The sequence below is a fragment of the Promicromonospora sp. NPDC057138 genome (assembly GCF_042670845.1).
Taxonomy (GTDB): domain Bacteria; phylum Actinomycetota; class Actinomycetes; order Actinomycetales; family Cellulomonadaceae; genus Promicromonospora.
Map to the genome: position 1 here is coordinate 112,665 of NZ_JBHUUX010000009.1, position 55,684 is coordinate 168,348.

The 55,684-nt window shown below is 71.3% G+C and carries 54 protein-coding genes (1 of these 54 running past the window's edge); 25 read left to right on the plus strand and 29 right to left on the minus strand.

Features of this window, described 5'->3' with window-relative positions:
- Positions 1–134 precede the first annotated feature (134 nt).
- From ACFT2C_RS08795 to ACFT2C_RS08830, 8 genes are all read right to left on the minus strand, one after another.
- The gene (locus ACFT2C_RS08795; RefSeq protein ID WP_377206655.1) at positions 135–1,715 is read right to left on the minus strand and encodes a sigma factor-like helix-turn-helix DNA-binding protein; all 1,581 of its coding nucleotides are present in this window, start codon (positions 1,713–1,715) and stop codon (positions 135–137) included.
- 35 nt (positions 1,716–1,750) lie between these two features.
- Positions 1,751–2,476 carry a MerR family transcriptional regulator gene (locus tag ACFT2C_RS08800; protein ID WP_377206656.1) on the minus strand — a complete coding sequence of 242 codons (726 nt, stop codon included), beginning with the start codon at positions 2,474–2,476 and terminating at the stop codon, positions 1,751–1,753.
- Between the two features lie 53 nt (positions 2,477–2,529).
- Positions 2,530–3,354, minus strand: coding sequence for a CPBP family intramembrane glutamic endopeptidase (locus ACFT2C_RS08805; RefSeq protein ID WP_377206657.1), 825 nt, complete (start codon positions 3,352–3,354; stop codon positions 2,530–2,532).
- A 285-nt stretch (positions 3,355–3,639) separates the two neighbouring features.
- Positions 3,640–3,972 (minus strand): GNAT family N-acetyltransferase, encoded by a 333-nt coding sequence (locus ACFT2C_RS08810; RefSeq protein ID WP_377206658.1) that lies wholly within the window; start codon positions 3,970–3,972, stop codon positions 3,640–3,642.
- Positions 3,973–4,157: 185 nt separating this feature from the next.
- Positions 4,158–4,892, minus strand: coding sequence for a GPP34 family phosphoprotein (locus ACFT2C_RS08815; protein ID WP_377206659.1), 735 nt, complete (start codon positions 4,890–4,892; stop codon positions 4,158–4,160).
- A 294-nt stretch (positions 4,893–5,186) separates the two neighbouring features.
- Positions 5,187–6,947 (minus strand): carboxylesterase/lipase family protein, encoded by a 1,761-nt coding sequence (locus tag ACFT2C_RS08820; RefSeq protein ID WP_377206660.1) that lies wholly within the window; start codon positions 6,945–6,947, stop codon positions 5,187–5,189.
- A gap of 140 nt (positions 6,948–7,087) precedes the next feature.
- On the minus strand, positions 7,088–8,020 hold the full coding sequence (locus ACFT2C_RS08825; protein WP_377206661.1) for an alpha/beta fold hydrolase: 933 nt from the start codon (positions 8,018–8,020) through the stop codon (positions 7,088–7,090).
- A 19-nt stretch (positions 8,021–8,039) separates the two neighbouring features.
- Complete coding sequence (locus tag ACFT2C_RS08830) at positions 8,040–8,702, minus strand: hydrolase (RefSeq protein WP_377206662.1); 663 nt, start codon at positions 8,700–8,702, stop codon at positions 8,040–8,042.
- A 184-nt stretch (positions 8,703–8,886) separates the two neighbouring features.
- On the opposite strand from ACFT2C_RS08830, the gene ACFT2C_RS08835 reads away from it, so the two are divergent.
- Positions 8,887–9,825 carry a LysR substrate-binding domain-containing protein gene (locus tag ACFT2C_RS08835; protein ID WP_377206663.1) on the plus strand — a complete coding sequence of 313 codons (939 nt, stop codon included), beginning with the start codon at positions 8,887–8,889 and terminating at the stop codon, positions 9,823–9,825.
- 146 nt (positions 9,826–9,971) lie between these two features.
- Here the strand turns inward: ACFT2C_RS08835 and ACFT2C_RS08840 are convergent, their stop codons facing one another.
- Positions 9,972–10,892, minus strand: coding sequence for a zinc-binding dehydrogenase (locus ACFT2C_RS08840; protein ID WP_377206664.1), 921 nt, complete (start codon positions 10,890–10,892; stop codon positions 9,972–9,974).
- A gap of 52 nt (positions 10,893–10,944) precedes the next feature.
- On the opposite strand from ACFT2C_RS08840, the gene ACFT2C_RS08845 reads away from it, so the two are divergent.
- On the plus strand, positions 10,945–11,589 hold the full coding sequence (locus ACFT2C_RS08845; RefSeq protein WP_377206665.1) for a TetR/AcrR family transcriptional regulator: 645 nt from the start codon (positions 10,945–10,947) through the stop codon (positions 11,587–11,589).
- On the opposite strand, the gene ACFT2C_RS08850 is transcribed toward ACFT2C_RS08845, so the two are convergent.
- Positions 11,590–12,048 (minus strand): MarR family winged helix-turn-helix transcriptional regulator, encoded by a 459-nt coding sequence (locus ACFT2C_RS08850; RefSeq protein ID WP_377206666.1) that lies wholly within the window; start codon positions 12,046–12,048, stop codon positions 11,590–11,592.
- A gap of 122 nt (positions 12,049–12,170) precedes the next feature.
- On the opposite strand from ACFT2C_RS08850, the gene ACFT2C_RS08855 reads away from it, so the two are divergent.
- Positions 12,171–12,968 carry an SDR family NAD(P)-dependent oxidoreductase gene (locus tag ACFT2C_RS08855; protein ID WP_377206667.1) on the plus strand — a complete coding sequence of 266 codons (798 nt, stop codon included), beginning with the start codon at positions 12,171–12,173 and terminating at the stop codon, positions 12,966–12,968.
- An 18-nt stretch (positions 12,969–12,986) separates the two neighbouring features.
- Positions 12,987–13,238: a TetR family transcriptional regulator C-terminal domain-containing protein gene (locus ACFT2C_RS08860; protein WP_377206668.1), complete on the plus strand. Its 252-nt coding sequence runs from the start codon at positions 12,987–12,989 to the stop codon at positions 13,236–13,238.
- A gap of 33 nt (positions 13,239–13,271) precedes the next feature.
- Here ACFT2C_RS08860 and ACFT2C_RS08865 read toward each other — a convergent pair whose 3' ends face one another.
- The 4 genes from ACFT2C_RS08865 to ACFT2C_RS08880 all read right to left on the minus strand — a co-directional run bounded on the left by ACFT2C_RS08865 (position 13,272) and on the right by ACFT2C_RS08880 (position 16,202).
- The gene (locus tag ACFT2C_RS08865) at positions 13,272–14,216 is read right to left on the minus strand and encodes an SDR family oxidoreductase (RefSeq protein ID WP_377206669.1); all 945 of its coding nucleotides are present in this window, start codon (positions 14,214–14,216) and stop codon (positions 13,272–13,274) included.
- Between the two features lie 67 nt (positions 14,217–14,283).
- Positions 14,284–14,904 (minus strand): NADPH-dependent F420 reductase, encoded by a 621-nt coding sequence (locus tag ACFT2C_RS08870; RefSeq protein WP_377206670.1) that lies wholly within the window; start codon positions 14,902–14,904, stop codon positions 14,284–14,286.
- A 175-nt stretch (positions 14,905–15,079) separates the two neighbouring features.
- Positions 15,080–15,433 (minus strand): NAD(P)-binding domain-containing protein, encoded by a 354-nt coding sequence (locus ACFT2C_RS08875; RefSeq protein WP_377206671.1) that lies wholly within the window; start codon positions 15,431–15,433, stop codon positions 15,080–15,082.
- A gap of 34 nt (positions 15,434–15,467) precedes the next feature.
- Entirely contained in the window at positions 15,468–16,202 is a 735-nt protein-coding gene (locus ACFT2C_RS08880) for an SDR family NAD(P)-dependent oxidoreductase (protein ID WP_377206672.1), read from the minus strand.
- A 193-nt stretch (positions 16,203–16,395) separates the two neighbouring features.
- Between ACFT2C_RS08880 and ACFT2C_RS08885 the strand changes: the two genes are divergently transcribed.
- The 6 genes from ACFT2C_RS08885 to ACFT2C_RS08910 all read left to right on the plus strand — a co-directional run bounded on the left by ACFT2C_RS08885 (position 16,396) and on the right by ACFT2C_RS08910 (position 20,033).
- Positions 16,396–17,307 (plus strand): LysR family transcriptional regulator, encoded by a 912-nt coding sequence (locus tag ACFT2C_RS08885; RefSeq protein ID WP_377206673.1) that lies wholly within the window; start codon positions 16,396–16,398, stop codon positions 17,305–17,307.
- An 82-nt stretch (positions 17,308–17,389) separates the two neighbouring features.
- Positions 17,390–17,938: a VanZ family protein gene (locus ACFT2C_RS08890; protein ID WP_377206674.1), complete on the plus strand. Its 549-nt coding sequence runs from the start codon at positions 17,390–17,392 to the stop codon at positions 17,936–17,938.
- Positions 17,939–18,051: 113 nt separating this feature from the next.
- Positions 18,052–18,588 carry a TetR/AcrR family transcriptional regulator gene (locus tag ACFT2C_RS08895; protein WP_377206675.1) on the plus strand — a complete coding sequence of 179 codons (537 nt, stop codon included), beginning with the start codon at positions 18,052–18,054 and terminating at the stop codon, positions 18,586–18,588.
- Positions 18,585–18,953 (plus strand): DMT family transporter, encoded by a 369-nt coding sequence (locus ACFT2C_RS08900; protein ID WP_377206676.1) that lies wholly within the window; start codon positions 18,585–18,587, stop codon positions 18,951–18,953. Before ACFT2C_RS08895 ends, ACFT2C_RS08900 begins: the two co-directional genes overlap by 4 nt.
- The gene (locus tag ACFT2C_RS08905) at positions 18,950–19,276 is read left to right on the plus strand and encodes a DMT family transporter (RefSeq protein ID WP_377206677.1); all 327 of its coding nucleotides are present in this window, start codon (positions 18,950–18,952) and stop codon (positions 19,274–19,276) included. Before ACFT2C_RS08900 ends, ACFT2C_RS08905 begins: the two co-directional genes overlap by 4 nt.
- Positions 19,277–19,682: 406 nt before the next feature.
- Positions 19,683–20,033 (plus strand): hypothetical protein, encoded by a 351-nt coding sequence (locus ACFT2C_RS08910; protein WP_377206678.1) that lies wholly within the window; start codon positions 19,683–19,685, stop codon positions 20,031–20,033.
- 163 nt (positions 20,034–20,196) lie between these two features.
- Here ACFT2C_RS08910 and ACFT2C_RS08915 read toward each other — a convergent pair whose 3' ends face one another.
- Entirely contained in the window at positions 20,197–20,319 is a 123-nt protein-coding gene (locus tag ACFT2C_RS08915; RefSeq protein WP_377206679.1) for a hypothetical protein, read from the minus strand.
- Positions 20,320–20,436: 117 nt separating this feature from the next.
- On the minus strand, positions 20,437–21,360 hold the full coding sequence (locus ACFT2C_RS08920) for an SDR family NAD(P)-dependent oxidoreductase (RefSeq protein ID WP_377206680.1): 924 nt from the start codon (positions 21,358–21,360) through the stop codon (positions 20,437–20,439).
- Positions 21,361–21,455: 95 nt separating this feature from the next.
- On the opposite strand from ACFT2C_RS08920, the gene ACFT2C_RS08925 reads away from it, so the two are divergent.
- Together ACFT2C_RS08925 and ACFT2C_RS08930 are read left to right on the plus strand one after the other, a co-directional pair.
- Positions 21,456–22,130, plus strand: a complete 675-nt coding sequence (locus ACFT2C_RS08925) for a TetR/AcrR family transcriptional regulator (RefSeq protein WP_377206681.1) — start codon at positions 21,456–21,458, stop codon at positions 22,128–22,130.
- 258 nt (positions 22,131–22,388) lie between these two features.
- The gene (locus tag ACFT2C_RS08930) at positions 22,389–24,422 is read left to right on the plus strand and encodes a chorismate-binding protein (RefSeq protein WP_377206682.1); all 2,034 of its coding nucleotides are present in this window, start codon (positions 22,389–22,391) and stop codon (positions 24,420–24,422) included.
- A 95-nt stretch (positions 24,423–24,517) separates the two neighbouring features.
- On the opposite strand, the gene ACFT2C_RS08935 is transcribed toward ACFT2C_RS08930, so the two are convergent.
- The gene (locus tag ACFT2C_RS08935; protein WP_377206683.1) at positions 24,518–26,164 is read right to left on the minus strand and encodes a response regulator transcription factor; all 1,647 of its coding nucleotides are present in this window, start codon (positions 26,162–26,164) and stop codon (positions 24,518–24,520) included.
- A 294-nt stretch (positions 26,165–26,458) separates the two neighbouring features.
- Here ACFT2C_RS08935 and ACFT2C_RS08940 point away from each other — a divergent pair, with 294 nt between their 5' ends.
- The 3 genes from ACFT2C_RS08940 (at position 26,459) to ACFT2C_RS08950 (ending at position 32,708) form a co-directional block, all read left to right on the plus strand.
- Positions 26,459–30,472 carry a hypothetical protein gene (locus ACFT2C_RS08940; RefSeq protein WP_377206684.1) on the plus strand — a complete coding sequence of 1,338 codons (4,014 nt, stop codon included), beginning with the start codon at positions 26,459–26,461 and terminating at the stop codon, positions 30,470–30,472.
- A gap of 152 nt (positions 30,473–30,624) precedes the next feature.
- The gene (locus tag ACFT2C_RS08945) at positions 30,625–32,148 is read left to right on the plus strand and encodes an alpha-L-fucosidase (RefSeq protein ID WP_377206685.1); all 1,524 of its coding nucleotides are present in this window, start codon (positions 30,625–30,627) and stop codon (positions 32,146–32,148) included.
- A gap of 95 nt (positions 32,149–32,243) precedes the next feature.
- The gene (locus ACFT2C_RS08950) at positions 32,244–32,708 is read left to right on the plus strand and encodes an ABC transporter permease (RefSeq protein ID WP_377206686.1); all 465 of its coding nucleotides are present in this window, start codon (positions 32,244–32,246) and stop codon (positions 32,706–32,708) included.
- A gap of 94 nt (positions 32,709–32,802) precedes the next feature.
- On the opposite strand, the gene ACFT2C_RS08955 is transcribed toward ACFT2C_RS08950, so the two are convergent.
- Positions 32,803–33,708 (minus strand): LysR family transcriptional regulator, encoded by a 906-nt coding sequence (locus ACFT2C_RS08955; RefSeq protein WP_377206687.1) that lies wholly within the window; start codon positions 33,706–33,708, stop codon positions 32,803–32,805.
- A gap of 96 nt (positions 33,709–33,804) precedes the next feature.
- Between ACFT2C_RS08955 and ACFT2C_RS08960 the strand changes: the two genes are divergently transcribed.
- Positions 33,805–35,157, plus strand: coding sequence for an MFS transporter (locus ACFT2C_RS08960; protein WP_377206688.1), 1,353 nt, complete (start codon positions 33,805–33,807; stop codon positions 35,155–35,157).
- A gap of 81 nt (positions 35,158–35,238) precedes the next feature.
- Here the strand turns inward: ACFT2C_RS08960 and ACFT2C_RS08965 are convergent, their stop codons facing one another.
- On the minus strand, positions 35,239–36,444 hold the full coding sequence (locus tag ACFT2C_RS08965; RefSeq protein WP_377206689.1) for an FAD-dependent monooxygenase: 1,206 nt from the start codon (positions 36,442–36,444) through the stop codon (positions 35,239–35,241).
- Complete coding sequence (locus tag ACFT2C_RS08970; RefSeq protein ID WP_377206690.1) at positions 36,441–37,859, minus strand: MFS transporter; 1,419 nt, start codon at positions 37,857–37,859, stop codon at positions 36,441–36,443. The genes ACFT2C_RS08965 and ACFT2C_RS08970 overlap by 4 nt, the downstream gene beginning before the upstream one ends.
- 271 nt (positions 37,860–38,130) lie before the next feature.
- Here ACFT2C_RS08970 and ACFT2C_RS08975 point away from each other — a divergent pair, with 271 nt between their 5' ends.
- Positions 38,131–39,198 (plus strand): LacI family DNA-binding transcriptional regulator, encoded by a 1,068-nt coding sequence (locus ACFT2C_RS08975; protein WP_377206713.1) that lies wholly within the window; start codon positions 38,131–38,133, stop codon positions 39,196–39,198.
- A 55-nt stretch (positions 39,199–39,253) separates the two neighbouring features.
- Here ACFT2C_RS08975 and ACFT2C_RS08980 read toward each other — a convergent pair whose 3' ends face one another.
- Positions 39,254–39,979, minus strand: coding sequence for an SDR family NAD(P)-dependent oxidoreductase (locus tag ACFT2C_RS08980; protein ID WP_377206691.1), 726 nt, complete (start codon positions 39,977–39,979; stop codon positions 39,254–39,256).
- A 125-nt stretch (positions 39,980–40,104) separates the two neighbouring features.
- Between ACFT2C_RS08980 and ACFT2C_RS08985 the strand changes: the two genes are divergently transcribed.
- Positions 40,105–40,851, plus strand: coding sequence for a response regulator transcription factor (locus tag ACFT2C_RS08985; RefSeq protein ID WP_377206692.1), 747 nt, complete (start codon positions 40,105–40,107; stop codon positions 40,849–40,851).
- On the plus strand, positions 40,848–42,305 hold the full coding sequence (locus tag ACFT2C_RS08990) for an ATP-binding protein (RefSeq protein WP_377206693.1): 1,458 nt from the start codon (positions 40,848–40,850) through the stop codon (positions 42,303–42,305). The genes ACFT2C_RS08985 and ACFT2C_RS08990 overlap by 4 nt, the downstream gene beginning before the upstream one ends.
- Here the strand turns inward: ACFT2C_RS08990 and ACFT2C_RS08995 are convergent.
- Positions 42,268–42,819: an SgcJ/EcaC family oxidoreductase gene (locus ACFT2C_RS08995; protein WP_377206694.1), complete on the minus strand. Its 552-nt coding sequence runs from the start codon at positions 42,817–42,819 to the stop codon at positions 42,268–42,270. The genes ACFT2C_RS08990 and ACFT2C_RS08995 overlap by 38 nt on opposite strands.
- Before the next feature lie 274 nt (positions 42,820–43,093).
- On the opposite strand from ACFT2C_RS08995, the gene ACFT2C_RS09000 reads away from it, so the two are divergent.
- Together ACFT2C_RS09000 and ACFT2C_RS09005 are read left to right on the plus strand one after the other, a co-directional pair.
- Positions 43,094–43,966, plus strand: coding sequence for a hypothetical protein (locus ACFT2C_RS09000; RefSeq protein WP_377206695.1), 873 nt, complete (start codon positions 43,094–43,096; stop codon positions 43,964–43,966).
- Complete coding sequence (locus tag ACFT2C_RS09005; RefSeq protein WP_377206696.1) at positions 43,852–46,551, plus strand: S8 family serine peptidase; 2,700 nt, start codon at positions 43,852–43,854, stop codon at positions 46,549–46,551. Before ACFT2C_RS09000 ends, ACFT2C_RS09005 begins: the two co-directional genes overlap by 115 nt.
- Before the next feature lie 51 nt (positions 46,552–46,602).
- Here the strand turns inward: ACFT2C_RS09005 and ACFT2C_RS09010 are convergent, their stop codons facing one another.
- Entirely contained in the window at positions 46,603–47,268 is a 666-nt protein-coding gene (locus tag ACFT2C_RS09010) for a hypothetical protein (protein WP_377206697.1), read from the minus strand.
- Positions 47,269–47,460: 192 nt separating this feature from the next.
- Between ACFT2C_RS09010 and ACFT2C_RS09015 the strand changes: the two genes are divergently transcribed.
- Together ACFT2C_RS09015 and ACFT2C_RS09020 are read left to right on the plus strand one after the other, a co-directional pair.
- Positions 47,461–48,129: a DUF433 domain-containing protein gene (locus tag ACFT2C_RS09015; RefSeq protein ID WP_377206698.1), complete on the plus strand. Its 669-nt coding sequence runs from the start codon at positions 47,461–47,463 to the stop codon at positions 48,127–48,129.
- Between the two features lie 81 nt (positions 48,130–48,210).
- Positions 48,211–48,567 carry a hypothetical protein gene (locus ACFT2C_RS09020; RefSeq protein WP_377206714.1) on the plus strand — a complete coding sequence of 119 codons (357 nt, stop codon included), beginning with the start codon at positions 48,211–48,213 and terminating at the stop codon, positions 48,565–48,567.
- A gap of 39 nt (positions 48,568–48,606) precedes the next feature.
- On the opposite strand, the gene ACFT2C_RS09025 is transcribed toward ACFT2C_RS09020, so the two are convergent.
- Together ACFT2C_RS09025 and ACFT2C_RS09030 are read right to left on the minus strand one after the other, a co-directional pair.
- Entirely contained in the window at positions 48,607–49,272 is a 666-nt protein-coding gene (locus ACFT2C_RS09025; RefSeq protein WP_377206699.1) for an NAD(P)-dependent oxidoreductase, read from the minus strand.
- Positions 49,269–49,817: a DoxX family protein gene (locus ACFT2C_RS09030; RefSeq protein ID WP_377206700.1), complete on the minus strand. Its 549-nt coding sequence runs from the start codon at positions 49,815–49,817 to the stop codon at positions 49,269–49,271. Before ACFT2C_RS09030 ends, ACFT2C_RS09025 begins: the two co-directional genes overlap by 4 nt.
- Positions 49,818–49,940: 123 nt before the next feature.
- On the opposite strand from ACFT2C_RS09030, the gene ACFT2C_RS09035 reads away from it, so the two are divergent.
- Positions 49,941–50,840 carry a sigma-70 family RNA polymerase sigma factor gene (locus ACFT2C_RS09035; protein ID WP_377206701.1) on the plus strand — a complete coding sequence of 300 codons (900 nt, stop codon included), beginning with the start codon at positions 49,941–49,943 and terminating at the stop codon, positions 50,838–50,840.
- A gap of 44 nt (positions 50,841–50,884) precedes the next feature.
- Here the strand turns inward: ACFT2C_RS09035 and ACFT2C_RS09040 are convergent, their stop codons facing one another.
- From ACFT2C_RS09040 to ACFT2C_RS09050, 3 genes are all read right to left on the minus strand, one after another.
- The gene (locus ACFT2C_RS09040) at positions 50,885–51,031 is read right to left on the minus strand and encodes a hypothetical protein (protein WP_377206702.1); all 147 of its coding nucleotides are present in this window, start codon (positions 51,029–51,031) and stop codon (positions 50,885–50,887) included.
- Positions 51,028–51,663, minus strand: a complete 636-nt coding sequence (locus tag ACFT2C_RS09045; RefSeq protein ID WP_377206703.1) for a hypothetical protein — start codon at positions 51,661–51,663, stop codon at positions 51,028–51,030. Before ACFT2C_RS09045 ends, ACFT2C_RS09040 begins: the two co-directional genes overlap by 4 nt.
- A 259-nt stretch (positions 51,664–51,922) precedes the next feature.
- Positions 51,923–53,578 (minus strand): glycoside hydrolase family 13 protein, encoded by a 1,656-nt coding sequence (locus ACFT2C_RS09050; protein ID WP_377206704.1) that lies wholly within the window; start codon positions 53,576–53,578, stop codon positions 51,923–51,925.
- A 144-nt stretch (positions 53,579–53,722) separates the two neighbouring features.
- Here ACFT2C_RS09050 and ACFT2C_RS09055 point away from each other — a divergent pair, with 144 nt between their 5' ends.
- Positions 53,723–54,946: an ROK family protein gene (locus ACFT2C_RS09055; protein ID WP_377206705.1), complete on the plus strand. Its 1,224-nt coding sequence runs from the start codon at positions 53,723–53,725 to the stop codon at positions 54,944–54,946.
- Between the two features lie 31 nt (positions 54,947–54,977).
- Here ACFT2C_RS09055 and ACFT2C_RS09060 read toward each other — a convergent pair whose 3' ends face one another.
- Positions 54,978–55,684: the final stretch of a zf-HC2 domain-containing protein gene (locus ACFT2C_RS09060; protein WP_377206706.1), read on the minus strand. 910 nt of this gene lie beyond the right edge of the window; 707 of the gene's 1,617 nt are visible here — the last part of the coding sequence; the start codon falls outside the window, past its right edge; its stop codon occupies positions 54,978–54,980.

Consider the following 55,684-nt stretch of genomic DNA (forward strand, 5'->3'; position numbering starts at 1 on the left):
GTCCCCTTCCTGTTGCGACCTGGTAGAGGCGTGCCGGTCGCGCAGCCTGGGCGTGTACTTGGGCGTGGTGATGTGACGAAGGGGCCTGGTCCGGACGTCCGGACCAGGCCCCTCCCTCACCCGCGGCGTTCTGATCAGGGTGTGAAGTCGAGCACGTCCTCGGCGACCGCAAGGACCGACCAGACGTTGCCGTCGGCGTCCCGGAGCTCGTAGGCCGGGAGCAGCAGCACCGCGCCGTCCGGCATGTACTGCTGCGCCACACCGAGACGGCCCGACGTGATCGTCACGCCAGTCACCGGCCAGGCGATCGGGGCGCCCGGGGTCGGGGTGGGGGGCACCGTCGGGTTCGGGGCGGGCATCATGTCGCTGCTGGCCGTGTCACCCTCCTCCGCGGCGCGGGCGTCCGCCGCCTGCGCGATCATGCCGCCCGAGGCGCCGAACCGCGGGTCAGCCAGGCGCTCCACGGCCTCGGCCTCGCTCACCACCGGGTACCGGCCGAGCGAGATCGTCTCCGCGAGGAAGCCGTACAGGTTCGCGATGCCGGACGCCGACACCGACGCGCTCCACGACAGCCCCGTGCGCTGCCCCTCGACCACCTGCCACGCCGTGACGTAGCGCCACGGGTCGCCTTCGTACGACTCGCCCGCCTCCAGCTCGAAGCCCGCAGGGTCGACGCCGAGGCGGTCCATCACGTCCCGCAGCGCCGCGACGGCGTCGCCCATGGCCGGGGCCGCGTCGGGCGTCACGGTCGGGCAGTCCGGGGCCGGGAGGATCTCGGGGCTGTCGGTGCCTCCCTCGCTCGTCGTACCCGGCTCGGCCTTGCCCGGGAACGGGCAGGACCACGAGTCGCGCGACGGGTCGTAGAAGTCGAAGCTCCCCGAGCCGTCCGCGTAGACGTGGACAGTCGGGCCGCTGCCGTCGGCCGGGCCGACCACCCAGGAACCACCCTCCTGGCGCGGCTCCCCGGAGGCACCGAGCGTGTCGCCCACACGGCGCGCCGTCTCGGCCGACAGGACTCCGGCGGGGTCGAGGCCGAACGCCTCGGCCTCCGAGCCCGACGTCGACAGGCCCGCACCCGCGTGGAACACGGTGCGGCCCCAGAAGCCGTACGGGTACGACGACTTCTGGTCGGCACTCTCGGCCGCCATACCCGTGTCCGTTGCCGCCATCGGTCCGGGCGCCGGCTCGGCGCCGCGCGAGTCCGCCGCACCGACCGGGGCGTCCAGCATGATCGGCGCCTCGGCCGTGCTCTCGCCCACCCCGTCGGGGCCACCGGCCCCCGCGGCGCCCGCCAGGTACCCGCCGCTCCCGACGGCGACGAGGGCCACCGCGGCGGCCGCACTGAGCCATCCGGTCCGACGCCGGGCACGCCGCGCGGCGAGCTCGTCGCCGGGCAACGCTCCCGCGGCAGGATCGGCGGCGGCCGGCAGCTCGAACGCCTCGTCCTGGCCCGGCATGTCCTGGCCCTGCACGCCGGGGTCGCCGTTCTCGTTGGTGTCCATCGTGGTCCTCCGTGCTGAAGTGGGGGCCGGGGCGGTCCCCCACTCGTCATGTGTGCCGTGCGGGCCTGCTCTTGCGGTTTCCCGCGGTTGTGGGCGGGCTGTCAGCCGGACGCGCGAGACGCCCAGCACCTGCGCGAGCTCGTCGCCGGACAGGCCGTCCCAGGCGACGAGGAGCAGGATCCGCCGGTCGCGCGGCGTGAGGCGGGCCAGCACCTGAGATGAGCACGGCGCCGGCTCTGCGAGCTAGTTCATCCGGGCTCCGTGCCGATCTGGCGTGCGCGGCGCAGCACGTCGAGCTGTGCCTGGTTGTAGAGCGCTTCGAGGGCATGCTGGATCGTGCTGTGGACCGCGGCACTCTGATGTGGCGTTGTTGCCTTGGGGACGAGCTTGACCGGATGGTCACCGCCCGGCCTCCTGACGACTGGCGCGAGCCGCTCAGCGAGGGCCTGACGGGTGGCGTCGTCGGCGTCCTCAGGGAGGTCGCGGAACGCTTCGTCGAGCTCGGGGTTGGGATCGGCCTCGAGGATCCGGCGCACCGAGTCCATCGACTCGTCCGAGTACAGCTGGGCGTAGATGGTCAGGAGCGCACGATCGTTGTCGCGCAGGGGCGCGGCGACCGCGCTGAACCCGGTCGGCACGTCCGTCGACGCGCCCGGCCGTGACAGTACGGCCAGCTCCTGCCTGATGTTCTGGATGTGCTCGACCGTCGCCTCGAGCTCCGCGTCGATGGTCCGGAAGATCGAGGCGAGACCGTCGCTGTCCTTGGTGCCGATCTCAGCGACCTGCGCGAGCGGCACCCCCAGCCCAGCCAGTCGCTTGATCTGCAGCAGGCGCGTGAGATGGCTGACCTCGTAGCGCTTGTAGCCGTTGGGTGCACGGTCGGGCTCGTCGAGCAGGCCGATCTGGTGGTAGTACCGCACCGACTTCACCGTCGTGCCTGCGAGCTCGGCGAGCTCACGGGTGCTCCAGGCCATGAGGGTTCCTCGTTTTCGTGCGGTGCCGGGCGCCAGGCGTCATCCCTGCAGCGCTAGTCTGCGACCCGTGCCCGCCGTTCGCGTAGCCAGACAAACACGATCATCGCAAGGTTGACGGCCGCGAGGATCAGCAGGGACGCGTCTCCGGAACCGGTAGACCTGTCGATGGCAAACGCCTCGCCACCGGCCATCAGCGTGTTGACCGTCGTGAACAGGACGTTGTTGGCGACGTGGAAGGCGACGGGTGCCTCGATGCCGCGGCTGATGATCGCCATCACACCGGTCGAGACGGAGATGAGCGCGAAGTACCCGAACAGCCACGGGTCGGCCGAGCCGTGGACGGCGGCGAAGCCCAGGCCCGAGACGATGAGCCCGACTGCCAGGGCCGGGCGGACCGAGCGTACCCAGGACGCGGCGGCGGGCAGCATGGTGCTGCGGAACATCAGCTCCTCGCCGGCGGCCTGGACCGGGGTGCTGAGCAGGACGAGCGCCAGCATGGCCGCCGTCGTGCCCGTGAACCCGAAGGTGGTCCAGCCGGGCGACTCGGGCGCGACCAGCGCTACCACCCCGATCCCGATACCCACCAGCAGGGCGGCGCCGAGCAGGTACTGCCTGAACCGTCGCCAGTCCAGCGCGCGTGGTGAGCTGATCAGGCTGCGCCACGGCACCTTGGCGAGCCACACCACGAGCAGGATCGCCAGCACACCTGCCATCCCGGTGGCCACGTTGACAGCCAGGAACTTCAACGGGGTAAACGTCGGCGCCATCGGGTCGTCGCTACCCTCGATGACGCCGACAAGCTGGTAAAGCAGGACCTGCAGGACGATCAGCACGAGCGACGGCACGAAGATGACCGCGAGCGGCTTCCACCAGCTCATCCGCAGGTGTGCGCCGAAAGGTCGAGAACTGTCGACAGCGGCCGAAGACGGCCCGTGCCCCCGGGCGCTGTTCGAAGCTGACGGTGTCGAACTTTGCGTGGCGTCCTGGGCGTTCTCGGGACCCGTTACGTGCATCGGACTTCCTCTCAGGGGTGAACCGGTGATGCACGCACAAGTGGACACCGTGCCCCCGGGGCACGCTCAAGCGGCAGGTCAACATCGTCGACGCTGACCAGCCTGGTGTGGTCGCTGAACGGCCTGCGGGGGCTCCCTCTTGTGCACGGTTCAGCGCAAGGCGTGCAGGTGCTCCCGGCCCACCGGGTCGGTGTCGTCGTCGAAGTCGTGGTGCGTGGAGAGCCACTTCTTCACGTAGGGGCAGACGGCCACGATGCGGTGTCCTGCCTGGATGCTGGTGCTCAGGGCGGTGCGAGTGAGGGTGCCGGCGAGACCGCGGCCCTCGAACTCGTCGAAGACCACCGTGTGGTAAAAGATGCGCTGTATCTCTCCGCGGTCCTTGTACGCGGAGAACCCGGCGTGGGTGTCCTCGACGAAGATGTCGAAGCGGCTCTTGTCGGGGTTGTCGCGGACGGTCACTTCTTGCTGGTTCTGATCGTTCATCGCTGTGGTCCTCTCGTTGCGGGAAATGACGTGTACGGGTTCACGCCACGGGGCGACCACTGGCCGTTGACTCGGCCGGGACGAGGTCCTGGACGACGTCCCAGTGCTCGACGATGCGACCGTTCTCCAGGCGGAAGATGTCGACGATCACCACCGGACCGGGGATGCCCGCGCTTCCGTGCGGTTCACACGCTGTGGTCGGCCGTGTCCGCGGCGGTCGACGCGCCCAGGGCACCGCTGATGACGGCGATCGTCGAGCGTGTGACGGCCGCGCCCGCGGCGGCCGCGCCCCGGTTGCCGTTCTCGAGCTCCTTCGCGTGGTGGATGACCGCCGACGTCCACGGGATCTCGGGATCGAACTGGTGCAGGTTGCCGCTCGCCGAGAGCAGCGCCGTGAGCGCAGCGGTCCTGGCGTCGGGCTGCGTCCCGTCGACGAGCGTCGCGCGCACGCGGGCGAGGAGCCCCGCACGTCGTGCGCTCCCAAGCTCGAGGGACTCCGACGGGATGAAGCCGAGCACCTTCTTGCGTCTGCGCCGCAGGTGCCCGCCGTCGACGAGCCTGTCGAGCACTTTGCCGCGTAGCTCCGGACCGATCGCCGCGATCACCGTCTGGACACGACGCGGCTTCGTGGCGAGGTAGTCCCACGCAGGGCGGAGGACGTCGTCGTGCGGAGCGTCGCCGCGTGCGGCGACGCGGCGGACGAGCCGGCCTTCGTGCGCCTCAATGAGGTCGCGGAACGTGAGGTCCGCGACGACGGCACCGCCCAGCACGTAGTAGAGGTAGTTCTCGCCCGCGATCGCGCCGGAGGACGGCTGGAAGAGCAGCAGCAGCACGTCCTCGACGAGCAGCGGCTCTTCGGTCGGCTGCTCGCGAGTCGCACCGTCCGCGCGCTCGACCGGTACCTGGCTCTCATCATTCATCGTGTCCTCTCCTCACCGCGCGAGCCGTCCATCCAGTGCTCCCACTTATTGAGATCCATGTTCTCGTGGTCCGCGAGCGGGCCTGCGAGTGCGGCGATGTTTGGTGTCGCCGACTCCCCGCCGCTGCCGTCGTCGCTTTCGCGACTGACCGCTGCATGAGTCATGCGGTGGCCTGGCGCCGATCGACAGTCGTGCCACCGAGTCCAACGCGTGTTCCGAGGACAGGGTCAAGCGCCGGTGGAGGTCCACGTGCCGCCGCGTCATCTGACAGGCGGCGGAATTCCTCGGAGCGCCTCAGGGCGTCGGACCGCCGTAGGCCATCCAGAAGTCGATGGCCGCCGGCCGGGGCCGGGGTGTCATGCCGGTGGCGGTGCCGAGCTCCATGATCTGGTCGGGCGCTTCCCGGACAGTGGGCCAGGCGGGCAGCCCGGGTCCGTTCGGGTTCCCGGAACGCACGAAGTTCAGCCAGTAGCCACGCATCTGGTCACGCAGCCGGTAGTCGGCCAGGCCGTAGTCGGCGTCGCCGTCACTGCCCAGGTTGTCGTAGGCGTACATCACCTCGGCGCCGTGGTAGGCCCCGTACTTCTCCAGGCCCGCCTCGGGTGGGGTGTGCGTGAAGAAGTACAGGTACGCGGGTGCGTGACCGGTCTGCGTCTGCAGGTGTGCCCACCGGTGCATCGCCCGGGTCATGACCTGGTCGGTCTGGGACCGCAGCAGCGAGTCGAGCACCTGCTCCTCGGTCCCGCCCGGATACAGGTCGAGGAACCGCTCGGCGTCCTCGCCGTACTTCTTCCGAGCTGACGCGTCGTAGGGGCCCACGTCGGTATCCGGCGGGGCGGCCAGCGCCAGGGAGCTCTCGTCCGCGTTGCTGCCGACGAGAGTCGGCACGTCGAGCTGGTCGCCGCTGGCGTAGATCTGCGCGGGCGAGCGGTCCAGCACGTGGCCGTCCACGGACGGGCGCCAGTGCGGGCCGACGGCGGCCGCCGCCCGAGTGATCTCGGAGACGGGCATGCGCCGCATCTCCTCGATCGTGGCGCCGCCGAGCTCCTGGCTCAGGCGCCGTCCGGCGTCCTCGGCCGCGGCCCGGGTGTCGGCCTGGTCGCCGTTCTCGGTGTCGCCGGTGGTGCCCATGCAGGCGCCGCTGGCGCCGATGATGCCGTCGATCAGCCCCTCGGCCAGGGGTGTGGCGCCCAGGCTGCAGACGCTCTCGCCGCCGGCGGACTCGCCGGCGATCGTGACCCGGCCGGGGTCGCCGCCGAAGGCGGCGACGTTCTGCCGGATCCAGTCCAGCGCCGCGATCTGGTCCAGGATCCCGTAGTTGCCCGACGCGCCGTATCCGGACTCCGCGGCCAGGTCGGGGTGGGACAGGAAGCCAAGGACGCCCAGCCGGTAGTTGATGGTGACGGTGATGACCTGGCCGCTGGAGGCCAGTGCCTCGCCGTCGTAAAGGGGCAGGGCCCCCGACCCGGTGGCGAACCCGCCGCCGGGGACATAGACCAGCACCGGGAGCTTGTCCGACGTCGGCTCCGTCGGGCGCCAGACGTTGAGGTAGAGGCTGTCCTCGCTGACCGGGTAGGGGTTCAGGAGCGTGTTCTCCAGGGGCATCTCGACGACCTGCGACAGGGCCCGGGTGAAGAAGGTCGAGGTGCCCTGGACCGGCGCGGCGGAGAACCGGTCGGCGACCAGCACCTCCGTCCGCGGCCGTGGCGGGCGCGGCGGCTGCCACCGCAGGTCTCCCACGGGAGGCTGGGCGTAGGGGACGCCGGCGAAGATCTCGACGGTGCCGGCGTCATTGCGGACGCCGGTCACCGGGCCCTGTCGCGTGGTGACGGTCTGCGTGGGGTGCGGATCATCGCCGCCCGCCACCCGCACCTGCGGCGTCGGGTAGGCCAGCACCGCGGCACCGCCCACCACGGACATCGCCACCAGCCACGCGACCACGTGGACCAGGACACCGCGCCGCGACCACCACCGCGCGCCGAACCCGGCCACGGCGAGCAGCACCACGACCAGGAGCCAGCCCCACCACGGGCTCCGGTTCAGCCAAGCCAGCACCGCGGCCAGTGTCGCCACGAGGGCAAGCGGCACCCAGACCCGTGCCGAACGCCATGACACGTTCCGCTGTGGCGCGACCGTCCCGAGCCCGCGTGCGGCGGTCGTGTTCGCGCGCTCTTCCGCACCAGGTCGGCGGAGGCTCACGTGGTGGAGGGGGTGGTGCGGTCAGCGACACGTCCTGAAAGGGCCTCGAGCTTCTCGCCCAAGCTGCCGATCGCCAGCGAGAGGTGTCCCTGCCCGGGTTCCAGATGAGCCTGCGCCGTGGGCAGATGCTCGGCCAGCCACCGGCCGTGCGCGACCGGGACCATCTGATCCCCGCTGCCGTGCCACAGCTCGACCGACACCGTGATGGCGTCGAGGTCGAAGCCCCACGGGCTGGTGAGTGCCGCCAGGTCCGCGACCCAGCCCTCGTCCCCTCGGGACAGGCCATGGTCCATGTTGGCCGCGTTGTCCGCGCCGTACTCGGCGGTCAGTACCGCCAGGTCCACCGGCGGCAGCAAGGAGGCCATCTCGGTGGCGACGTCTGACGTGGCGTGGCCTCGGACTGCTGAGGCCATCTGTCCAACGAGCTCGCGCATCGCTGATTCGCCATGTACGGCCGTCCCGAACTGTGCGACGTTCTGGGCGCCCATGCCGTCGACGTAGTCGAGGCCCTCGGCGTCGAACGGTGCGAACGAGGCGACGGCCAGCACCCCCTCGACGCTCTCAGGAGCGACCGCCGCGCTGGCCAGCGCATGCGGCCCGCCGGCGGACCACCCGACAACCAGGTACCGCGTGACGCCAAGATGAGCGAGCAGGACGGCGCAGTCGGCCGCCGTGTCGGCAACGGTCCGGCCGGGGGCAGGAGTGGATGCGCCGTACCCAGCCCTCGAATACGTGACCACCCGGAACCCGCGCGCCGTGATCGAACCCAGAACCGTGCCCATCGGGACGGCCGAGCCCGGCATCCCGTGATGGAACAGGACCACCGGTCCTGTCCTCGGTCCTTGCACTTCGTACTCGAGATCGCGCCCGTCGGGGACCTGTCCCACGAGATCTTGGAAGCTGTTGACGAGTTCCTCGGTGGGATTCATGGCGGGATTCCTTGTGCGGCTACGCACGCGCGGTGTCGGCGGTGGGGGTGGCCAGCAGCTGCAGCTCCCAGGCCAGCGCGGCACCGGTGGCGCCGCCGTGCTCGAAGAGGATCGGTCCGAGCCGGTTGGCCGTCTCCTCGCGGGCCCAGTCGCGCTGCCATTCGCTGGACACGACCAGCCAGGTGACGGGGACCACGCCGGCCCGTTCCATGCGGCGCACCGCCATGTCGTGCGCCTCGGCGGTGACACCGCCGCTGGCGTCGGTGACGACGAAGACGTCGTACCCCTCGTCCAGCGCGTGGATGGCGGGCATGGCGACGCAGATCTCGGTCCACAGCCCGGCGATGATCAGCTTCTTGCGTCCGGTCTTCTCGACGGCGTCGATGACGCGACGGTCTTCCCAGGTGTTGATGGAGGTGCGGTTGATCGGCTTCTGGTCCGGGAAGACGTCCTGGATCGCCTGGATGAGGTGGCCACCCCGTTCCTCGATCACTGTGGTCAGAATCGTCGGCACGTCGAACAGCCTCGCGAACTTGGCGAGGCCGACAGTGTTGTTGACGACGAGGGTCGGTTCGTGGCTGTGGAGGTTGGCGACCTGGAAGGGCTGGTGGTCGATGAGCACCAGGACGCTCTCCTCGGGGGTGAGCAGTGCGTCGAGTCCTACCTTCGCGGTACGCGTCATGTGGCTTCCTTCTGTGTGATGGGTTGAACGCCTTCGCCGTCGGCCCGCCCGCCGCCGATGTTGCCTCGTTCATGACCGATCAGCATCAACGGGCGGGCCGGAGCCTGTCCCCGTGGCGTGACACGACGCTATGGCGGCCGTCCGGCGGGCGTCCAAGACTTGTCCCGACGCCGGACGATAGGATTTGTCTATCGATATCAATCCCCGTCTCCTGCGCTATTTCCTGGCCGTGGCCGAGGAGCTCCACTTCGGCCGCGCGGCCATGCGCCTCTATATCTCGCAGCCGTCTTTGAGTCATCAGATCCGCAAGCTCGAAGAGATCCTCGGTACGCCGTTGTTCGTGCGCTCGAGTCGTTGGGTGCAGCTCACCGCCGCAGGCCGGACGCTGCTGGCGGAGGCGCCGACGGCGCTGGCCGCGCTGGAACAAGCGGTGGAGCGCACTCGACTGGCTGGATCGGGGGCCGCGATCACGATCCGGTTGGGCTATACCCCGGTCGCCAACTTCGGCACCCTTACCGTGCTCCTGGATGCCCTCCAGGAAGAGCACCCTGACTTGACGATCGACGCTCGAGAGATCTTCAGCGCCGAGATCCCCGAGCGGATCTGCGCCGGCGACCTGGACATCGGCCTCGCTCTCTCCCCGCCGCCTCTTGACGGCGTGGGCAGTGAGGTCCTGCGCCGGGAAACGGTCTCCGCGCTCCTGAGCACGCGTCACCGCCTCTGCGCCGAACCGACCGTCCCTGTGAAGGCCCTGCGCGACGAGACGCTGCTGCTGTTCCCGCGCCGACTCGCACCGGTGTATTACGACGGCATCGTCGCCGCGTGCCAGGAGGCGGGCTTCTCACCCGAGATCTGCGCGTTCGAGGACCCACCGGTCAACGCCATGCTCGCCCGGCTCTCCGGCGGGCGCGAGGTCGGCCTGGCTCCCGCGTCGTTCGCCGAGCACGCCGCGAACCTCGGCACCACCCTCACCGTTCGCGACGTCGTCGATCCGCAGATCGCGGCAGACCTTTCGATCCTGGGGCCGACGAACAACGACCCCTCGCCCGCCATCGCGAGCGTCCTGGCCACCGCACGACGCTGTGCCGAACGCCACGGATGGCTACGCGGGACCACCGTGTGACGGGCAACGGCGACGCTGGGTCCGCCGACGCGCCGGCCGCAGGGTGCGTTCGGCTCGGCTGAGTTCATGACAGAACCGGATATCCCGGTGCGCCCGCCCGCCTAAGCCTGGGCGGGCGATCGGCCGGGGGCGGGTCGTGGGCAGCTTCAGTCGACAGTCAGGACGACCTTTCCGCACGTCCGCTCCGCACCGGCCGCGAAGGCGTCCGGCAGCTCCCTCCACGGCCGCACAGCCCTGACCACGGGATCGAGGCGCCCCTCGTGGATCTCGGTCGCGAGCCACGCCATGTCGGGGCCGAGGCCGGTCTCGGCCCCGAGGAAGAACGTCGTCAGGGAGCGGTCGTGCCGGCCGGCGTCTCCGAACAAGTTCCCGTACTCGAAGTGTTCCTCCTCGCCGGCCGCGTGCCCCAGGGCGACGAGCGTGCCGCCCGGCGCCAGCCGGGCGAACGCCCGCACCAGGTGGGAGCCGCCCAGCAGGTCGAGCACCCCGGACACGTCGCCGCTCAGGTCGGACGGCGAGGCGACCACCTCGTGCGCGCCGAGCCCGGCCAGCCGCTCCCGCGCGTCAGGGTGCCTGGTCGTGGCGACGACCTCGGCGCCGCTCCGTGCGGCGAGCTGCACGGCGAACAGCCCGACGGCGCTCGTGCCGCCGAGCACCAGGACCCGGCGGCCGAGAACGGGGCCGAGGCGGCGGAGGCCGCGCAGGGCGCTGGTGGCGGCGACGGGCACGACGCTCGTGACGTTCGGGTCGGCGCCGTCGGGGGCGATTCCTACGGACTCGGCGGTCACCAGCCGTCGCTGCGCCCATGCGCCGTCCGGCCCCAAAGAGGCCACCACCTGGCCGAGGCGCGGGCCGGTCCCGTCGGCCGCCTCGGCCACGACGACGCCCGCGGCATCCCAGCCGGGGATCATGCCGTCGGGCAGGCTCGTCAGCGCCTCGAGGTCGCCATGGTTCGGCGCGAAGGCCCGCACCTGGATGACCGCGTCGTGCGGTCCGGGCGCTGGCTCGGGCACCTCGTGCAGGCTGAGGTGGCTGGGTGAGGAGTGGTCGACGGTCCATGCGAGCATGCCGCTACTGTATGCCAAGTGCTACTGAGTGCCAGTTTGCTAGGATGGCCGCATGACGACGCAGCCCGGTACCGGCACGCTTCGGGGCCGGCGCATTGCGCGCAGTCGGCAGCGCCTCGTGGAGATCGCGCTTCCGGCATTCGCAGAGCGCGGGTACGACGCGGTGACCGTCGACTGGCTGTGCGACCAGGCCGAGCTGTCCAAGCGCAGCTTCTTCCGCTACTTCGACGGCAAGGAGGACCTTGCCCTGACCCCGCTGAACGACGTCTGGCGCACCCTGATCGCCGACCTCGACGCGGTGCTCGTCCGCGGCGGGCCGCTGCTGGAGGTCGTGGGTGACGCGCTCGTCGAGGTCGTCGAACGGATGCCGCCCGGGTGGGAGCGCCTCGCGGTCCTGAGCGCGCGCCTGAGCGGCAGCAACCCGGCGATCGACGCGGCCGGGATGCTGGTGTGCGAACGTTTCACGCAGCAGGTGGTCGACGCGATAGCGGCGCGGCTCTCCGCCGTGCCCGGCGTGGACCTCTCGGCGCGTGTCGTGTGCGCCGTCGCGGTCGCCGGTCACCGGGCCGCCGTCGACACCTGGCAGTCGGCGCCCGGCGCCGAGACGACCGCCACCCGCGCCGAACTGTGCGCGCTGCTGCGGGCATCGTTCGCGGCCGCCCCGGCGGCGCTGGAGACCAGGCTTCCAGCCGCGTGATCACTTCGTGTCGCGAAGCGCCTCGATCACGTCGTCGAGAAGGCTCGTCAATCGGGCCGCCTCGTCGGGTCCCAATCGTTCGGTGATCCGGTCCTCGATGGTGGCGATCGTGCCGTCCGCGGCCTTCAGCGCCTGCCGACCGGCGTCAGTAAGGCGCAGCTCCTGGATGTGCCGGTGGCGGGGATGCGGGCGGCGTTCCAGCTGCCCCTTGTCGTCCAGCTTCGCGACGAGGGACGCAACCGCCTGGGGCGTGACGTCGAGCCGGCGGGCCAGCTCCGCACCGGTGAGGCCGGGTTCGGCGTGGACCAGCATGAGCAGGGAGTAGTGCGCGGCTGCCATGCCCAGCGGGCGCAGCTGCTGGTTCTTGAGTGTGCGCGCTGCCAGCTCGGCCCTGCGCAGGGCCCAGAGCAACCTGTTCGGCGCATCGCCGTCCACCGGTCCGTCGTCGTCCTGCGTCATGCGGCGATCTTACAAGCGCCTCAGTGCTATCAAACACTTGATAGACATGAAGTATTTGATTATCGTCAGATGCACCACCCACGCGCGCCGCGGCGCGCACGCCACTCGCAAGGAGCACGACGATGACCGACCGACCTGTCGCACTGATCACCGGCGCAAGCAGCGGGATCGGGGCGGCCATGGCCGCGACCCTGGCCGCGGACGGGTACGACCTGGTCCTGGTCGCCCGCCGACGCGAACGGCTCGAGGTGCTCGCGAAGGAGGTGGCGGACGCCGGGGCGTCGAGTGAGATCGTCTCGGTGGACATCTCCGATCGTGCGGGGATCGAGCTGGTGGCCGACCGTGCGGCGGCCGGTGACATCGACGTGCTCGTCTCGAATGCGGGGGTCAGCGCGTACGGGCCGTTCGCGGAGATCGCTCCGGCGGACCTGGACCGGGCTTGGACGCTCAACGCGGACGCGACCCCGTTCCTTGCCCGGGCGGCGCTGCCCGGCATGCTCGAACGCGGACGTGGCGGGATCATCGCCGTGTCGTCGACGCTCGCCTTCAGCGCAGGTGTCCCGGCTCAGGCGGGAGGCGGTCGTTCCCTGCCGAAGCGCGCTCTGTACGTGAGCGCCAAGGCGGGGCTCGTCGCGTTCGCCCGTGCGCTGGCCGTCGAGCTGGAGGGCACCGGGGTGCACATCACGGTGGTGTGCCCGGGGCTGGTGTCCTCCGAGTGGAACGACGGGGCCTCACGAGTGGCCGCCGCGATGACCCCCGAGGACGTCGCTCGCGCCACCTGGTCGAGCTTCACCGGCGGCGAGGTCGTCTGCCTCCCCGGGCTGGAGGACCTCGACCCGCTCGACCGGCTGGCGCAGGCGGAGCTGGGAATCGTCTCGGGAAACATCACTCCCGTGCTGGCGGCCCGGTACCGGGGCTGATCGGCCTGCCGCCTGGACGTGAAGGAAAAGCTGCGTCGCATGCGCGAGGAGACGAAGGCCGCGATAGCCGCCTGCATCCGCGCCGACGTCGACGCCGGACGGCTGCACGCCGACACGGACGCCGACGGGCTAGCGACCTTCTACGCGGCGGTCATCCAGGGGATGAACCAGCAGGCGTGCGACGGGGCGGGACGGGAGACGCTGGAACGTCTGGCCGACATGGCGATGGCAGCATGGCCGCAGGCCGCGGCCGGACCTCCGAATTCGTAGGTCCGGCCATCGTCATCTCCAGGGGCCCTGCCGTCAGCCGACGGGGAAGTAATGACCGTTGTCCAGGTCGGCGAGCAGGCCGGGCTGAGCGGGTTCCCAGCCGAGGGTCCGGCGGGTGATGAGGTTGGACACCGGGTAGCTCTGCGTGACGACGTTCGCGAGGAATCCGAAGTGTCCCGGCAGGATCAGCTCGTCCAGGGGCACGCTCACGGCGGGCACGTCCAGGCGGCTGCCGATGGCCTCGGCGATCTCGCGGACCGGGATGCCCCCGTCCCCGATCGCGTGCCAGTACTTGCCGGCCGGGCCCTTCTCCAGCGCCAGGCGGAACAAGGAAGCGGCATCGAGGGCGTGCACGGCGTTCCACCGGTTCGCGCCGTCTCCGGGGTAGCCGGCGAAGCCCCTGTCCTTCGCGAGCGCGATCAGCGTGGGGAGGAAGCCGGCACGATCGGTCGTGCTGTGCGCGATATTGGCAAGCCGCACGACCGAGGACCGCACCCCCCGCTCGGCGAGGCCGATGACGGCGGTCTCCACGACGTTACGAGCCCGCAGGGTGCCCTTGTGCTCATCGCCGACGGGAAGGGCCGGGTCCTCCTCGGTGGCCGTCCGGCCCAGGATCCCCTCGTTCCCGGGCGAGCCGATGCTCCCCGCCACGACCAGCGGCTTTCCGGTTCCCGCGAGTGCCTCGCCGTACGCGAGCATGACCGGGAGCTCCGCGGCGGCCACGGCGGCCACCCCGCCGGACGGCAGCAGGTCCTGCCTGTGCGCGACGTGGATGACGCCGTCGGAGTCCGCCGCCGCCTCCTTGAGCCCGTCGAGATCCTGGAGGTCGCCGCGGCGCACCTTAGCGCCGAGCGCTGACAGCGCCGCCGCGGACGCGTCCGACCGGGCCAGGCCGGTGACCTCGTGCCCGGCGGCGACGAGCTCGGGGACAATGTACGAACCGGAATGGCCGGTCCCGCCAGTGACGAAAACGTGCATGCCGCTGCTCCTTGTGACTGATGTGGCGGTGAGTGATGTGGGGCGAGAAGTGGTGATGCGGGTGCGCTCAGCCCGGGAGGTCGACGCTGAGGGCGACGTCGAAGCTCCCCGCGCCGTTGCGGGCCAGGCCCATCAGCAGCGGCCCGACCCCTTCCAGCCAGCGAGCCATCTCCAGGCCGCCGACGTCGAGGGGGCGCAGCCCGAGGCTCTCGATGAACGTCGACACGCTGGCCTTGGCCCGCGCGTCGCCGGCGAAGAACACGTCCAACGGACGCCCCTGGGCTAGGACGTGGCCGAAGACGGTGTTGAACGCCTTCACGACGTGCGCGCTCGCCGGGGCGGCCTTGGCGATCTCCTGCGCACCGGACGTGCCGTCAGGAGTGACCAGCCCGGAGGCGTCGGCGTTGAACGTGTTGGAGATGTCGATGATGACCTTGCCGGCCAGCGCATCCCCGTACCGGGCGACGACGGACACGGCGCTGGTGTACGGCACGGCGAGGACGACGATGTCGCCATCCGGGACGGTGCCGAATGTCCCCACTGTGGCCCCGCCGCCGAGCTCGTCAGCCAGGTCCTTCGCCTTGGCCGCGTCGCGCCCGACGAGCTCGACGGAGTTACCGCCCGCGACCGCGCGAGTGGCTATGGCGCGGGCCATGCCCCCCAGGCCGATGAAGCTGATGCTGCTCATGGTGAGTGCTCCTTTTCTCTGGTCTGAATCTGAATCTGAATCTGAATTGAATGGCATTCCCAGAGGGCTCAGCCAGCAAATTCGTCGACGCCGAGGGCGAAGTCAAAGTGGCCGACCCCGTTGCCGGCGAGGCCCACCGTGACCAAGCCCATTCCTTCCAGCCAATGCGCCATCTTCAGGCCGCCGGCGTCCAGCGGGCGCAGCCCGAGGCTCTCGATGAATGCCGCCACGTCTGCCTTGGCCTGCGCATTGTCGCCGGCGAAGAAGACGTTGGGCCGCCCGCGAGGGCGTCTCCGCACTCGGCGACGACCGGCACGACGCCGGCGTACAACAGGGCCGTGATGACGATGTCGCCGGCCGGGACGGCGCCCCACTTGCCCGTCGTCGCGCCGCCGCCCAGAGCCTGGGCCAGGTCGTCGGCCTTGGACTGATCGCGCCCCATGACCTCGACGGTGTTGCCGCCCGCTACCGCGAGCGTGCCGATGGCACGGGCCATGTTCCCCGTACCGATGAGGGTGATGCTGCTCATGAGGTGTGCTCTCTTCCTGTTCTCGAGGCGTGGTTCAGATGGCGGTAGTGCCGCCGTCGGCGACCAGTTCCAGGCCGTTGACGTAGCTGGAGTCGTCGGAGGCGAGGAACAGGGCGACGGCGGCGATCTCTTCGGGGCGGCCCATCGTTCCGCGGGGGATGAGGGACTCGAATGCGGCCTTGGTCGCCTCGTCGAACAGCTCTTCCTGCTTGGCGGTGGCGACCTGGCCGGGGGTCAGGACGTTCACCCGGATCTTGCGGTCGCGCAGCTCGTTGAGCCAGACGCGGGCCCACGCCTGCTGGACGGCCTTGCTTCCCGCGTAGAGGCTCCAGCCGGGGAAGGCCCCGAGGGAGGCGTTGGATCCGGTCATGAGGATCGAGCCGTGGTCGTTGATCAGCGGCAGTGCCTTCTGCACGGTGAACAGGGTGCCGCGCACGTTGAGCGAGAAGGCGCGGTCGAACTGTTCCTCGGTGATCTCGCCGAGGACGGCCTCTTCGCCGTTCCCGGCGTGGGCCCACAGCACGTCGATCGAGCCCTTTTCCCGCTTGACGGTGTCGTACAAGCGGTCCAGGTCGTCCAGGTCGGCCGCGTCACCCTGGACGGCGGTGACGTGACGGCCGATCTCCTTGACGGCGTCGTCCAGTGCATCCTTCCGCCGGGCCTGGATGAAGACGTACGCTCCTTCTTCGACGAACAGCTTGGCACCCGCCAGTGCCATACCGGCGGATGCACCGGTGATAACCGCAACCTTGCCATCGAGCTTTCCCACGATCACTCCGTTGAATTGATGGTACCTGAAACAGCTCATTCTGATTCTGGACATGGCAATCAGATCCCGATGCCGAATTCTTGTACCGAATTCGCTCGGGCCCTATGAACGATGCCATTGCCCTTGAGTGGGTGTCCAAGACCTATTTCAGCCGTGGTGATACCCTCAAGGCATTGCCGGACCGGGAGGCTCGATGGATCTGGACCTGCGCAAGCTGCGCTACTTTGTCGCCGTCGCGGACAGGCTGCACTTCGGCCGCGCGGCCGACGAGCTGCACATCGCGCAGCCGGTGCTCAGCCGGCAGATCCGCGCGCTCGAACATGACCTCGGCGCCTCGCTGTTCACCAGGGACAGCCACGGCGTCACGCTGACCGACGCGGGCCGACAGCTGCTGGACGACGCCGGTCCGCTGCTCGCCTCCGCGCACGCGGTCCGGCGCCGGGTGTCCATGGCCGCCCGCGGCAGCCAACGGCTGGTGGTCGGCTTTCGGGCGGGCATCCCGGTCATCCCGGCGGCGCGGAAGTTCGAGACCCGGCATCCGGACGTGGTCGTGGACGTGCAGCGCATGGAATGGGACGACCAGGCCCCGATGCTGCTCGACGGCCGCGTCGACGTCGGCTATGTGCGGCTGCCTATCGACGAGGCCGGCCTGCGCCTGACTCCGCTCTACACCGAGCCGCTCATGGTGGTGCTGCCCGCAGGTCACCGGCTCGCCGGCAAGGAGGAGGTCAGGGAGGCCGACCTGGCCGGTGAGCCGCTGGTCTGGCACGGCGACGCGAGCACGCAGCCCACCACGCGCCCGCACCCCGACTCCGGGCTCCGGGTGCGCGGGGTGGAGGAGAAGCTGGAGCACGTCGCGGCCGGCCGCGGTATCTCGTTCGTGGGGCGTTCGGAGACCGTGTTCTACTCGCGTCCGGACATCAGCTACGTGCCCATTCCGGATCTGGCGCCCGAGCAGGTCTACCTCGCGATGGCGGCATCGCGCACCTCGCCGATAGCCGACGACTTCTTCGCCGCGGCTCTGGCGACCGCTGAGATTACCGCAGAGTGCGGGAACTATGAGATGTGGCAGCGCGCAAACGATGCCGTTTCAAAGCGCGGTTGAGCAGCTCGGCTGACAACAGCAGCGCCAACCGATCTACGGCCGTAGTACTAGAGGGCTCTTGCAACCGATAAGATCCGCCCTGATGATCTACGACTTCCTGATGTTCAACAGGCCGTTCGCCTATACGGCGCTCTCGTTGATCGGTCTGCTGTGCATCGGCCTCGGATTCGTGCTGGTGCGCAGCTCCCGGTACGGCCGTCCTGCCCTCCGGACACTCGCGGTGCTTGCGGTACTGCCGGTCCTCGGGCTCACCCTCGTGCCCGACTTCAAGTTCACGCCCAGCGACTCCGACGGCATACGTTGCGCAGTCCAGTTCGGCGTGCCGAGCCTGAACATCCTCGAGCTGGCAAACATGGCGCTGTTCCTCGTGCCAGTCTTCTTCGCGGCCCTGGCCACCCGACGCCCGCTGGTCCTGTTCGTGGCGGGGGCGGGCCTGTCGGCGCTCGTCGAAGCACTGCAAGGGCTGATTCCCGCCCTCGGGCGTGCCTGCGACACCGACGACTGGGTCATCAACACCTTGGGCGCCGCGGCCGGGGCGTTGCTCGCCCTCGGCGTGCTGGCGCTCGCGAAGCGCATCGGCACGCGCACCGCGGCCGAGGACCGCGACGCCGCCGCGCCGGCAGGCCGCTGATCTGATCCGGCCGGCGGCGGCGACAACTTCGCCGCCGCGCCCTCCCTGTGACACGACCCACCGCACCCGCACAGGCCTTGCTATGTTTACCGTACGTACGGTAAACATTGCTCATGAGGCAGAGCTCCCGCACCGACATCCTTGACGCCGCCCTGCGCGTGGTCGACGCCGTGGGCGGCGCCGACATCACCTACGAGTCCGTCGCCCGCGAGGCCGGCCTGACCAAAGCCGGGCTCATGTACCACTTCCCGTCGAAGGACGCGCTGATGATCGGCGTCATCGAGCACGTCATCGACCGGTGGCAGGCCGAGCTGTGCGAGGTGCTCGCCGTCCCGTTCGAGGAGTCGACACTGGCCCAGCGGGTGCAGGCCTTCGTGAGCTTCGCCGGGCAGGGCGGGGTGACCCAGGGCGAGTTCGTCGTGTTCACCGAGGCGGTCCGGCGCCCCCAGCTCTCGGCCCCGTGGCTGGCCTACCTGCGGGACTGGTTCGGGTTCGGCGAGGGCACCGACACCACGCCCCTCCTGCTGGCGTGGCTGGCCGCGAACGGCCTGTGGATCGCGGAGGCGACCAGCATCCTGACGGTGACACCCGCGCAGCGTGCTGCCGTGCTCGGCACGCTGACCGGCCTGATCGAGGAGGTGTCCGCATGAAGAAGTGGCTCGTCCTGGCCGGCGCCATCCTCCTGGAGGTGACCGCGACCCTCGCCCTGAGTGCGGCGATCGACAACCCCTGGTGGTGGATCCTCGCGGTCGCGGGTTACGGCGGTGCGTTCGTGGCTCTGTCGCTGCTGCTCCGGCTCGGCGCACCGATCGGCGTCGTCTACGGCATCTGGGCGGCCGCCGGCGTGGCCCTGACCGCCGTCATCGCCTCGGTCATCTTCGGGGAGCCGTTCACGCTCACGATCGGTATCGGGATCGCCCTGGTGATCGCGGGCGTCGTCCTGGTCGAGACCGGGCACGACACGCCCGCCGCCGAACCCGCCGAACCGGCCGAGACCGTCAAGGAGATCCGATGACCTGGCTCGTCCTGGCCGGCGCCATCCTCACCGAGGTCGCCGCGACCCTGTCCCTGCGAGCCTCCGAGGGCCTGCGCAAGAAGGCGTGGATCGCCCCGGTCGCCGTCTTCTACCTCACCGCGTTCGGGCTGCTGACCCTGGCCCTCGCGAACGGGATGCCCGTCGGCATCGCGTACGGCATCTGGGCCGCCTGTGGCGTGGCCCTGACCGCCATCGGCGCCCGCGTGTTCTTCCAGGAGAGGCTCACCTGGCGGATGACCGCCGGGATCGTCCTGATCGCGATCGGGGTCTTCGTCATCGAGCTCGGCTCCCAGGCCCACTGACGGCCACCCCGAAGGGATCCTCACCCCGGTAGCGCACTCACCAGGGCGGCGCTTCCTCAATGATTTGTCGGACTAGATGTCATTTCGCTAAGAATTGCCCTCCTACATCACCAGAAATATGGATCAATTCTACCCGGATTTTCCCACGCCTCACGATCCGGATCAAATCGGCGCTGTAATGCCCTGTCAAAGACCCCACACGGTAGTTTGGCGCCCGTGCGATTCCGTACACGGAATCAAAATCGACCACACCCTTGCCGCGACAGATTTTCGTTTCCTCGGGCGGGATCGAGTGGTCTACCCGGCGTAGTACGCCTCACCGATGGCGTGCATCACGCACAACAAGCCGACCCGCTCGACCGGGCACACATCGGCCGAGCGCGCCAAGAGTCGAAGGAGTCTCATCATGGCAGCAAGGTCATACTTGATCCAGTTAACCAACCTCACGGGACTGGCGCTCCGGTTGGACCCCGAAAAGACCGAACTCATACGCGGACGGTGGACCGACGCGCCGCCCGACGTCATCGGGAACTCCAGCACGGCCCACTTCGGTAGCGAGTCCGACGGTTTCATGACCGGCACCGAGGGCCGGGTCACCTACACCTCCAGCTCTGGCGACTTCCTGATCTACTGGGACAATCCCTTCGTGGGTGCCGACGAGACCTCCGTGCAGACGCCGCCGGGCTTCACCGCCAGCAAGGAGGACAGCGGGGGGGACAACGCGACACTCAAGGTCGTGCTCTACGCTGCACCCTGACTCAGATCCGTGGGTAGCGTGATCTGTGTGGCTACCTGAACAGGAGAAGACGCCTTTCGTTGAAGGCGATCGCGCCTGCCGAAGGCTGCGACCGTACTTTCACGGAAGGCGTCTTTTCTGCAATAGGACAAAGGGCCGAGCAACTTTTCATGGGGAATCGTCCCTACCTTCCGCTTTCGCACACGAGCCCGTTCTCGAGTGCGGCCAGGTTCTCGCGCATGATGTCCAGGTAGTCGGCGTCCGGGTCGGACCGGCCCTCGATCGGGTCCAGCTTGGCGGACCTCACCAGATCCCTTCGATGACGGCTGATTGGAGCGCCTGCTGAACAGCGCGTTCGCCGATCTGACCGTGCAGCCGAGCGGCGACGGCATGTCGACGCCGGGCTATGCCTGGAAAGACGACTTCAGGGCGCTGCAACAGGCACGGGGAAAGTGACGCCGGTGAGCTCCTCGGAGACGGTCCACAGGCGCTGCTGGAGGGACTCGTCGTAGGACTGCGGGCTCGAGGCAACCACGTGCGGGTTCCCGCGGCGCTCGCCCTGCCCGTCCGGGCCGTAGTACTGCCCGCCGAGGACCGCCAGGTCGGTGGCGGCGCGCAGGCTGGGCAACGCCCCTCCGGCCGGGCTCTGGCTGACCAGGGGGGCGATGACGGGCGCGATCAGGCGGACGGCGGCGGGCAGGTCGCGGACCAGCTCGGTGCTGGCGAGGCCGGGGTGCGCGACGACGGAGACCGTGGTGCCGCGCGGCGCGAGGCGGCGCTGGAGCTCGTAGGCGAACAGCAGGTTCGCGAGCTTCGACTGCGCATAGGCCGCGGCCCGGTCGTAGGACCGGTCCCACTGCAGGTCGTCGAACTGGATCGCGGCGCCCCGGACGCGGTGGGCGATGCTGCTGACCGTCACCACCCGGGAGCCCTGCACCGGCAGCAGCAGGTCCAGCAGCAGCCCGGTCAGCGCGAAGTGACCGAGGTGGTTGGTGCCGAGCTGCAGCTCGAAGCCGTCCCGCGTGGTCTGCTTGGGCGGCATCATCACGCCGGCGTTGTTGATCAGCAGGTCGATCGAGGTGTGCGTGGCGTGCAGCTCTGCCGCCGCGTCGCGGACGGACTCCAGCGAGGTCAGGTCCAGTGCCTGCACGCGGACGTCGCCGGAGATGCGGGCGGCCGCCTTCTTGCCCTTCTCGACGTCGCGCACGGCCAGCACCACCGTCGCCCCGTGTTCCGCGAGGGCCCGCGCCGTCTCGAAGCCGAGGCCAGTGTTGGCGCCGGTCACCACGGCGACCCGGCCCTTCTGGTCGGGGATGTCGCGCTCGGTCCACTGCTCGCTCATGGTCATGCTCCCTTTTTACGGACCGCTGGTCTCTTGTGGTTCCGACCGTAAGAGACCATCGGTCTGTTGTCAACAGACTGCCGGTCTGTAAACTGGCGGACGTGACATTCCAGCGAGCGCGCAGCGAGGAGCAGCGGGAGATCCGGCGCACGGCGATCCTCGACACCGCGATGGCGATGCTCGACGAGATGCCCGTGGCCGAGGTGGGGCTCAACGAGCTGAGCCGCAGGGTCGGGCTGGCCAAGTCGAACGTGCTGCGCTACTTCGAGTCCCGCGAGGCGATACTGCTCGAGCTGCTGGCCAGCGCCCTGCGGGCGTGGCTCGCGGAGGTGTCGGACGAGCTCGACGCCGACGTCGACCCCGACCTTTCGGCAAGGGAGCGCGGCGACCGGATGGCCGCGGTTCTCGCCGGGTCGCTGGCGCGCCACACGGTGCTGTGCGATCTCGCCAACGCGCAGGCAGGAGTCCTGGAGCACAACGTGTCCGTCGACGTCGTCGTGCGCCACAAGAAGTCCGCCATCGACACGCTGGGGGCCGCGGTCGAGATGATCCACCGCCACGTGCCGGAGCTCGGCGACGGCGCCAGGACCGTGTGCATGACGACCCTGATCCTGGCGGGCGCGATGTCGACGTACTGCCGGCCGTCCGCCAGCGTGCTCGCGGCCTACGAGGCCGACCCCGCGCTGGCCCGGCTCGCACCGGCCCTGCCCTCCGACCTGGAGAGCGCCGTCGCCATGCTGATCAGGGGCGCTCTGGCGCGGTCCGACGCTCGCTGACCCGCGACGTTCGGCCTGGGCTCGGTTCCACCTCTTCAGCGGGGCACGCCTGCTCCCTGTGGACATCCGGTGCCGCGCTCGGCTAACGTTCCGGCCATGACGTCGCACCTGATCAGCCAGGACTGGTGGCCCGCCGAATAGGCGGGCTCGCGACGCATCCACACGTCGAAACGACCGCCTCGCCCCGAGGCGGTCGTTTCGTGTTTCCCCACGAGGCGGTCGGTCCGGGGCGGGCACCCCGAAACCGAGAGGCCTCGCATGTCCCGCATCCCTGGCTCCACCCGCATCGCCCGCTCCAACGGCACCTCCACCGCCAGCCATCCCCTCCTCGACCGGGTCCTGGCCTCCGACGGCTCGCTCCCGTTCGCGCTCCTGCGCCGCGAGGGCGGCACCGAGGTCGAGGTGCTGGTCGGCGACGTCGTCGACGCCGACCTCCTGCGCGACATCCCGCTCGCCGGCGCGCCGGTGCTCGCCGTCGTCCCGTTCCGTCAGGCGCGTGAGCGCGGGTTCACCGTCCACGACGACGGCGCGCCCCTGCGCTGCCTCGTCATTCGCGAGTCGGAGCGGGTCTCCGTGGCGGACGCCGTCGCTGTGCTCCCGCCCGAGCCTGTCGCCGCCGAACCGCTCGGCTTCGACATCCCCGACGAGGAGTACGCGGGCATCGTGCGCCGCGTGATCGACGACGAGATCGGGCGGGGCGCGGGCGCCAACTTCGTCGTGATGCGCCGCTTCGAGGCTCGTACCGACGCGGCGCCCGTAGCCACGCTGGCGTCGTGGTTCCGCGCGCTCCTCACGCACGAGATCGGCGCGTACTGGACGTTCGCGGTGCACGCGCCGGCGCCTGCGACGTCGCGCCCTGCCGCCTCAGGCTCTGCCGCCTCAGGCCCTGCCGCCGAGGCGCTGTCCATGGCGGGCGCCACGCCCGAGCGGCACCTGACCCTGCACGACGGCGTGGCCCGGATGAACCCGATCAGCGGCACGTACCGCCATCCGGCGACCGGCCCCACGCGCGACGGCGTCCTCGATTTCCTGCGCGACACCAAGGAGAACGAGGAGCTCTTCATGGTGGTCGACGAGGAGATGAAGATGATGAGCGCGCTCTGCCCGGACGGCGGGCGCATCGTCGGCCCCTACCTCAAGCAGATGGCCCGCCTCAGCCACACCGAGTACCTGCTGGAGGGCCGTACCACCCTCGACCCGCGCGAGGCACTGCGCCTGACGATGTTCGCGCCCACCGTGACCGGGTCGCCCATGGAGAACGCCTGCACGGTCATCACCCGCCACGAGACGCGCCCGCGCGGCTACTACTCGGGGTTCCTCGCCCTCTTCGAGCCCGAGGCCGCTGAGCCCACGGCGTCGGGCCCCGCGGCCTACTCCCTCGACGCCCCGATCCTCATTCGCACGGCCTATCTGCACGACGGCGGCCGCGTGTCCGTCCCGGCCGGGGCGACCCTCGTGCGCCACTCCGTCCCCGAGCACGAGGTCGCCGAGACGCGGGCCAAGGCGTCCGGCGTGCTGGCCTCGCTCGGGCTGGTGCCGCGCGGCGCCGGGCCCGACGTCGCCGTCGACCTGAACGCGCAGCCCGGCGTCGCCGAGGCGCTGACCGCCCGCAACGGTCAGCTCGCCGGGTTCTGGGTGCGCCCGCAGGACGCCGCCCCCGCGGCGGCGGCGACGGCGTCGGCCGGCCCGAACGTCCTGATCGTCGACCACGAGGACCAGTTCACGACCATGCTCGCGCATCAGCTGCGCCACCTCGGGATGAACGCCCGCATGGTCCGGTGGGACGCCGTCGACGACGTGCTGGCGGACGATCTCGTCGTGCTCGGCCCCGGACCGGGGGACCCGCGCGACCTCGACGACCCGCGCATCGCCTCCATCGCGCGGCGCATCCGCGAGCGTGTCGCCGCGGGGCGGCCGCTGCTCGCGGTCTGCCTCAGCCACCAGGTGCTCGCGGGCCTCGCCGGCTTCCCGATCGACGCGCTGCCCGCGCCGCGCCAGGGCGTGCGGCTCGACGCCGACGTGTTCGGCACCACGGCCGCCATCGGCTACTACAACACCTTCGGCGCGCAGGTCACGACCACCGTCGCTGCGGCCGCCGACAATCCCGTGGCCCGGCTCGCCCTGGAACCGTCCTTCGACGCGGACGGCGTGCTCACGGCCCTGCGCGGCCCCGGCGTCGCCTCGGTGCAGGGACACCTCGAATCGGTGCTCTCGGCCGACGGCCTCACCGTCCTCGACACCCTGACCCGGCACGTCCTGGGCGTCCCGGCGGAGCCGTCCCCGGCACGCTGACGTCCCTGGCGGGCCGAGTGCCTTTCCGCGGGTCGGCGTCATGGTCCAGATCGTGACGCCGACCCCACAGGCGAGCCGGACCATCCGATGTGATCTCATCCGCCGTGGCCCTGCGACACGAATCGTGGAGAGCGGAGGAGCCCGAGATGCTGGGCCTTCGCCAGCGCCTCCTTGCGGTGCGAGACCCGTAGCTTCTGGTAGATCCTGCGGATCTGGGTCCGCACGGTCGTCACCGAGACGCCGAACCGCGCCGCCGTCTGCTCGGCGGTCAGACCCGCGCTCAGCGCGCGGAGCACCTCGCCCTCGCGCGGGGTGAGGTGCACCAGCGGGCCTGACGGCGGGGCGTTGTACCGTGCGGCGGCAGTGCCGTTGTGCAGCGGGTTGGTGACCTGGGCGAGCCGTGCGAGCTGGTCGAGCTCGCCGGACCTTAGCGTGAGGAACGGCGAGATGTGCGCGGGCGTGGAACGCAGGCGTATCGCGGACAGGAACGACGCCGCGGCGCGCTCGGGGTGGCCGGTCCTCAGGTCCGCGGTGGCCAGCACCAGGTAGTGGCCCATCTGGTCGTTCACCGGGAGATCGTTGTGCTGGAGCGCTTCCGACGACAGGCGTATCGCTTCGTGGTGCTCCCCGGCGAGGAGGTGGGCCCAGGAGGCGAACAGCATCAGCGACTCCACCTCGGCGTGGCGGTCCGCAAGATGGAGCACGCGGGTGCCGGCACCGGTGCGCAGGAGGAGCTTCGCCTCGGCGCGCAGGACGAGCTCTCCCGTCATCGTCGTCGGGTCAGGGCGGAGGGCACCGTGCTGCTGGCGGGCGGTGTCGAGCATGCGCAGGCCCTTGTGGGGGTCGCCGAAGTGCGCCTCGTAGCCGGCGTTCGCGAAGGCCACGAAAGGCCAGAGCTCCGTGCTCTGCGTCGCCGGTCCGATCCGTTCGAGCACCCCGGCCGCTGTGTCGGTGTCGCCCTCGTCGACCGCGATGAGGGCGCGGGAGATCTTCGCGCCGAGTGTCGTCTCGTGCTCGATCCAGTCGTGGAGCGGCCCCAAGCGGTCGAGCGTATCGAGCCAGGTGCGGGCGAGATCCAGGTGGCCGCGGTAGGCGGCGAGGAGCGCGAGATTCGCGACGGCGCTCGTACCCGCGAAGTGGGCGTACGGCGGGTCGCCCGCCTCGCCGTGGGCGCGTGTGAACAGCCGGGTCGCTCTGTCCAGTGAACCGGCGAGCGTCGCGGTGAGCCCGCGTTCGGCCGACAGCCATCCAGGACGAGCTGCGGCTCGGACGGCAGCCCAGGGCAGCGCTGGCTGTGTCGCCCCCAGCGTGATCGCCGCGTCCGTCCACGCGCCCAGGTACTCGGCCCCGTTGAAGTCCCCGCGCGCGCGCCCGGAGACGACGGCGGCCGCACCCGCGGTCACCAGATCGCCGGACCGAGTGAACGATCCCAGCCGCTTGCCGTAGCGCTGGCCCGTCACCACGTAGAACTGGAGCGTCCGGCGCAGCTGCTGGTGGTTTCCCGCGGCGAAACCCGTGCGCTGGTAGGCGAGCAGGACGGCGTGCAACAGGCGCGGACGAGATTCGAACACCGCGGCGGGAACCCCGTCCACGGCGCGCAGCATCTCAGGCGCGAACGTGTTCGCCAGGTCGTACCAGAGGTTGTCGAACAGAGCCTCTATCCGGTCCAGGTCACCGGATCGAAGCCCTGCGCGGATCACTGTGTCGCTCGGCAAGTCCGGTATTTCGGGTGAAGTGGCCACACTTCGGATCCTGCCTCGACAACGATGTCGCCGCGCAGGCAGGCCGGGTGAATTCGATGTCAGAACTGATGACACAACTGATGATCTTTGCCAGTCCAGCCGACACATGGCGCGCTCCTCGACGTCCTATGGGAGGTGCGGGAGCACGCGAGGGGCGCGTGCGAACAGGAAGGGACATCCATGCAGCGTTCGTCTGAAGGTCGCACCGGTCGCACGAGAAAGCGCCACTCGGCGGGAACGCAGGAGTCACGCGGCGCTCGCCACAGTCTCCTGAGACGCCTGATCGGTGGCGCGATGGCCGCGGTGACGGCCTGCACCGGGCTCGTGGCCGCGACGGCGGCGCCGGCGGCCGCGGCGCCCGTCTACGAGATCACCGGCGAGTGGGAGGCAGGCACGCCGACCGTCGTGACGTCCGGCGACGTCGTCACCGGCGTGTGGCGGGTGAACGTGAACGACGACGCCGCGGCGCCGTCGAACGAGCCGGTCGACAACGTGACCTTCAGCGTCACGCTCGAGAACGGCGTCTTCGGCGAGCTGCCGGACGCGTGCCTCACCGACGGCGTCGACCCGGCCTCGGCGATCTCCGCGGACGGCGCGACCCTCACCTGCAACCTCGGCACCAAGCACCAGGGCACCGCCGTCGTGATCCAGACGCCGATCGAGGCGGACGGGCCGACCGGGAGCCAGCTCTCGGCGTCGGGCACCATCGCCGGGCAGACCGCCGACCTGGTCCCGATCGACATCGTCAACGAGTTCGGGATGGACATGCGGTGGGATACGGGTGCCGCGAACTTCGCCCAGGGTGACGGGTACTTCGAGGTCGACTACGAGTGGACGCTGAGCATCGCGCGGCGCAGTGATCCTGGCCCTCAGTCGATCACCTACGACCTCACGATCGACTCGCAGCAGGGTGGCGCGATCGAGGTCGCCCCCCAGGGCTGCACGCCCTACTCGATCGCCCCGCCGGCCAACGGCCACCCGTGGTCCGGCGGCGATCACCCGGCGGACCGGATGACCTCGTTCGTGGACAGCTGCACGATCACGCAGACGGGACCCGGCACCTTCCAGCTGACGCTCAGCGGCATCGACTACGAGCCGACCGAACCGCCGACCCTCGACTCCGCGGGGCAGCGACTGCCCGTCGACGAGGTCGCCCTCGCTTCCGGATCCGTCTGGGTGCGGGTGCTCACGACGAGCTCCGGCTCGGCGGAGCTGACCTCGAGCGCTCCGACCTACACGTCGACGACGGGTCTCACCGCGCAGGACGTTCCCGACAACAACGCCGAGTCCAAGGCATGGACGACTCCGGGCACGTACTCCTCGGGCTGGGGTCGCGGCTACACGGGCAGCGGTGGCACCACGTGGGACGACACGTACTACGTGGCGGCCGGGACGACGATCGGCCAGTACATGGACACGGCCTACCAGCTGCACACGGCCCGGCCCGACGACGACCTCGTGGGGATGTGCGCCGCGCTGGACACCCGGTACGTGACGTTCCACAGCCTCCAGTGGGGTAACCCGCCGGGTGGCGTGGACGGCGCGACGGTGGAGTACTACACGGGCGGCGACCCGACCCTCGACCCGGCCGGCGGTTCCTACGACCCCGACGCGTTCTACTGCGGTGGCGACGGCGCCTGGAGTACGACGCTGCCGTCCGACCTGAGCCAGGTGCGTGCCGTCCGGGTCATCCTGACCCAGGGAGCCGCCGAGGCGACGAGCCTCTCCCACATCACTCCGGTGGTGTTCCAGACCATCAAGCCGGACACCCCCGTCGGCACCGACGTGTGGTCCTTCTTCTCGGGCATCGTCGACCTCGACCCCGCCGACGACTGGTGGGACGGGACGGGCTGCATCCTGGACACACCCGATCTCCGGTATCCCTGCACCACCGGGTTCCGCGACGTCGTCCGGGTGATCACGGCGACGCCGGCCGTCTCCAAGTCGGCGGATCGCAGCGTGGTCACACCCGGTCAGCCGGCGACGTACACGCTCACGTACTCGGCGAACGGTGCGGGTTCGATCCCGGAGACTGTTGACGACTTCCAGCTCGTGGACACGTTGCCTCTCGGTATGACGTACGTGACTGGTTCTGCGGCGCCCGAGCCGGTGGTCAGCACCAACGGTGACGGTCAGCAGGTCCTGACGTGGACGCTCGACGGGGTACCCACGAACACGAACGTGCCTCTGACCTATCAGGCGGTGGCCGATGACTCGGTCGAACCAGGCATGACGCTGGAGAACACCGTCACGGCCACGTTCGGCGGCCAGAGCAGGACGGCTACCGCGCAGGTGACGGTCTCGACGTCGGGCTACACGACGATCGGGAAGTCGGCGGACACACCGTTCATCCCGAACGTGGCCGGCGACGGCGTGGGTGCGGGTTCGTGGACGGTGACGCTGCGGTCGTTCGACCCGCTGGCGCAGTCGTTCACCGACGCCATCGACATCCTGCCGTACAACGGCGACGACCGCGGGACGGACTTCGCCGGTGACTACTCGCTGACCGGCGTGGACGCGGTCGCGGGCACCACCGTGTACTACACGACGGCGGACCCGGCCTCGCTCAGCGACGACCCGGGGGACGAGTCCAACGGAGCCGCAGGCGACCCGGCAGGTAACTCCGTCGGCTGGACCACGACGTTCACCCCGGACGCGACGGCAGTGCGGGTGATCGGGCTGGAGCTGGCGCCCGGGGCGACACAGGCGTTCACGGTCGAGGTCGAGACGGACGGCGTCGAGGGCGGCGACATGCTGGTCAACCGGGCCCAGGCTCGTGACGGCCACACCGAGCTGGTGATGCGTACCTCGGCCCCGATCACCGTGGCGAACTACTACTCGGCGTCGCTGAAGAAGTACGTGCAGGACTCCAGCGGTGAGTGGCGCGACGCGAACACCGTGGAGGACTACCCCACGTACAAGCCGGGGGACACGGTTCCGTACCGGATCGTGGTCGAGAACACCGGCCAGGGCACTCTGACCAACCTGGTGATCACCGACGACCTGTTCCCCGAGGGTTCGTTCACGGTGGCCGAGCTCGCTCCTGGCGACCAGGAGGTCCACGAGTTCGAGACCGTCCTCGACGAGAGTGGCCCCGCCACGATGGTGAACACGGCGTGCGGTGCCGCGGACGTCCCCGACGACTCCGAGCTGGCCCCGACGATCAACTGCGATCCGGCGGGGCTCGAGATGGAGGGCGACCTGACGCACGAGAAGACGCTGATCTCGGCGAAGCCGGTCGGCGACGGTCAGTGGGAGGTCGTCTACGGGATCGAGGTGAGCAACACGACGGCGGTGTCCGCGTCGTACACGCTGGACGACGAGCTGCACTTCGCCGAGGAGGCGACCATCGTCTCGGCCGAGGTGACCCAGTCGCCGGACGGCGTGACTCTGGCCGAGCCCGCATGGGACGGTCAGGGCAACCTGAACATCGCGTCCGAGGTGCCGCTCGTCGGTGACGAGGACGACGGATACGCACCGCACGAGTACGTGCTGACCGTGATCGCGGACGTCCCGCTGCAGGTGCCCGGCGCGGGCAGCACGGACGACCCGACCGCCTGCGGCCCCGAGGGTGACGACTCCGACACGGCGTTCAACAACACGTCCGCGATGACGGACTCGGCAGGTGCGGTCGAGGAGGATCAGGCGTGCGCGCCGATCCCGTCCATCGGCATCACCAAGTCGGTGGTCGGCGACCCTGTTGCCGGCAAGGACGGGACGTGGACGATCACGTACGCGATCGCGGCTGTCAACACCGGTGACGCCGAGGGCACGTACACGCTCACCGACCGCCTCCGGTTCGGTGCGGGCATCACCGTCACCTCCGCGCACGTGACGGCGACGCCCAAGGGCGTGACCGCTGCCACGTCCTGGACGGGCCAGGGTATCGAGGGCAAGGACGCGAACGTGGTGGCCGCCGACGTGGCCCTGCCCGCTGGGGGCAAGCACACCTACCGGGTGCAGGTCCAGGCCACGGTCAAGGACGATGCGACGGACGGGTCCACCTTCACGTGCCCCGAGCCCGGCTCCGGCAAGCCGGGCGGGTTCGCGAACACCGCCGGCATCGCGCACAACGACCTGACCGACGCCGCGGACGCCTGCGCGGCACCGGACGAGCCCGGGGCGTCGGCCGATCCCGGGAACCTCGGTGGTCCCGGGGACCCCGGAGACCTCGGGACACCGAGTGACCCGCCGCCCCTTGCCATGACGGGCGCCGACATCGGCTGGATCGCCGCAGGAGGTGCACTCCTGATCCTGCTCGGCGCGCTGGCGATCATCGTCTCGCGTCACCGCCGCACCATCGGCTGACGAGCTGAGACCGGAAGCCCTGCCCACGGCCGACCAGGTCGTGGGCAGGGCCTTCATTTGCACAGTCACCTTCCCGCCCGTCATCCTGGTCCTCGCTCAGCGCCGAGCAGCTCGCGGCGGCAGCTGATCCCCGCCTACGAAGGGACCTCCCTGTGACCCACTCGCTGCCCCCGATCGACCCCGCGGCGCTGCCGCCCGCGGTCGACGTCTCCGACAACGCGAGCGCCCTCGCCGAGGTCCGCGCCGTCATCGACGCCGGCCCCTACCGCGACGACTGGGACTCGCTGCGGGCCTATACCCCGCCGCGGTGGTACGAGGACGCCAAGTTCGGCATCTTCATCCACTGGGGCGTCTACTCCGTGCCCGCCTTCAACAACGAGTGGTACTCGCGGGCGATGTACCAGCCGGGGACTTCCGAGTTCGAGCACCATGTGGCGACCTATGGCCCGCACCGCGACTTCGGCTACAAGGACTTCATCCCGTCCTTCACCATGGAGCGGTTCGACCCGGACGCGTGGGCCGAGCTGTTCCGGCGCGCGGGCGCCCAGTTCGTCGTCCCGGTCGCCGAGCATCACGACGGGTTTGCCATGTACGACACCGATCGTTCGCGCTGGAGCGCCGCCCGCATGGGGCCCGAGCGGGACGTGTTCGGGGACCTGGCCGAGGCGACCGACCGGGCCTGGATGGTGCGCGGCGCGTCCACGCACCGCGCGGAGCACTGGTTCTTCATGAACGGCGGCGCGCGGTTCGACTCGGACGTCCTCGTCCCCGAGTACCAGGACTTCTACGGCCCCGCGCAGCGCGAGGAGACCGCGCCGCACGAGCGGTTCCTGGAGGACTGGCTGCTGCGGACCGTGGAGATCATCGACCGCTACCGCCCGCAGGTGCTGTGGTTCGACTGGTGGATCGAGCAGCCGGCCTTCAAGCCGTACCTTGCGCAGCTCGCCGCGTACTACTACAACCGCGCGGCGCAGTGGGGACGCGAGGTGGTCATCAACTACAAGTGGGACGCGTTCGCCGAGGGATCGGCCGTGTACGACATCGAGCGCGGCACGATGGGCGCTATCCGGCCGCAGGTCTGGCAGAACGACACCTCCGTGTCGAAGACCTCGTGGGCGTGGGTGGACGGCCACGTGTACAAGTCGGCCGACGACCTGATCGCCGAGCTCGCGGACGTCGTCTCGAAGAACGGCGTGCTCCTGCTCAACATCGGCCCCAAGCCGGACGGCACCATCCCGGACGAGGAGCAGACCCTGCTGCGTGAGGTCGGGGCCTGGCTCGACCGCAACGGCGAGGCCATCTACGGCACGAGGCCGTGGGTGATCGCGAGCGAGGGGCCGACGGAGGTCGCGGTGGGCTCGTTCGTCGACGGCGAGGACCGTGCGTTCACCGGTGCCGACTTCCGGTTCACGGCACGGCAGCACGTGACCGGCGAGTACGTCTACGCGATCCCGCTGGCCGAGCCCGTCGACGGCGTCCTGCGGATCCGGGCCTTCGGCCGGGGTGCCGGCCTGCTGACGCGCCCGATCAAGGAGGTGACGGTGCTCGGCGGGTCCGGGCCCGTCGACTGGGAGCAGACCGCAGGGGAGCTGATCGTGCGAACGACGGGTCCCGCGGTGGTGAAGCTGTTCCTCGAGCCCGAGGAGGTCCAGCCGCGCACGGACTTCCTGCACTGACAGCGTGTCCGGCGCTCCCCGTGGTCCCCTGGGCGTCCTGCGCGTCGAGGACGTCCAGGGCGCCGGGGTGTGGATATCCCCCCTGCTGCTCACGGGTGGGCCCCATAGCAGGCCAGACGCGCATTTTCGTAGCGTCGTCGCTGTGCCCGCACAACCCGGCGGGGACCGCGTCCTACGCGATCTACATCATGGTGCTCATGCTCGTCGGGTACGCGGCGATCACCATGATCAACACCCGGGTGTCCAGCACGGCGGCGCGCCGGCGCGAGTTCGGGCTGCAGCGGCTCGTGGGCTCGACCCGCCGTCAGGTGATGCAGATGGTCGGGACGGAGGCCGCGATCGTGGCCGTCACCGGCGTCGCACTGGGCACGATCGCTGCGCTCGGGATCCTGGTCCCGGTCAGCGTCAAGCGCCTCGGCTCGGTGATCCCCGCCGGATCCCCGCTGGTCTACGCGGCGATCGTCGGGCTGGTCGTCCTGATCACCGTCGGCGCCACGCTGCTGCCCGCGTGGCAGGCGACGCGCGGCCGGCCGGCCGAGTCGGCGGTCGCCGTCGAGTAGCTGTCCCCGCCCGGTCGTCGCCCCCAGGTTCGTCGCTCCCGCCGCCTCGGCGGGGCGACGAACCGAGCGGTAGCGAGAGCGACGACGTGGACGCTCAGACCTGCGTTGCGGCCCGACCGGTCGCCGCACTGGCCGCGTACAGGAGCTCCTTCAGGCCCGGGACGGCCTCGTGGTCGGGGTGCCAGACCAGCCGGAGGCTGAGCTCACCGGTGTCGAAGGCGAGCCGGGTGAGCCTGCCGGAGGCGAGCTCCTCGGTGACGGCGAAGTCGGGCACGAGCGAGACGCCCATGCCCTGCTCGACCCAGGCCTTGATGACGTGGACGCCGCCGACCCGCACCCGCTCCACCTCGGAGCCGAGGAGCTGCTGCCCGCGCAGCCAGAACGTGCAGGCGGGCGAGTTGGTGAGGACCTTCTCGCCGCGCAGGTCGGCCCGGACGACCCGCGCGGCTCCGGCGAGCCGGTGGCCGGGGGCGGCGATCAGGGCGAGCGGGACGGTGTCGACGTCGCAGAACCGCAGCGGCGCATCGGGTGCGGCGAAGCCAAGGTCGCCGAGGCTGCCGCCGGTGTCGAGCAGCAGGGCCGCCTCGAGGTCCCCGTCCGCGACGAGGGCGAGCAGCCGGTCCCGGGCGGTCTCGGGCCGCACCTCGACGCGCAGGCCCGGGCGACGTCCGGCGAGCCTGCCGAGGATCGCGGGGACATGGGTCGCGACGATGGTCTCCAAGGCCCCCAGCCGGAGCTCGGGCTGCGTGTCGGCGACCTCGCGCCGGGCCCGCTCGGCGCCTTCGAGGAGGCTCGCGGCCCAGGGGCGCAGCCGCTCTCCGGCCGCGGTCGGCCGCATCCCCTTGGGGGTCCGGTCGAACAGGGCGGTGCCGAGCGAGGCCTCCAGGACCCGGATCTGCTCGGACACCGAGGACGGGGCCATGTCCAGGGCGATGGCGGCGGCGGTCACGGTGCGGTGCTCGGCGACGGCCGCGAAGACGCGCAGCTGGCGTAGTTCCATGCACGCACCAACCACCAGCGGCGTTCGGATCTTCCGAACGCGGCCTTCGGGGCCGCCGGTGGAGCGCCGCGTCCCGTGCGGGCGAGGGTTGCGCCCATGACCGCCACGCTCGCGCCCCCGAAGACCCACCCGCTCATCCTGCTCGGCATCTCGATCGGCTACGGCCTCACCATCCTGGACAGCACCATCATGGCCGCGGCCGAAGCCGACCTCAGCAACACGCTCGGCGCCAGCACCTCGTCCCTGCAGTGGACGGTGGCGGCGTACACGGTGGTGCTCGGAGCGTTCCTGCTCACCGCCGGGGCTGCCGTCGACCGGTTCGGCGCCCACCGGGTCTTCCGCGCGGGCGTGGTCGCGTTCGGCCTGCTCTCCCTGGCGGGGGCACTCGCTCCGAACCTGGCCGCCCTCACCGGAGTCCGGGCGCTCATGGGCCTTGCGGCCGCCGCTTGCATGCCCGCCTCGATGTCCCTGATCACCCAGCTCTACACCGACCCGCGCCGCCGCGCCGGAGCCATCGGGGCATGGGCGGCGATCAGTGGCGGTGCGATGGCCGCCGGGCCCGTCGTCGGCGGCGCCGTCGTCGCCCTCGCGGGCTGGCAGGGGATCTTCTGGATCAACGTCCCCCTCGCCGCCGTGGCCCTCGGGCTCACCGCCTCCCCGGCCCTGCGCGGCTCCCGCACCGACCGCCCGATCGACTGGGCTTCCCAGCTGTCCGCCTGCGCCGCGATGGGCCTCGGCATCGACGCACTCATCGCACTCGGATCCGGAGCGACCGGCCACGCCGCCGTCTCGGCCGCCGCCACCGCACTCGCCGCCACCCTCTTCGCTCGCCTGGAACGGCGCAGCACGTCTCCCGTCCTCAACCCCGCCGTGCTGCGCGCCGGCAACGTCGGCCCCGCCCTGCTCGCGGGCGGCGCCGTCAACTTCGCGGTCTCGGGCACCCTGTTCGTCCTCCCGCTGTACTTCCAGCGCACCCTCCACCTGGACGCGCTCCAGACCGGGCTCGCGTTCGTCCCGATGACCGCCGCGTTCGGCTTCGTACCGATCCTCACGGGCAAGATCATCGCCAGGACCGGGCCACGCCGCCCGATCCTCATCGGCCTGGCGCTCCTGGCGACAGGCGCGACGGGCCTGGCCGCGGCGACCGCGACCGGCGCCCCCCTGGCGCTCACGCTCGTCACGTCGGCCTGCCTCGGCGTCGGCGTCACCTTCGCGATCCCCGCCCTCATCGCTCTCGTGACCGGGGCCGCCCCGGCAGGCACGGCCGGTGCCGCGGGAGGCTTTCTCAACGCGACCCGGATGACGGCCGCCACGGTGGGCGTGGCCGTCATGGGCTCGATCGCAGGGGTGGACGGCGGCGCGGGCGAGACCGCGCTGGCCGTCGCGCTCGCGGCAGCGGTCTGCGCGGCTGTGCTGGCCTGCTCCGCGGCCCGCATCCGGACCGCGTGACGGGGAACGGTGGCCGAGATCAACCAGCACGGCGCTCGACCGTGGTCCACGGTCGAGCGCCGTGCACGCGCCGGATCGGCGTCAGACAGCCGGAGCGGGCTCCGGCAGCACGAGCGCCGAGTGGGCCGGCTGCGGGGTCGTGGCGGGCATCGCCACGAGGTCACGCAGCATGGCGTTGCGCTGCTCCAGGGCCTCGGCGGTGGTGGGGAAGAGCCGGGCGCCGCCCTTGTCGACCAGTGCCTGGTTCATCGTCACGAACTCCCGGGTGTCGCGCTCGTAGGCGCAGAACGCCGCGACGTGGTCGCCGTGGGTGGCCAGGGACCTGGCGAGCATGTAGGCGCCGACGAGCGCGAGGCTGGAACCCTGCCCGGTCAGGAAGGACGGCGCGTACGCCGCGTCGCCGACGAGCGCCACCCGCCCGCTCGACCAGGCCGGCATGCGGATCTGGCCGGCCGTGTCGAAGAAGAGGTCGTCCGCCTCGTACATGGCCTTGACCAGCGAGGGGACCTCCCAGCCCGCGCCGGCGTAGGTCCTGGCGACCAGCTCCCGCTGGGCCTCCGGGTCCCGGAGGACGTCGAGCGGCTGCTCCGGCTGGTGGAAGTTCAGGAACGCGTGCACCTCGTCGTGGGTCTCGCCGGTGGCGTAGAGCGCAGCGGCCCTGCCGGGGGTGTTCCACATCATGAGCTCGCGCGAGAGCCCGAAGGTGTTGGGCATGGTAAAGACGACGAAGCCGTAGCCCAGGTAGCGGTGGAACTCCGGCTCGGGGCCGAACACGATCCTCCGGGTGCCCGAGTGCATGCCGTCGGCGCCGACCACCAGGTCGAACGTGCGCTGCTTTCCGCTGCGGAAGGTGACGTCGACTCCGTGCGGGTTCTCGTCGAGGGTGTCGACGGAGTCGTCGAACACGAACTCCACGTCGTCCCGGACCGTCGCGTACAGGGCCGCGGTCAGGTCCCCGCGGCCTATCTCGAGGTCCTGCCCCTCGACGCTCCCGGCCACCGCGTACGGGTGGAGGGCGACCACCTCACCGCCGTCGGCGCCGAGGAAGGTGAACCGCCCGGTGTCGATGTGCGCCTGCTGGAGCTGCGGCAGGATCCCCATCCGGCGCACCACCTCGATGGCGGTGCCGCGGACGTCGATCGGGTAGCCGCCGCCGCGCGGCGCGCTCGCCTTCTCGACCACGGTGACCGCGAACCCGTACCGGTGCAGCCAGTACGCGAGCGTGGGTCCGGCGAGGCTGGCCCCGGAGATCAGGACCTCGCGCTGGGATGTGTTCAGAGATGTCATGCCTGGACTTCCTTCTTCATGGAGCGGACGACGATCAGGGACAGCGCGGCGACGGCGGCCGCGACCACGAAGCCGGTGACGAAGGCGGACTCGGCCGGCAGCCCCGGCACCGAGCCGATGCCCGCGGCGAGGATCGAGCCGGCGACCTGGCCGCCCGCGACGGCGCCGATCAGCCGGATCACCACGAGCAGGCTCGTCGCGATGCCGGTGTCCTTGGCCGCAACCGCCGTAGCGGTGCTGGCGAGCAGCGCCGTCGTGGCCAGGCCCCCGGCGAAGGCGACCAGGGCCCGCACGACGACGAGCTGCCACGCGGCGTCGTGCATCGCCGCCACGCCGATGAGGAGGCCCGCTGTGGCGACGGCGCTCGCGGTCACCACGGCACGCGTGCCATAGCGCTGGACCGCCAGCCCGCCGACCGAGCCCGCGACCACACCGGCGAGGTGGCCGGGCAGGATGAACAGCCCGATCTCGGTGGTGCCGGCCCCGAAGCCGTAGCCGTCGCCGGAGACCTCGAACAGCTTGGGGATGACGGTGTTCAGCATCGCGGAGGTGGCCGCGATGCCGGCGGTGAGCACGCTCGCGCTCCACATGGCGGGCGCCGCCAGCATGCGAAGGTCGACCATCGGCGAGACGGCCCGGCGCTCGACGGACACCCAGGCCGCGGCGAGCGCGGCCACGAGCAGCACGACGACGCCGACCACCAGCGGGGGCACGCCGCCACCGGCCACCACCAGGAGCCCGAGCGTGAGCGCGAGCAGCGTGGCGCTCAGCAGGGCCACGCCCGGCCAGTCGATGGCGGTGTCGTGCTCGGCGGGCGGGTCGTCCGGCATCAGCCGGTGCACGACGAGCGTCGCCGCGATGATCACCATCGTCGGCGCCCCGAAGATCCAGTGCCAGGACAGCCCCTCGGCCAGCGGCCCGGCGGTCAGCGTCCCGACGATGCCGCCGGCGGTGAACAGCGCGCTGACCACGCCGATGGCGACCTGGGTCTGCCCCGGCGGGAAGTTCTTGCGCACCAGGATGAACGACAGGGGCAGCGCGCCGACCATCGCGCCCTGCAGCATCTGCCCGGCCAGCAGCACCGGCAGGTTCGGCGCCAGGCTGGACAGCAGGCCGCCGGCCGAGACCAGCGCCATCAGCACCAGCAGCACGCGCTTGCCGCCGTAGCGGTCGCCGAGCTTGCCCGCGATGGGCGCGACGACGGCGCCCGTGACCAGCAGCGTGCTGACGATCAGCGCCGCCCCGGCCGAGTCGATGCCGAGCTCGCGCTCCAGCATGGGCCGGGCCGGGTCCACCACGGTCTGCAGGGTGCCCAGGGCGAGCGCGAGGACGCCCAGGGCTCCGACCGCCGGCTTCCCGATGCGTGCGGGGCTCCGCCCTTCGACGGGGGGCGGGAATTCGAGAGTTATCTCCATGCCTCGAACCTAAATTCGGACACCGCCCCCCGAAATGGTGCCCTCCGCCGCCCCAGTCGGGGGCTGTCCCCCTCCCGCCAAAAGCTCGCCACCCCGATCGTTGAGTGCTGGGGATTTGTTGAGTGAGACCGGTTCAGTCGACAAATACCCAGCACTCAACGGGGCGGGGGTTCGGCGGTCTGGTCCTCCTTGATCAGAGCCATGGGCTGACGCCGGCGCGACCGGACGAGGCCGTCGATCGCGGGGTGTCATGATGGGCGGCGTGGTGAAGATGAGCGACGTGGCACGCGAGGCCGGCGTCTCGAAGATGACGGTCTCGAACGTCATCAACGGGCGGCCGGGTGCGAGCGACGACACTCGCGCCCGCGTGCTCGAGGCGGTGGCCCACCTGGGCTACCGCGTGAACGCGACGGCGCGCCAGCTCCGGGCCGGCCGCAGCGGCGCCATCGGCCTGCTGGTTCCGCACCTCGACGGGCCGTACTACTCGCACCTCGCCGCCCGCCTGGACACCCTGGCGCAGGCGCGGGGGTACCACGTCATCATCGAGCGCACCGGCGCGAGCAGGGAGGGCGAGCTCGCCGCCATCTCCGCCGAGCGGGTGCGGCCGTATGACGGCCTGGTGTTCAGCCCGGTGCAGATCGACACCGCGGACGTGAGCCGCGCCGGCATCGAGGTCCCGGTCGTGCTGCTCGGTGAGCGGCGGCTGGCCGGCGAGTACGACCACGTGATGATGGACAACGTCGGCGGCGCCGAGCTCGCGACGTCGTACATGCTCGAACGCGGCGCCCGGCGCATCGCCCTGATCGGCGGCCGCCCGGACGAGGGCGTCGACAGCATGGCGACGCTCCGCAGCCGTGGCTACCGCAACGCGCACACGAAGGCGGGCCTGCCGGTCGACGAGCGGCTCGTCGTCGACGCCGCGTCGTTCACCACGAAGGACGGCCACGAGGCCGTCATGCGGCTCCACCGCGACGGCGTCCGGTTCGACGGGGCGTTCGCCCTGACCGACGCCGCCGCGATGGGCGCCCTGCGCGCGCTGGCGGACCTCGGCCTGCGCGTGCCCGACGACGTCCAGGTGGTCGGCTTCGACAACGACGCCGAGGGCGAGTACCTCATCCCGCGCCTGACCACCATGGACCCCGACAACGACTCGATGGCCGAGCGCATCATGGAGCTGCTCCTGCGCCGGGTCGAGGCCGGTGGGGCGGACGTGGGCGACGTGGTGGAGCAGGTGATGTCGGCGCGGATCGTCGTGCGCGAGTCGACGCTCGCGCGCGCACCCGGTCGGTGTCAACGGTCCGGCGGTGGGGCGCCGAGCCGCTGGTGGGAGGCCGGGTAGGAGAGACGGACCCGGCGAGCGGGTGCCCGCTCGGCTGCTAGTGGTCTGGCCACCGTCAGAGCGTCGTGCCGGTCTCCTGTGCGAGCGCCTGAAGGAGCCGGTCCTGGAAGGTGACGTCGTGGGCCGCCAGGTGCGGCTCCTGCCGCTCCTGGTGGTACCAGTAGCCGCTGGTGGTCAGCGCCTTGGGGTCGTCGCTGGTGGCGAGCCACTCCTGCGTGCGATGGCCCAGCTCGAGATCGTCGGGCGCGCCGGGCCCGCCCATCCGCGTGGGCACCCAGCCCGGGTCGACGGCGTTGCTCAGCACCTCCGGGCGCAGGCGCGCGACCGCTGCCGCCAGGGCGGTGACGAACAGCTTGCTGTCGCCGTACGAGCCGGGCGTGCGGCCCGACCAGTCGACCCGGTCGACGGACGGACGGCCGCTGAAGTGCGAGCCGCTGCTCAGGTATACGAGGCGACGGGGCTCGGGCAGCAGGGCCGTGAGGAGGTACGGGGCGATGATGTTGACCGGCATGACGGCGCGGCCGCTCCACACTCCGGCGTTGTGGATGACGGCGTCCAGCGGGGCGGCGTCCGCCAGCTCGGAGGCGACGCCGCGGACAGCGTCGCGGTCGGCGAAGTCGCCCACCACGAGCTGTGCGCCTTGGTCGACGAGCTCGCGGAGGGCCGCTGCCCGGCTCGGGTTCCGGGCGTGCACGACTACCTCGTGGCCCTGCGACAGGAGCGTGTCGGCCGCCGCGCGGCCCAGCCCGTCTGCGGAGCCGGTGACCAGGATGCGGCTCACGATCGCACCTCGTGCGCACTGTGGTGGTTCATGGTGTCCACGCTAATCCGGGTCACCGACAGTCTGGGAGGGCCTGCCAGAGCCACCTGTCGTCCACCACTATGCATGAACCGTAAGGTTCACCCGTGCGCGTACTCCTGGTAGAAGACGACGAGCCGGTCGCCCAGTCGCTCCGTCGTGGTCTGGTGCGGTACGGCTTCGCCGTGGAGTGGGTGACGACGGGACGTGCGGCGCTGGCGGCGGTGGATGCCGTCGGTAGCCCAGCCGACGACGCGCAGGACGGGCGCGCGTCCTACGACGTCGTCCTGCTCGATCTCGGGCTGCCCGACGCCGAGGGCCTCGACGTGTGCAAGGCGCTGCGCGAGCGCGGCGACGTGCCGATCATCGTGATCAGCGCCCGCAGCGACGAGGCCGATCGCGTCGTCGGCCTGGAGCTCGGGGCGGACGACTACGTCACCAAGCCCTTCGGTGTGCGGGAGGTCATCGCCCGGATCAGGGCGGTGCTGCGCCGGACCCAGCCGTCCGGGCCGCCGGGATCGCGCGCCGGCGTCCCTCCGAGCCCGGACCGGTACGGCTCCCGGCTCAGCGTCGACCGCCGCGCGGCGCGGGTCCGCCTGGACGGCGAACAGGTGGCGCTGACGCCTAAGGAGTACGACCTGCTGTCCTTCCTCACCGAGGAGCCGGGCGCGCTGATGTCCCGCGAGCAGATCATGGAAGCCGTCTGGGACGCCCACTGGTTCGGGCCGACGAAGACTCTCGACGTCCACGTGGCGGCGCTGCGGCGCAAGCTGGCCGGGGCGATCACCATCGAGGCGGTACGCGGGGTCGGATTCCGCCTGGAGATCGTCGAGGACGGGGCCCCTGCGTCGTGATCCGCCGGCTGATCGTCAGCTACGTGCTGCTCGTCGCGGTCGCCCTGGCCGCGTTCACCGTCCCGGTGGCCGTGACGCTCACAGGCCAGCTCCGCGGGGACACCGGCGCCTCCGTGCAGCGCGAGGCGACCACCATGGCGCTGCTGCTCGGCGCCGGGGACGCCGCCTCCCGGGACGCGCTGGTGCAGATGGTCGGGGCGTACGCCGTCGAGACGGACAGCACGGTCCAGGCCATCTACGTGGGCACGGACACGGGCACGGACGCCGACGGCGGCGCGGTGCCGGGCCTGCCCGAGCCCGTTCGGGACGCGGCCCTCGACCGGGCCTTGCGCGAGGGGAGGCCGACCACCGACTGGGGCTCCTCCTGGTTCTGGGGACCCCACCTGGTGATCACGGTCCCGGCCCGCGAGCCGGTCGCGAGCGGGAACGGCGACGGCAGCGACCAGGTGGTGGGCGCCGTCCGCGTCAGCTTCCCGACCGAGGGGCTCACCGACCGGTTCTGGACCATCTGGGGCTTCCGGGCGGTCCTGGCCGTCGGAGTCCTCGTGGTGGCCGCTGGCCTCGGCTACCTGGCGGCCCGGTGGCTGACCCGGCCCCTCCGCCAGCTCAACGCGATGGCGAGCCGGTTCAGCGACGGCGACCTGACGGCGCGCTCGCCGGTCACCGGACCGCACGAGACGCAGACCCTCGCCCGGACCCTCAATCAGGGTGCCGAGCGCCTCGACACCCTGGTCGCCGCGCAGCGGATCTTCGTCGCCGACGCGTCGCACCAGCTGCGCACGCCGCTCACCGCGCTGCGCCTGTCCCTGGACAACATCGCGGACGGCGTCGACGACCCGTACGTGACGGAGGACGTGGAGCAGGCCACCGCCGAGGTCGTGCGGATGAGCCGCCTCGTCAACGGCCTCCTGGTGCTGGCTCGCGCGGAGGCCCAGGTGACCGCCGCCGAGCCGCTGCCGCTGCGCGACATCGTGCAGGACCGGCTGGCTGTCTGGCAGCCGGCCGCCGACGAGCGCGGCGTCACGATCGCGCTCACGGGGAACCCCGACGACCGGCTGCAAGTGCTCGCCAGCCCCGGTCACCTCGACCAGGTGCTGGACAACGTGTTGTCGAACGCCCTGGAGGTGTCCCCGGACGGCGGCACCATCACCGTGCGGGCCGAGGCCCGTCCCGACGCGGTGGTGCTGGAGATCCTCGACGAGGGTCCGGGCATGCCCGACGCCGAGAAGGCCCGTGCCTTCGACCGGTTCTGGCGGGGCCAGGGGCTCACGGGCCGTTCCGGCTCGGGCCTCGGGCTCGCCATCGTCAAGCAACTCGTGACCGACGACGGCGGCACCGTCACCCTGCGGGACGCCCCCGCTTCGGACCGCGCGGCTTCGGACGGCGGTCCTGAGCGGGGCGGCCTGTGCGTGTGGATCAGCCTTCGGCCGGCGTCACCGAGGAGTGGTGGTTGACGATCAGCCAGTCGCCGTCGATCTTCTCGTACGCGTAGGAGTACCGCGCCGGGACCTCGCGGACCTCGCCGGTCTCGGGGTCGGTGAGCGTGAACACGTAGGTCCCGGCGTCGACCGCGGTGTTCTCGTCCAGCACGGTGACCACCGTCTCGGTCTTCTCGCCGATCGGGTCGTTCTCCTGGAAGTGCTCGAAGTAGTCGACGATCCCGTCGCGGTCGGTGCGGATCCGCGCCGAGGCGGTGGGCAGCAGCACCGCGTCGGGCGCGTAGCGGTCGGCGACAGCCTGCGCGTCACCGGTCTGCAGCGCGGCGTTCCACTCGTCGAACAGGGCGGCGATCTCGCTCTCCGTAGGCTCGATGGTGGAATCGTCGACGGGGCCGTTGGCGGTTCCCTCGTCGTCGGCGGAGGCGACGGTGGTGATGCCCACTGTGGCGGCGGCGGTGAGGACCGCGGTGATCGCGACGAGGCCGACTCGCTCTCGCATCCGGCGGGGCTTTTCGGTCTGGGACTGCATCACAACTCCAGGGGTGGAAGGCCGCGACCCCCTGTGGTGGGGGCCGTTCCCGGGTTCGATCGGGAGTGGTTCTACGCTCTCGGAGCGCCGGGAAGTGGCCGTGCAACGGAGATGCAGCGCAGGTACAGGGCTCAGAAAGGAATCTGGATTCGCCCCTCGGTGACCCCCGCCCAGGACCAATTCCGCAGGTCACGCAACCTCCCACCCCGTTTCGCGCGTCTGGTTGACGTGGCGCCGCACAGGTGTCGCGCTCGACTCGGACGGGAGAAACCCGATGCGCAAGAGAGCAACAGCAGCGGCGGTCGCGCTGGCGATCGCACTGGGCGGGGGAACGTGGGCGACCGCGGCCGTCCCGCAGGACACACCGGCACCCCACCACAAGCAGGAACCTTCGACAGCCGAGGCGCAGGGACGCCCCGCGTCCGTCACTCTGCTGACCGGCGACGTCGTCACGGTGCGGACGGCGGCCGACGGTTCGGCCACGGCGACGGTGCAGGCAGGACTCGGCCGCGAGCACATGGCCTTCTTCCAGCAGCGCGAGGGGGATCACCTCTACGTCATCCCGCGCGACGTCGCGCGGCTGGTGCCCAGCCGCCTGGACCGCGCGCTGTTCGATGTGACCGGCCTGGTCGAGGCCGGGTATGACGACGCCTCGCGGGACTCGCTGCCCGTGATCGTCCAGACGGCGGCCGCCGCTGAGGCAGCCGAAACCAAGGCAGCCGAAGCCGAGGACCGCGAAGACGCGACCGCCTCCCCGGACGACGGCACCCGGTCCGCAGCACCGGCCAAGCCGAACTGGGCGGCGTCGGGCATCACGCCTGACCGGAACCTGGAATCGGTGGGCGCGGTGGCCGACGTCCTGCCGAGGGGCCGGGCAGCGAAGCTGCTCGACGCCCTCGCGCCGCCCGTACCCCGGCCGGGGCAAGAGCCGAGGCCGAGGCCGGCCCGACCACCAAGGCGACCACAGCAACCGAGGGCACCATCGGCCACGTCTGGCTCGACCAGCCGGTCCGGGCCTCCGACGCCGACTCCATGCCCCAGATCGGCGCCCCCGAGGCGTGGCAGGCCGGGTTCACGGGCGAGGGCGTCACGGTCGCCGTCCTCGACACCGGCATCGACGCGACGCACCCCGACCTCGACGAGGTAGTGGCCGGCGAGCGCGACTTCACCGGCAAGGGCAACGTGATCGACGGCTTTGGCCACGGCACGCACGTCGCCTCGATCCTGGCCGGTTCGGGCGACGCGTCCGAGGGCGTGAACCGCGGCGTGGCCCCGGACGCCGACCTGCTGGTCGGCAAGGTGCTGGACGACGACGGCTACGGCGAGATGTCGGGCGTCATCGAGGGCATGGAGTGGGCGGCCGCGGAGGGCGCCGACGTCGTGAACCTGTCGCTGGGCAGCCTGTACTTCGACGACCCGTCGCCGGACGCCGTCGCGGTGGATGAGCTCACCGAGCAGTACGGCACGCTGTTCGTCGTGGCCGCGGGCAATGACGGTGACCTCGGCCAGGGCAGCGTGGGCTCGCCCGGCATCGCCGCGAAGGCCCTGACGGTGGGCGCCGTCGACGACGCCGACGACGTCACGCCCTTCTCCAGCCGCGGGGGCGCCGACGCCGGGCTGCTCAAGCCGGACGTCGTCGCGCCCGGTGACGGGATCGTCGCCGCGCGGGCCGCGGGCACGACGGCGGGCGACGTCGTCGACGACCTGCACGTCGCGCTGAGCGGCACCTCCATGGCCACCCCGCACGTCGCGGGCGCGGCGGCGGTGCTCAAGCAGGCCCGGCCCGACCTCGACGCGACGGGCCTCAAGTCCGCGCTGATGGGCTCGGCCGAGCCGACGGGCGCGGACGTCTGGTCCGAGGGCGCGGGGCGGATCACCGTCCCCGGCGCCATCGCGCAGCAGGTCACGGCCACGCCGTCGGTCTCGTTCGGCACCTTCTCCTGGCCGCACGACGGCGATTCGGCCGCCCGCACCGTGACGTACACGAACGCGGGATCCGACGAGGTCACGCTCGCCCTGGCGGCCGACGTCACCGACTCCGCGGACGCCCCGGCGACGGACGCGATCACCCTGTCGGCGGATTCCGTCGTCGTGCCGGCGGGCGGGACCGCCTCGGTCGACATGACGGTGGCCGACGGCCCGGGCGCGATCGGCGCCATCGGCGGGACGCTCGTCGCGACCGGGACGGACGGCACCACGGTGCGCACGCCCGTCGGCTGGGCGAAGGAGCGCGAGTACGTGAACCTCACGGTGCGCGCCGTCGACCGGGCGGGGGAGCCCGTCACCGCGGACACCTGGGGCGCCGCGATTAAGCTGGACCCCGAGAACGGCGGACTCTTCGGCACCAACCTCTGGTTCGAGGACGGCGTCGCCACGGCGCGCGTCATCCCCGGCATCTACAGCCCGGTGGCGTTCATCGAGACGCTCGGCGAGGACGGCGCGGTCACCGACGCGCTGTTCCTGAGCAGCGGCGAGGTCGATGCCACCGCGGACGCTGAGGTGCTCCTGGACGGCACGACCGCGCGGGAGGTCACCACCTCGACGCACCGTCCGGCGGAGCTGGCGTCCCTGGGCCTCTCCGTCGAGACCGAGGACTCGGCGGAGGTCGCCTCCGCGGGGGTCAACGTGACGTACGGGCCGGGAACGAACCTCGGTCTGACCCCGGTACCCGCCGCGACCCACGGCGACTACGACACCATCGTCCAGGCGACGCTGCTCGCGCCGACCACCGGGGACGAGGTGGCGGCCTACCGCTACGACCTCGCCCACCACAGCGAGGGCGTCGAGGTTCCGGCGCTGCGGGGCGACCGCCGCACGACGGTCGCCGTCGACACCACCTACGGTGCATCGGTCGGCGACACCCATCTCGCGCAGCGCCTGTACTGGGAGCCGGGCACCATCGTCGCCGGCGCTGCCATCGAACCGGTCCCCGTCGGCACGCGGCGCACCGAGTACGTGACGGCGCTGCCGGGCAGGTGGTACCTCGGGTCCGAGATCCAGGAGGACGGCGTGGGCGTGGTGCTCACCGAGGCCGAGCGGCACGTCTGGAGCGAGCCGGGCCGCGTCCGGCAGGGGCTGGCCGCGGGCGCGCTGGCTCCGGGCATCTCGACGATCACGCCGGTCACGCAGTGGGGCGGTCGCCTCTCGCTCGCCCCGACGAGCCGGGCCGACGACGACGGCGGCGTGCTGTGGGGCTCCGACGTCGGAGAGCGGCTGCGCGTCTGGCAGGACGGCGAGCTGATCGACGACGTCCCCGAGCCCTACTCCTTCCCGACCGTCCCCGAGGGCGGCGCGGACTACCGGATGCTGCTCGAGAGCACGCCCGGTGACCCCGCCTACCGGCTCGCGACCAGCGTCACCGGCGAGTGGACGTTCCACGCGCGGTCCGACGTCGGCGACGACGCCGTGCCGCCGCTGCTCGACACCACCTGGGACGTGCGCGGGCTCGACCCGTCCGGATCCGCGCCGGGGACCACCCGCGTGCGGGTCGATGTGCGCCACCAGGACGGCGCGTACGACGTGTCGCAGGTCGAGGGGGCCCGCCTGTGGTGGTCGGCCGACGACGGCGGCACCTGGCACCAGGCCACGGTGACGGCGCTCGGTGACGGCGGCTACGTCGCGACGGTCAGGGCGCCGGCCGGCGCCGAGCACGTCTCGCTGAAGGTCGAGGCGTGGGACGAGGCCGGTGGGTCGGTGGCCAAGACGGTCGTGCGGGCGTACGCCGTCGGCTGATCTCGCACGCAGGACGGTGGGCCCGCGGCGAGACCGGCTGCGGGCCCACCGTCACTCCGAGCCATATACGGTCGGAGCGTAGATGTAGGCGCGGATGTACTGATCTCCGGCGGCCTTGGCCGTGCTGGCGGTGATCTGTACCCACCATTCGGGGAGCGCAACGTCGTCGTCGACCGAGGAGCTCCTGAAGTCGTAGAACGTCAGGTCGTCGGCTTCCTCATGGGTGGTCTGGCGGACCGTCCAGTCGCCTTCGGCCATGAGGCGGTCCCTCATGCTCTTGGCGGCCTCCTCGGCGTTCATCTCCGATCTCGCGGACAGGACGAACACCCCCTTCCACTCCCACTCCGGTCCACCGGGGCCGTCGAAGATCTTGCTCGTGATGTCATCGGTCGCGGTGCGCTCCGCACCCTCCAGCGCGTCAACCAGCGTCGACGCAAGTTGCTCGCCGCGTTCCTCGGTCTCCCGCAGCGGGTCGACCGTCGGGCTGGGACCGCCGCTGTTCGACGTCGGCCCGGAAGACGACACGGATGGATCGTGGGCGGGAACACCTGTGCAGGCGGCAAGGGCGCCCACCATGAGAATCGGGGCAAGCAACCCTCTGACGGCGGCGGCCGTGGCGCGGTTCGTGCGTGTCATCAACATCTCCTGCAGGGTCCCCTGACGTGCGTACTCACCGATGTCGGCAAGCGTGCGAGAGCCTTCCAGCCCGATGGGCACGACACAACGAAAGTTCGGGCATCGACGAGGCGTTCGCGGACGATCGCGATGACGTTGACGACCAGCGCGACGACGAGCACGCCGACGGTGGGCCCGCAGCCGGGGACGACTCCGGGCCCGCCCTCGCGGCCCGATGCGTTGACGGACCGCCAAGGTCCCCAACCGGACCGGCGAAGTCGGTACGCTGGAGTCATGCCGGAGATCGATGCGAATCCGCCCCTCTACACGCTGACTGAGGGTGCCCGGATCATCGGTGTCACCCCGAGCACTCTTCAGAACTGGGCTCGTGGATACACGTACAAGGGCGTCGACGGAGGCCAGCATCCGCAGGAGGCCCTGGTTACCACTACCGGAGCAGGTCGCGGAAGGGTGCTCCCGTTCGTCGGTCTGGCGGAGAGCTACGTGCTGAAGGCTTTCCGCGAAGCGGGCGTTCCGATGCAACGAATTCGACCGGCGCTCAAGAGGCTTGAGAAGGATCTCGATCTGCACACCGCGCTGGCCAGCGAGCAGCTCATGACAGACGGCGCCGAGGTGCTCTGGGACTTCGGCAAGCACGAGGACCCGGAGCTGGGCAATCAGCTCGTGGTCGTCCGTAACGGCCAGGCTGTCTTCCGTGAGGTGGTACAGCAGTACCTGAGCACCATCACCTACCGCGACGGCGCCGTTGCCCTGATCCGTCTGCCGCAGTTCGCCCCCGAGGTCGTCGTCGACCCGAGCCGGAACTACGGGCAGCCGACGCTCGCCGCCCGTGGGATTCGCGTCGCTGACGTACGGGCGCGCCTCGAGGCCGGCGAGCCGGCCGCCGACGTCGCCACCGACTATCGCCTCGCGCTGAGCGATGTAGCGGCGCTCGCCGCCTGAGCCACCGCACGTGACAGAGACCGACGCGCCGCCACGGTTCTTTCTCGACCGCGGGCTTGGCTCCGTCTTCGTCCCCAGGGCCTGCGCGAGCACGGCTGGCAGGTGACGACGATGGACGAACGCTACGGCGTCGACGCAAGCCAGGACGTCGCGGACATCGACTGGATACGAGAAGCCACCGAGCTCGGCGAGAGCCTCATCACCAAGGACACCGCCATCGCCCGGGTACCGGTCGAAGCTCAGGTCGTCCACATGTGCGATGCCCGCGTCTTCACGATCACCAGTGCCCGCATCACGGGACCACAGATGCTTCAACGGCTGCTGCACAACGAGCAGACGGTGTTTCGGTGGGCACGCCGCACTCCGGCACCATTTGTGCTCGGCATCTACGAGAGCCGTACCGCCCGGATCCCCCTGAACTACCCGCCCAAGCCCTGACAAGACAGGGCCGGGCGGGCCGGACGACGCGTCGCCCGATCAGTTCGCTGCTCCCACCGCCTGGCCGATCGTCGTCGGGTCATCCAGGACGCGCAGCATGAGATGAGCCGTGTCCGCACGGGACAGGCGCACGCCGCCCGGAACGCTGTGCCCGACCGCCGTGCGGTAGCGGCCGGTCACCGGGCCGTCGCTCAGATACGGCGGCCGAACGGTCGTCCAGTCCAGCCCGCTCGTGCGCAGCACGTGCTCCATCATGGCGACGTCGACGAAGTGGGCGCCCAGCATGCGCCGCCCGAGCGGCGTCGCGAAGTACCGGTTGTAGAGGCCGGCACCGGGTTCCCGCCGGGGCGGGTTCGGGCGGCTCGGGGTCGGGATCGTGGAGACCCCGGAGCCGCTGACGGCGACGATGCGGCGGCAGCCGGCCTCGCGCATCGCCTGGGTGAGCGCGATGGTGCCGGGCTCGACGATCCCGTACTCGCCCTTGCCCCGCGGGCCGAGGCACGACAGGACGGCGTCCTGGTCGACGAGCGCGTCGCGGAGGACCGCCGGGTCGGGCGCCGCGAGGTCGACCGCGACCGCCCGGACGGGCTGATGGACGTTCGCTGGGGTGCGGACGAGGGCCGTGACCGAGTGCCCGGCCGCCAGCGCCTGGTCCACGACGTGGCGGCCGACTCCACCGGTGGCAGCTACGACGGCGAGCCTCACGCGTGCGCCTCCTCAGTGGACCGGACTGCGCCGTCGTGCGCCGACGCCGACGCCGGAGCCGACGCCGACGCCGCGGCCGAGGTCGGCACCGGCGTCCGGAAGATCGCGACGATGTTGACGATCAGCGCCACGACGAGCACCCCGATCACGGGCACCAGGAGGTCCGGCGCCAGGGACGGCCCGGCGCTCACGAGGTCCCAGCGGCCGACGGCGACCGCCCCGGCGAGCGCCGCCCACATCGCTGTCTCGAGGGCCGGCAGCCACTCGGCGGCCCGCACGTGGAAGCCGCTCGCCATGAGCGTGACGGCCGCGAGGCCGATCGCGGCGAACGGCGTGACCCACTCGGCGACGCCGAGCATGAGCGGGAGCACAATCGCTGCCGACGCCGCGACCTCCGCGATACCGATCAGGATGGTGAGCGGGCGCGGGACGTCGTCGAACCCCGTCCAGCGTTCGATGCCGCGGCCGAGGATCTTGGGCAGGCCCGCGAACAGGAAGAACAGGGCGAGAATCGTCTGCGCCGCCCACAAGGTGGTGGTGAGCATGATGCTCCTTGGGTTCGTCGGCGGACGGGTTGGCCGCCGGTGCGGGACAGGACGAACCACCGGGCCGGGATGTGACGCCAGGTGTCCCTGTCACACCGGAGGGGGCACGATCGTCCTGTGCGCATGAGCGAACACAACGGAGCTGACCGCGGCGACACCGAACGGGTCGCCGTCGAACGAGTCGCGGCCGAACGGGTCGCCGTCGCCTCACGCGACGACCGGGCCTACCTGCTCGCCACCGCGAACCGGATCCTCGCGGACCCCACCGAGGCCGAGGACGTCGTCCAGGACGCGTTCGCGCGCCTCGCGACGCAGGACGTCGGCGAGATCCGGGACCTGCGCGGGTGGCTGGTCGTCGTCGTGCGGCGCCTCGCGCTGGACCGGATCGGCTCGGCCCACGGGCGGCTGTCGGCGCCGCACGACCCGACCGCGTGGGGCTTCGACGCCGTCGCCGAGGCACCGGACCCAGCCGACCGGGTCACCCTGGACGACGAGATCCGGCGCGCGCTCTCCGTCGTGCTGGCGCAGCTCACGCCCGGCGAACGCGCGGCGTTCCTGCTGCACGACGTGTTCGGCATCCCCTTCGAGAGCGTGGCGGAGACGGTGGGCCGGACGCCCGCCGCCTGCCGCCAGCTCGCCAGCCGTGCCCGCCGGGCGATCCGGGAGTCCGGCCCGACGCCGGAGGCGGCGCGCCCCGACCCCGAGCTGCAGGACGTCGTGGACAGCTTCATCGCGGCGTGTGCCGGGGGAGACCTCGACGCGCTCGCCAGGGTGCTGCACCCCGACGTCTCCGGCTGGGCGACCGCCCGCGGCGAGCGCCTCGGGTTCGACGCCGGGGCGGAGCGGGTGGCCGCCGGATCGCTGCGCTACCTGGGCCCGGGGTCGGGCTGGACCCTGGCGCCGCTGGCCCTGGACGACGGGATGGCCGTGGTCGCCACGCAGGACGGCGACCCGGTGGCGCTGATCCGCCTGCTGATCACGGACGGGCTGATCGCGGCGATCCACACGGTGCTGCTGCCCTGAGCGCCGCGGCCCGGCGGCGGTTACGTCCGGGCCGACGCCGCGGTTCAGGCCGTGCGCACCCACGCCGTCGTCGAGCTGGGCTGCAGGCGGCCGGCCAGCGGCGAGAGCGGCCGCGGGCCCACCGTGTTGCGGTCGCGCGGAGCGCACCTCACCGCTGCTGCGGTGCCGCCGCGCATAGTCGATCTGGTCATCCGGCGTGTCGCGAGGAGGAGTCATCCGGTTCGCCGGATGGCGACCACTCCGAGCCATAGGCGGTCGGAGCGTAGATGAAGGCGCGGATGTACTGATCTCCGGCGGCCTTGGCAGTGCTGGCGGTGATCTGCACCCACCATTCGGGGAGAGGAATTCCGTCGTCGTCGACCGAGGAGCTCCTGAAGTCGTAGAACGTCACGTCGTCGGCTTCCTCATGGGTGGTCTGGCGGACCGTCCAGTCGCCTTCGGCCATGAGGTGTTCCCTCATGCTCCCAGCGGCCTCCTCGGCGCTCATCTCCGATCTCGCGGAGAGGACGAACACCCCCTTCCACTCCCACTGAGGTCCACCGGGGCTTTCGAAGATCTTGCTCGTGATGTCATCGGTCGCGGTGCGCTCCGCATCCTCCAGCGCGTCAACCAGCGTCGACGCAAGCTGCTCGCCGCGTTCCTCGGTTTCCGGCAGCGGGTCGACCGTCGGGCCAGGACCGCCGCTGTTCGACGTCGGCCCGGAAGACGATGCGGATGGATCGCGGGCGGGAACGCCCGTGCAGGCGGCAAGGGCACCGACCACGAGAATTGGGGCAAGCAGCCCGCCGACGACGGCGGTCGTGGTGCGGTTCATGAGTGTCATCAAGATCTCCTGCGGGCCCCTGACGTGCGTACTCACCGATGTCGGCAAGCGCGCGCCAGCCTTCCAGCCTGGGGAGCGTGACACAACGAAACTCGGGCACCGACGAGGCGTCCAGGCGATCAGGAGTCCCCATCCCCGCAGGCTCACCCTCTCAGTTGGCCGCTCCCACTGAGCCTGTCAGATCTCAGCGCATGTGTCAGACCTACAGGTGACCCGAGTGACCTGTAGGTCTGACACATGCGGTGCGCGATGCGACGGGTCAGACGGTGCGGATCCAGGCCGTCGTCGAGGAGGGGAGCTGGGTGCCGGCCAGCGGGCCGCTCGTGAGCACGACCTCGCCGTCGGGCAGCGGCACGGCGTGGGTGCCGAAGTTGGTCACGACGTGCCAGCCGCCGGGGCGGGCGAGGTGGAGGACGTCGGCCGGCGAGCGCACCCAGTCCAGCGTCTCGGCGGCCCGCAGCTCGTGCCGCAGCGCGAGCGCCGCGCGGTAGAGCTCGAGCGTCGAGCCCGGCGCGCCGTCCTGGGCCTCGACCGACAGCGCGCCGAAGCCCTGGGGCTGCGGCAGGTGCGCTCCGTCCGGGCCGAAGCCGAGGGACGTGCCCTCGCGCGTCCACGGCAGCGGCACGCGGCAGCCGTCGCGCCCTATGTCGACGCCGGGGTTGCGGAAGAACGCCGGGTCCTGGCGCTCGGCCGCCGGGATGTCGGCGACCTCCGGCAGGCCGAGCTCCTCGCCCTGGTAGAGGTACGCGCTACCCGGCAGGCCGAGCATGAGCAGCGTCGCGGCGCGGGCGCGGCGCAGTCCGAGCTCGACGTCGGCGACGGGCTGGGTGCCGCCCGACAGCAGCCACTTCTGCCCCTGCTTCACGGTGCTCCCGTTGCGGGGTGGCAGCGCGTACCGGGTCGCGTGCCGCACGACGTCGTGGTTCGAGAAGACCCATGTCGTCGACGAGCCGGACGCCGCGGACAGCGCCAGGTTGTCGGCGATGATGGTCCGGAACTGCTCGGCGTCGAAGTCGGCCTCCAGGAGGTCGAAGTTGAACGCCTGGCCGAGGCCCTCGGCGCTCGCGTACCGGGGGCGCCGCGGCGTCGAGACCCAGGCCTCCGCCACCGCGATCCGCGGCGGCGTGTACTCGTCGAAGACCTTGCGCCAGTCGGCGTAGATCTCGTGCACCTCGTCGCGGTCCCAGAGCGGGTGCGCGCCGGGCTCGGTGATGGCGTCGATCTCGGCCTGCGAGGGCAGCGACTCGCCGAGCTCCTTGGTCAGGCCGTGCGCGACGTCGATGCGGAACCCGTCGACGCCCCGGTCCGACCAGAACCGCAGCGTCTGCCGGAAGTCCGCGCGGACCTCCTCGTTGTCCCAGTTGAAGTCCGGCTGCTCCTTCGCGAAGAGGTGCAGGTACCACTGGCCGTCGGGCACGCGCGTCCACGAGGGTCCGCCGAACATGCTCGTCCAGTCGGCCGGCGGCTTGGAGCCGTCCGCGCCGAGGCCGTCGCGGAAGATGTACCGCGCGCGTTCGGGGCTGCCGGGGGCCGCGGCGAGCGCCTCCTGGAACCAGACGTGGTCGTCGGAGGAGTGGTTCGGGACGATGTCGACGATGACGCGGATGCCCGCGCCGTGCAGGGCGGCGACCATCTCGTCGAACTCGTCGAGCGTGCCGATCCGCGGGTCGACGTCGCGGTAGTCGGCGACGTCGTACCCGCCGTCGGCCAGTGCCGACGGGTAGAACGGGCTGAGCCACACGGCGTCGATGCCGAGCCCCTGGAGGTACGGCACGCGGGAGATGATGCCGCGCAGGTCGCCGATCCCGTCGCCGTTGGCGTCGGCGAAGCTGCGGGGGTAGATCTGGTAGACGGCCGCCTGCCGCCACCAGGTGGCGTCGTCCACGGGGAGCTGAGCATGGGAGGTGCTGGTCACGAGTGCATGATCCTTTGCGTAGGGGTCGGTGGGGGCGGTCGTTCGATCGCGCCCCGGGTGACGCCGGCTGGCAGCCCGAGTTTATCCAAGCACTATATTTAATGTCTGAACAGGGCCTCCCGGTCGAGGTACGAAAGGTCACACGTGAGCCGAGCACCGCAGAACGCCTCGTCGTCGGGACTGGTGCGACGCATCAACGCCGAGAGCGTGCTCGAGTACGCCTGGGCCCACGACGTCTTCACGGCGAGCGAGGCGATGGACGCGACGGGCCTCACCCGCTCCACGGTGATCAGCCGCTGCGGCGAGCTGATCGAGCTCGGCTGGCTGCGCGAGGTCGAGCGCGCCGCGGAGGCCGCGGCCGCCGTCGCGAAGGGCCGGCCGGCCCGGCTCTACGAGCTGCGCTCCGACGCCGGGTACGTGATCGGCGTCGACGCCGGCCAGCACCGCGTGCTCGCGACGGTCGCCGACCTGCGCGGCATCGAGATCGGACGTCAGGCGCACCCCCTCGATCTCGAGCACGACAACGCGGTCGACCGGCTCGCCGTCACCGACGCGTGCATCGCGGAGGCGCTCGCCTCGGCCGCCGTCGACCCGGCGCGCGTGCTGGCGATCGCCGTGGGCGTGCCCGCGCCGACGGACGTCGAGGGCACGTCGCCGCGGGGGCAGGGCGAGTTCTGGCCGCGCATGAACCCCGGCTTCGCCGCCCACTTCCGCGCGCGCGGCTGGCACACCACAGTCGAGAACGATGCCAACCTCGCGGCCCTCGCCGAGCGCGCCCTCGGCGCCGGGCGGGGCATCCGGTCGTTCGCGGCGCTCCTCTCGGGCGAGCGCCTCGGCGCCGGCATCGTGGTCGACGGCGCGCTGGTGCGCGGCAGTCACGGGGGCGCCGGCGAGATGCGCCTGCTCGAGTACGTCGCCGGCGTCGGCTCCGCGCACGGCATCGGGTTCCTGGCCCGCTCCTGGGGCCGGGACATGCACGAGGCGGGCGCCCTGCCGGCCGGCAGCGCCCTGCGCGCCGTGCCGTCGAGCGCGATCGCCGCGCCCATGGTGTTCGCCGCGGCCGACGACGGCGACGTCGGGGCGATCGCCGTCGTCGACCGCCTCGCCGACCGGCTCGCGCGCGTCTGCGCCGTCATCGACGGCATGCTCGACGTCGACCGGATCATCATCGCGGGCGGGGTCGCGCCCGTCGTCGGCGACCTGCTGCGACGCACCGCGAAGATCCTCGAGGGCATGGTGCACCCACCAGCGCCGCAGCTCGTCGCGTCGTCGTTCGGCGCGGACGCGGTGATCGTCGGCGCCTCGACGCTGGCGCTGGAGCATGTGCGGGCGAACGCGCTCGACTTCGCGCTGCGGGTGGGCGAGTAGGGGCTGCGGGGTCGGGCGTGGCGTCCGTGCGTTACGTCGCGGCGACGTTCGCGGTGTCCGCGGTGTCCGCGGCGTCGGCGGCGTCGGCGGCGTCGGCGGCGTCGGCGGCGTCGGCGGCGTCGGCGGCGTCGGCGGCGTCGGCGGCGTCGGCCCAGCGCCTCGGCGTGCGTGTGCCGCCGAGCAGCAGGACGCCGGGCGCGCCCGCGATGCTCGGGACGGCGAGCAGGCTCGTCAGCTGCTCGCCGAGGTCGGACCCGATCGTGCCGGTGCCGTCCGACGCGTGGCCCTTGCCGTTCCCGTTCCCGTGGCCGTTCCCGGCAGCGTTGCCGTTTCCCGGGCCGTTTCCGTTTCCGTTTCCGTTGCCGGGACCCTGGTCGTTGTCCTTGGTCGGGCCCTTGCCGTGCTCGTTCGCCGGGTTGCCGGGCGGGCCGCCCATGGTCCCGGCCTCGGGCGGGCTGGGCGTCGGCTCCGGCCTGGGCGCTGGTTCGGGCTCGGGAGCGGGCGGGGTCGCGGGTTCCTCCTGCGCAGGCTCTGCGGGCGGGTTCACGGGCTCCGGCTCTGGGGCGGCGTCCGCCGGCTCCGGGGCAGGCTCGGGCTCGGACACGTCCTCCTCCGGCACGGTGACCGGGTCGAGCTCCGAGTCCGAGTCCTCCTTGGGCGTGGTGGCCGGGCGCGGCTCGGGGTCGGCCGGCAGGACCGAGGGAGGCAGGTCCTGCGTGGGCGGCTGCCCGGGCCCGG

Excerpts from the sequence above, each read along its gene's own strand:
- ACFT2C_RS08955 (WP_377206687.1), bottom strand. The coding sequence starts at position 33,708 with ATGGAACTACGCCAGCTGCGCGTCTTCGCGGCCGTCGCCGAGCACCGC.
- ACFT2C_RS08875 (WP_377206671.1), bottom strand. The coding sequence starts at position 15,433 with ATGAGCAGCATCACCCTCATCGGTACGGGGAACATGGCCCGTGCCATC.
- ACFT2C_RS09035 (WP_377206701.1), top strand. The coding sequence starts at position 49,941 with ATGAGCGAACACAACGGAGCTGACCGCGGCGACACCGAACGGGTCGCC.
- ACFT2C_RS08890 (WP_377206674.1), top strand. The coding sequence starts at position 17,390 with ATGATCTACGACTTCCTGATGTTCAACAGGCCGTTCGCCTATACGGCG.
- ACFT2C_RS09015 (WP_377206698.1), top strand. The coding sequence starts at position 47,461 with ATGCCGGAGATCGATGCGAATCCGCCCCTCTACACGCTGACTGAGGGT.
- ACFT2C_RS08975 (WP_377206713.1), top strand. The coding sequence starts at position 38,131 with ATGAGCGACGTGGCACGCGAGGCCGGCGTCTCGAAGATGACGGTCTCG.
- ACFT2C_RS08895 (WP_377206675.1), top strand. The coding sequence starts at position 18,052 with ATGAGGCAGAGCTCCCGCACCGACATCCTTGACGCCGCCCTGCGCGTG.
- ACFT2C_RS09045 (WP_377206703.1), bottom strand. The coding sequence starts at position 51,663 with ATGACACTCATGAACCGCACCACGACCGCCGTCGTCGGCGGGCTGCTT.
- ACFT2C_RS08930 (WP_377206682.1), top strand. The coding sequence starts at position 22,389 with ATGTCCCGCATCCCTGGCTCCACCCGCATCGCCCGCTCCAACGGCACC.
- ACFT2C_RS08840 (WP_377206664.1), bottom strand. The coding sequence starts at position 10,892 with ATGCTCGCATGGACCGTCGACCACTCCTCACCCAGCCACCTCAGCCTG.
- ACFT2C_RS09005 (WP_377206696.1), top strand. The coding sequence starts at position 43,852 with ATGCCCCAGATCGGCGCCCCCGAGGCGTGGCAGGCCGGGTTCACGGGC.
- ACFT2C_RS08865 (WP_377206669.1), bottom strand. The coding sequence starts at position 14,216 with ATGCACGTTTTCGTCACTGGCGGGACCGGCCATTCCGGTTCGTACATT.
- ACFT2C_RS08960 (WP_377206688.1), top strand. The coding sequence starts at position 33,805 with ATGACCGCCACGCTCGCGCCCCCGAAGACCCACCCGCTCATCCTGCTC.
- ACFT2C_RS08940 (WP_377206684.1), top strand. The coding sequence starts at position 26,459 with ATGGCCGCGGTGACGGCCTGCACCGGGCTCGTGGCCGCGACGGCGGCG.
- ACFT2C_RS08885 (WP_377206673.1), top strand. The coding sequence starts at position 16,396 with ATGGATCTGGACCTGCGCAAGCTGCGCTACTTTGTCGCCGTCGCGGAC.
- ACFT2C_RS09030 (WP_377206700.1), bottom strand. The coding sequence starts at position 49,817 with ATGCTCACCACCACCTTGTGGGCGGCGCAGACGATTCTCGCCCTGTTC.
- ACFT2C_RS08845 (WP_377206665.1), top strand. The coding sequence starts at position 10,945 with ATGACGACGCAGCCCGGTACCGGCACGCTTCGGGGCCGGCGCATTGCG.
- ACFT2C_RS08905 (WP_377206677.1), top strand. The coding sequence starts at position 18,950 with ATGACCTGGCTCGTCCTGGCCGGCGCCATCCTCACCGAGGTCGCCGCG.
- ACFT2C_RS08800 (WP_377206656.1), bottom strand. The coding sequence starts at position 2,476 with ATGGCCTGGAGCACCCGTGAGCTCGCCGAGCTCGCAGGCACGACGGTG.
- ACFT2C_RS08970 (WP_377206690.1), bottom strand. The coding sequence starts at position 37,859 with ATGGAGATAACTCTCGAATTCCCGCCCCCCGTCGAAGGGCGGAGCCCC.
- ACFT2C_RS08825 (WP_377206661.1), bottom strand. The coding sequence starts at position 8,020 with ATGAATCCCACCGAGGAACTCGTCAACAGCTTCCAAGATCTCGTGGGA.
- ACFT2C_RS08830 (WP_377206662.1), bottom strand. The coding sequence starts at position 8,702 with ATGACGCGTACCGCGAAGGTAGGACTCGACGCACTGCTCACCCCCGAG.
- ACFT2C_RS08810 (WP_377206658.1), bottom strand. The coding sequence starts at position 3,972 with ATGAACGATCAGAACCAGCAAGAAGTGACCGTCCGCGACAACCCCGAC.
- ACFT2C_RS08920 (WP_377206680.1), bottom strand. The coding sequence starts at position 21,360 with ATGACCATGAGCGAGCAGTGGACCGAGCGCGACATCCCCGACCAGAAG.
- ACFT2C_RS08965 (WP_377206689.1), bottom strand. The coding sequence starts at position 36,444 with ATGACATCTCTGAACACATCCCAGCGCGAGGTCCTGATCTCCGGGGCC.
- ACFT2C_RS09000 (WP_377206695.1), top strand. The coding sequence starts at position 43,094 with ATGCGCAAGAGAGCAACAGCAGCGGCGGTCGCGCTGGCGATCGCACTG.
- ACFT2C_RS08855 (WP_377206667.1), top strand. The coding sequence starts at position 12,171 with ATGACCGACCGACCTGTCGCACTGATCACCGGCGCAAGCAGCGGGATC.
- ACFT2C_RS08995 (WP_377206694.1), bottom strand. The coding sequence starts at position 42,819 with ATGCAGTCCCAGACCGAAAAGCCCCGCCGGATGCGAGAGCGAGTCGGC.
- ACFT2C_RS08870 (WP_377206670.1), bottom strand. The coding sequence starts at position 14,904 with ATGAGCAGCATCAGCTTCATCGGCCTGGGGGGCATGGCCCGCGCCATA.
- ACFT2C_RS08805 (WP_377206657.1), bottom strand. The coding sequence starts at position 3,354 with ATGAGCTGGTGGAAGCCGCTCGCGGTCATCTTCGTGCCGTCGCTCGTG.
- ACFT2C_RS08850 (WP_377206666.1), bottom strand. The coding sequence starts at position 12,048 with ATGACGCAGGACGACGACGGACCGGTGGACGGCGATGCGCCGAACAGG.
- ACFT2C_RS08815 (WP_377206659.1), bottom strand. The coding sequence starts at position 4,892 with ATGAATGATGAGAGCCAGGTACCGGTCGAGCGCGCGGACGGTGCGACT.
- ACFT2C_RS09040 (WP_377206702.1), bottom strand. The coding sequence starts at position 51,031 with ATGACCAGATCGACTATGCGCGGCGGCACCGCAGCAGCGGTGAGGTGC.
- ACFT2C_RS08900 (WP_377206676.1), top strand. The coding sequence starts at position 18,585 with ATGAAGAAGTGGCTCGTCCTGGCCGGCGCCATCCTCCTGGAGGTGACC.
- ACFT2C_RS08910 (WP_377206678.1), top strand. The coding sequence starts at position 19,683 with ATGGCAGCAAGGTCATACTTGATCCAGTTAACCAACCTCACGGGACTG.